The following is a 48326-nucleotide window of genomic DNA, read 5'->3' as shown; positions in this document are numbered from 1 at the left end:
CCCGGCCGGTCAGTTGGGCAGCGCCCAGACCTGGTTGGCCTGGAAGTGGCCGCATGTCCAGGTGTCCAGCTTGGTCGCGTCGGCGGTACCGCCTCCGTACACGTCGAGGCACAGGGCGCTCGCCGCGTTGCGCAGGGTGCCGTCGCGGTCGGCCGTCCACTGCTGGGCCGTGGCGCCCCGGCAGGTGGACAGGGTGACGGGGCTTGCGGCGGTGGTGCCGCTCGCGGTGAGGCACTTGCCGAGCGAGCGTACGGTGCGGTCGGCGTTCTGGGTCCAGCGCTGGTTGGGGTTGCCGGTGCAGGTGTAGAGGATCACCTGGGTGCCGTCGGCGGTGCCGCTGCCGGTGACGTCCGCGCACTTGGCGCCGTTGCCGGTGAGCTGGCCGGCGGGGACGGCGGGCCCGCAGCCGCTGCCCGGCGTGAGGCGCCAGATCGCGGTGCCGTGCGCGGGGACGGTCGCGGTCAGACCACCGCTGACGGACGAGGTGGCACCGGTCCACAGGTCCTTCGCGGCCACCGTGCAGCCCGGCAGGCCGACGTCGGCGAGCGCGGTGGTGAGCGTACGGGCGGTCGCACCCCGGTTGAGCACGGCGACGGCGCGGTCCCCGCCGGCGAGCGGCCGGGCGAGCACGTCGGTGCCGCCGTCGGTGGACACCACGCCCGCCTGGCGGCCGAGGCTGTCCTGGTCCACCTTGATGAGCTCGGTGTTGCCGAGCGCGGACCTGGCCGCCGGGGTGAGCGCCGAGACGTCCGAGGAGAGGATCAGCGGCGCGGCCATCATCGACCACAGGGCGACCTGGCTGCGCGACTCGTCTTCGGTGAGCCCGCCCGCGCCCGCGATGAGGAAGTCGGGGTCGTTCCAGTTGCCCGGTGCGGCGTAGCGGCCGATCCAGCGGTTGTAGCCGTAGTTGGCGAGCACGCTGGACCAGCGGCTCGCGGTCGGCCGGGCGGGGTCGTAGGTGGCGATGTCCCAGCCCTCGCGCCAGAGCTGGCCGTCCGAACCGACCCAGGACAGCACGTCGAACCAGGTGGGGTTGCCCCACTCGCCGCTCTGGAAGTACGCGGGCGCCGACTCGGAGAACACGATGTCGCGGCCCGAGCCCCGCAGCGCCGCCGCCTGCGCGTCGTACGCCTGCCGGTAGGCCTGCTCCTGCGTCTGGCCCGGGGCCACGTACACATTGCAGCCGTCGAGCTTGAGGTAGTCCACACCCCAGGAGGCGAACGCGGCGGCGTCCTGGGCGAAGTGGTCGGCGCCGCCGCCCTGGGGGCGGCCGCTGCCGGGATAGCCGCCGCAGGTGTACGAGCCCGCGTCCTCGTAGATCCCGAAGCGGAGCCCGCGGGCGTGCAGATAGGAGCCGAGCCAGGCCATGCCGTGCGGGAACTTCACGGGGTCGGCGACGAGGTTGCCGTCGGCGTCCCGGGTCTTGGTCGTCCAGCAGTCGTCCACGGTCACCGTGGTGTAGCCCTTGGCGGCCAGACCGGAGGAGACCAGGGCGTCGGCGTTGGCGGTGACGGTCCGCTCGGTGACGCCGCACTGGTAGTGGGCCCAGTCGTTCCAGCCCATCGGCGGCGTGGGAGCCAGGCCCGGGGCCGTCGCCGGGGCGGGGGCCGGGGGTGGCGCGGAGGAGGCGTGGGCGCCGGTCGCCGTGGCGAGCGGCAGGCAGAGCAGGGCGGCCGCCAGTGCGGTCAGGGGGTTGCGTCTGCGGGGGGAACGCGTGGGGCGTGGCACGGGGTGCTCCTCGGTGGTGAGAAGGGAACGTGCTGCCATGGCGTGAGCGATGATGCATCGTAGCGCGCAGTTTGAAGCACCTTCAATCACCGTGCAGACAAAGGGAGGTGATCGCGGGGCACGGTGTCGCGAAGTGCGGAGACGTGCCCGTCTGAGTCAACTTGTTTGATTACGTTCACTCTTGACGCTTCTTGATCGGCTCATTAGGGTGCGGCGCAGTGCGCCACGGAGTCGGATGTCACCGCGCTCGCCTCACGTGCCACCGCTCGCCTCACGACCGCGCACCGCACCGGCAACTCCCGCACCTTTGCCCAGCACGCCCGTCGCCCCTGGGGAGTTCGTATGCACCGACGCACCCTGCTGGTCGCCGCCGCCCTGAGCCCGGCCGCCGCGATGGCCGCCTCCGGTGTGCGCGCCCTCGCCGCCGGTCACACCTTCGGCTTCTCCGCCGACGGCTCCCAGTTCCTCCTCGACGGCAAGGTCCTCCAGATCCGCAGCGGCGAGATGCACCCCGCCCGCATCCCCGTGCAGTACTGGCGCCACCGCATCCGGATGGCCAAGGCCATGGGGCTCAACACCATCGCCCTCTATGTGATGTGGAACTACCTCGAAGAGCGGCCCGGCGTCTTCGACCTCACCACCGACCGGCGCGACTTCGCCGCGTTCGTCCGGCTGTGCGCGCAGGAGGGCATGTACGTGCTGCTGCGCCCGGGCCCGTACGTGTGCGGGGAGTGGGACCTGGGCGGACTGCCCTCGTACCTCCTCAGGAAGCCGTCGGTGCGGCTGCGGGTGAACGCGCGGCAGGACCCCGACTACATGGCCGCCGTGACCCGCTACGTGAACACGATCGCCCCGGTGGTGCGGCCGCTGATGGCCGCCAACGGCGGACCGATCCTCATGGTGCAGATCGAGAACGAGTACGGCTCGTACGGCAGTGACGCCACCTATCTGGAGCAGTTGCGCCAACTCTGGCTCACAGCAGGGGTGGAGGGGCCCTTCTACACCCAGGACGGGCTCGGCCAGGTCGTGGCGAACCACACCAACGTCACCGGCGGGGCGATCGGCCTCAGCGGCGGCACCTCCTCGGACATCCGCGCCTGCCGCAGCGCCTACCCACGGGTCCCGGCGATGTCGGGGGAGCTCTATCCCGGCTGGCTCACCCACTGGGGCGAGAGCGCCTTCGCCGGGCAGGACACCGACCTCTCCGGGGCGCTGCGGGAGCTGATGGACGCCGGGCAGTCGTTCAACGTGTACGTGGTCCACGGCGGCACCAACTTCGGCTACTGGGCCGGTGCCAACGCGAACGACGACGGCAGCGGATACACGGCCGACATCACCACCTACGACTACGGGGCGCCGATCACCGAGCAGGGGCGGCCCGCACCCCGGTACACCGCGTACCGCTCCCTCATCGGCGGCTATCCGGGTGTCTCCCTGCCGCCGGTCCCCGACCCCGTGCCCACGCTCACCCGCACCGGAGGCGACGCCCCGGTCCCGAGTGCCTACGCCTCGCTGTGGGACAACCTGCCCGCCCCGCTGCCGGCCGAGCAGACCGTCACACCCCAGCCCATGGAGAACTACGGGCAGAACGCGGGGTTCATGCTCTATCGCAAGCCCCTCTCCGGGTACGCGGGCGCCACCCTGGAGGTCACCTCGGTCCACGACTACGCCACGGTGTTCCTCGACGGTGTCTACCAAGGAGGCATCTCCCGCCCGGCGGTCCCCTCCGCGTACGCGACACCGCTGAAGGTGACGACGGGATCGCGGCTGACGCTGGGTCCGGCGGGCTCGGCACCCACCCTGGACATCCTGGTCGAGGGCATGGGCCGGACGAACTTCGGGCACGGCCTGGTCGACCGCAAGGGCATCACCCAGCAGGTCTCCCTCTCGGGCGCGGGCCCGCTGAACGGCACGGTCAGCGACTGGCGGACCCACGCACTGCCGGTCGACGAGGCGTATGTCGCGGCGCTGCGCCCCGGCATCAGCGACCCCGGTCGCGCGGGCATCTTCTTCCGCGCGACGGTCGATCTGGACGCGACCGGCGACACCTACCTCGACATGTCCGGCTGGACCAAGGGCGTGGTGTGGGTCAACGGCCGCAACCTCGGCCGCTACTGGGCGATCGGCCCCCAGCAGCGCCTGTACTGCCCCGCCCCGTGGCTCACCGTCGGCCAGAACGAGATCCTCGTCCTGGACCTGCACCAACTGCGCCCGCAGCCCATCCCGTTCCGGGCGGCCCTCACGGACCCCCCTGCCTCCTCACCAACCGGCGCAGCGGCAAAGTCCTCGACGTGCCGGGCTGGTCCACCACGTCCGGTGCGCAGCTGAACCAGTGGACCCGCAACGGCGGCGCCAACCAGCAGTGGCGCCACACCACGGCCCCCGACGGCACCTGCACGCTGACCAACGTGAACTCCGGCCAGCTCGTCGACGTCCAGGGCAACGCGTCCGCCGACGGCACCCCGATCATCCAGTGGCCCGCCCACGGAGGCCCCAACCAGCGCTGGCGCCAGGTGCCCACCGACGGCGGTTACGCCAAGTTCGTCAGCGTCAGCACCGGCAAGGTACTCGGCGTGGCCGGCAACGCGACCACCGACGGGGCGAAGATCGTCGAACAGACCGACACCGGCGACCTCAGCCAGCAGTGGCTGATCGCGCCGGTGTAGCCCGGTCGGCGAGCTTGCGCAGCGCAGCGTCCAGACGGATCAGTGTCCGCTCGCGGCCGAGGACCTCCAGGGACTCGAAGAGCGGGAGGCCCACCGTCCTGCCGGTCACCGCGACGCGGACCGGAGCCTGCGCCTTGCCCAGTTTGAGACCGTGGGCCGCGGCCACCTCCTCCAGGGCGGCCTTCAGCGCCCCGGCGTCCCACGGCGCCGTGGCACACCGGTCCCGGGTGTCCTTCAGGATGGCTTCGGCGCCCGGCTTCATCGCCTTCGCCCACGACGCCTCGTCGTCGGCCGGCTCGTCGAGGAAGAGCCAGTCGACGTACTTGGTGATCTCGCCGAGCACGGTGAGGCGCGTCTGGGCCAGGGGCGCCACGGCCGCGAAGGCGTCGGCGTCGAACGCCCCGGGCGCCCAGGTCGCGTACGGCGCGGTCAGCCAGGGAGCGCACGCCTCGATGAAGGCGTCGACCGAGAGATCGCGGACGTACACGCCGTTGAACGCGGACAGCTTCTTGACGTCGAAGAACGCGGAGGAGCCGTTGACGTCCTTGAGCCGGAAGAGCCGCTCCAGCTCCTCCTGCGGACGGATCTCCATATCGCCACCGGGGCCCCAGCCCAGCAGCATCAGATAGTTGACCATGGCCTTCGGCAGATAGCCCTCGGCGAGGTAGTCCTCCAGGGCGACCTTGTCGCGCCGCTTGGAGAGCTTCTGGCGCTTGTCGTTGACGATGACGGGCAGATGCGCCCAGACCGGCGGCGTCGCCCCCAGCGCCTCCCACAGCAACTGCTGTTTCGGGGTGTTGGAGAGGTGCTCCTCGCCCCGGATGACCTGGGTGATCCCCTCGGCCAGATCGTCCACCACGTTGGCGAGCAGGAAGACCGGCGAGCCGTCGCCGCGGGCGATGACGAAGTCCTCGATGGCGGAGTTGGGGAAGGCGGGCTCGCCCCGGACCAGGTCCACGACGACGGTCGCGCCCTCGTCGGGCGTACGGAACCGCAGCGCCCGTCCCTCGGCGCACTCCAGGGCGCGCTCCCTACAGAACCCGTCGTAGCCGAGCTGCTGCGACCCGGTGCGCTCCTGGACCTGTTCCCGGGTGCAGTCGCAGTAGTAGGCCCGCCCGGCCGCGTACAGCCGCTGTGCCGCCTCGCGGTGGCGGTCGGCGTTGTGCGACTGGAAGTACGGGCCCTCGAAGGCGGGGTCGGACTCGCGGATGCCGATCGCGGCGAGGGCGTCGATGATCCCCTCGGTCCACTCGGGCCTGTTCCGCGCGGTGTCGGTGTCCTCGATGCGCAGGACGAACGTGCCGCCGGACTGTCGCGCGACCGCCCAGTTGTAGAGAGCGGACCGGGCCCCGCCGACGTGGAACATGCCTGTCGGGGACGGAGCGAAGCGAACGCGAACCGGGGTGGTGGTGGGCATGGGGGGAGACTACCGATTTCCCGGGCGCCGCCGCTCGCCGATTGCGGCCGGGGGCGCGGTGTCCGCCGGCCCCCGGGTCACAGCGGGATCTGGTAGCGGTTGAGCAGATAGCGGCAGGTGTCGGCGATCTGCTGGTCGGTCAGGGCCGTGTCGCAGAGGATCGCGGTGGCCACCAGGCCCTGGAACATGTGGCCGTGGTCGGGGCGGTACCCGAGGACGGGCGCCGACCAGCCCACCGTGCGGACCCGGTCGTCCCTGCGCAGCTCGTACGGGTATCCGTTGGTGTACGTCTGGAGCCTGCGGGCCGCGCCCGCCGTGGAGCGGACGGCGTACACCGCCCACTCGGTGTCGGACTCGGCGGTGCGTGACATCAGCAGATAGTCCAGCTGCCAGCCCTGCCCGTTGCTGCGCAGCGAGCCCGGGCGGCCGGGGGCGGAGTCGAAGGTGGGGAGGCGCTTGGCGACGAAGAACCAGGTGGCGGCGCCGCTGGTGCCCTGGAGGTTGGGGAAGTCGTAGTGGCCGCCGGTGAAGCGCAGGGCCGGCAGGCCGCCCACGGCGTCGGTCTGGAACAGGGCCGGGCTGCCGGTGGGGACGCCGTGGTGGTGGGCCGGGCTCAGGTCGGTGAGTTCGGTGACGGCGCCGCCGTCCCGCAGCGGGTTGCCGTCGGCGCTGCGCAGGGCGTCGGCGCGGTAGTAGCCGATGAGGCCGGGCAGGCTCGGCACCGGGTCGTACGGCGAGGGCGCGAGCGGCGGCGCCGAGACCGGCGGCGGCACCGTACCGACACCGATTCGGGCGGAGGCGCCGGGCGTGGCCGTGTTGACGGCCAGGGCCATGCCCGTCGGCGGCAGGCCTTCGTACAGGCCCTGCCAGAGCGGGCCGTCCACCGCGATGAGGGCCGGCATACGAGGGTCGGCGTGATGGTTGAACGACCGCTCGACCTTGCACCAGCCGACGCCCTTGTGCACGTCCGCGAGGGCTCCCCGCTCGCTGCCCACCAGCCGGATCGCCACCGTGCGCTCGCCTCCGGCGCTGCCGACGCAGTCGCGGACGACCAGCTGGGTCGGGCCTCCGATGTCGTCCGCGAGGCTCGCCCAGATGTAGCTGTCGCGCGGCAGATCGGAGTGGAAGCCCTCGAAGTCGATCATCCAGTTGTCGAGCACCGCTTCGGTCTGGAACAGCTTCACCACGGATTCGCACACGGCGGAGTCCGTGCAGGGCACATCGCGGTAGGCCACCCGCGAGCGCAGGCCCTTGAAGGCGGAGCGGCCGTAGTAGGCGAGGGCCAGGTCGGTGGCGGTGGTGTACTGCCCGAAGCTGTAGATGGCGCAGTCCGTCTGGTGCTCGAAGCGGCAGGAGCGCAGCGACACCGGATAGCTCACCCCGAAGTGGTGCGAGCTCAGCCCCTGTGCGCCGAACTCCACCACCACGTCGTCCATCGAGAAGTTGTAGAGGAGCCCCAGACCGATGGCCTGGCCGTAGTGCACCGCCTTGGGCGCGAAGGAGAATCCCCGCACGTTCAGCTTCTCGCAGCCGTTGCCCTCGACGTACTCGTGCAGGTCGTCCGGGACGAAGAAGCCGCGCCCGAACACGCCCACGTCCCCTTCCCACAGCACCTGGAGGTCGGGCACGCCCGAGGCGCTCTTGTGCACCGGCTCCCGCATCGTGAGGGCGCCGAAGACACGGCTCTCCACGGTGAGGCAGCGCCGGTCGTCCACCTTGCCGTTGGCGTCCTCCTGCTCCTGCCCCTGAGCCAGGACCTTGTAGCGCAGGACGTCGGAGAACCGCAGCGCGCCGAAGGTGAGGTCGACCGGGTCGTTCTCGCTCCCGGGCAGCCCCGCCCGGCCGGACGAGTTCGGTCCGATCGCGGCGAGCCGGAACGGGGCGTACCAGTTGGGGGTGAACGCCAGCTCCCGGCCGGGCTCCCGAGGGGTCCAGCCGTCGTTGATCAAGGAGAGGTCCGGCTGGACCTGGACCCGCTGGGTCGCCTGCCGCAGGTTCGTCCAGGCGGTCACGGTCCGGGCGTCCAGGTCGAGTTGGAAGGAGCAGCGCAGCACGGGCTGCGCCGGGTCGAAGGGGATGCGGATCTCGCGGTGCAGCCCGTCCGCCGTGCGGAAGGCGAAGACGACAGCGGGCGGGTTCTCGTGCGCGTTGACGTACGCGTAGAAGGGGGACGGCCGGTGGAACGCGTCGACCATGCCGAACAGTGGCTGCACCGACCAGGGCATGACGTCGTTGCGGACCACGAGGTCCACCGTGAACTGACGGACGGCCGCCCAGTAGTCGCCGTCCGTCGGGCCGAACTGGAAGGGCGAGCAGGGCAGCGTCACCGTGGCCTCGCTGGTCGGCCCGCCCGCCACCGGCGAGGGGACGCGGGTGCGGCAGCCCCACCGCTGGTCGGTGACCGAGGCGTCGAGCATGCCGCGCAGATCCGCCCAGTGGCCGTCGCTGAGCGGCCGTCCGTGGGTGACGCGCCGCAGTCCGAAGGTCAGCGGGGGTGTGGCCCCGATGGCCCGCAGGGCGCTGGTGCGCCCGCCCTCGCCGACGACCCGGACCCGGTTGCTGTCCACCAGCACGGAGCGCAGGAACTCGTACGGCTGGGGGTCGGCGGGGACGAAGACAATCCCGCCGGCGTCCTTGTCCAGGGCGTCCACGGCGTTCTGGAACGCGTCCGAACAGGTCGCGCGGCCGTCGGGTCCGGGGACGGCCTGGAAGTCACGGACATTGACGAATACGGGGGCCACAGGCGCCATGATCCGAGCGTAGCCACCCCGAGCGGATCGACAGAAGACCTCAACTCCTCTTCGTATGAGGTGACTTACGTGTCGGTGCGCCCGGCCCGTCTCAGCGGCACAGGGTCGTCTCCCGCCGCATGTGCGACAGCTTCGCGGGGTTGCGTACGGAGTAGAGCCCGCTGATGCGGCCGTCGTCGACGCGCACGGCCACCACCGTGTCGACCTCGCCGTCGATCCGCAGGATCAGCGCGGGATAGGCGTTGACCTGGGCCGGGCGCAGCGAGGACGCGGTGATCCGGCCGAGCCCCACGGCCAGCAGCTGGGCCACCTTCCCGGCCCCCACGACGGGCTGCGGGATCGCCTGCTTGACTCCGCCGCCGTCGCCCATGAAGACGACGTCCGGCGCGAGGATGTCGAGCAGGCCCTGGAGGTCGCCGGTCGCGGCGGCCCGCTGGAACGCGTCGAGCGCGTGCCGGGTCTCGGCCGGGGAGACGGTGCCGCGCGGCCGGCGCGCCGCGACATGGGCGCGTGCCCGGTGGGTGATCTGGCGGACCGCCGCCGGGCTCTTGTCGACGGCCTCGGCGATCTCCCCGTACCCCAGGTCGAACACCTCGCGCAGGACGAACACCGCCCGCTCGGTCGGCGTGAGCGTCTCCAGGACCAGCATCATCGCCATCGAGACGCTGTCGGCCAGTTCGACGTCCTCGGCCACGTCGGGCGTGGTGAGCAGCGGTTCCGGCAGCCAGGTGCCGACGTAGGACTCCTTGCGGCGGCCCAGTGTGCGCAGCCGGATCAGCGCTTGGCGGGTGGTGATCCGGACCAGATACGCACGCGGCTCGCGCACCTCGGCGAGGTCGACGCCCGCCCACCGCAGCCAGGTCTCCTGGAGGACGTCCTCCGCGTCGGCGGCCGAGCCGAGCATCTCGTAGGCGACGGTGAACAGCAGGTTGCGGTGTGCGACGAACGCCTCGGTGGCCCGCTCGGCCTGCCCGTCCCCGGTGCGCCCGTCCGCCGTGTCCCCGGTCCGCTCGCGCTCGCTCTTCACCGGCTGCTCCCGCCTGTCCGCTCTCGATGCTGCCACGCGCACAAGACACCGGTGCCCGCCGCTCTGTGACATCCAGGCGCGGTGGCCCTCGTCACACCAGCGGCCCGTCACAGCGAGCGCGTCGGCGGCATCTCCTGGTCGTCGACTGCCCCACACCACGAGTGAGGACGAAGTGATGGATTCCCGTTTCCCCCTGTTCGAGAGCGAGTTCGGCGCCAAGTTCGCCAAGCGTTTCGCCGGCCTCGGCCAGCTGCTTCAGCGGTCGTCGCTGCCCGCGTCGACGCAGGAGCTGGTGTCGCTGCGCGCCAGCCAGATCAACGGCTGCGGCTGGTGCCTGGACGTGCACACCAAGGAGGCGGCCGCCGCCGGCGAGGACCCGGCGCGGCTCCATCTGGTCGCGGCCTGGCGCAAGGCCACGGTGTTCACCGAGGCCGAGCGGGCCGCGCTGGCCTTCGCCGAGGAGGGCACCCGGCTCGCCGACGCCCACGACGGCGTGTCGGACGAGACCTGGGCGCGGGTGCGCGAGCACTACGACGACGAGCAGATCGCCGCGCTGGTCTCCCTGACCGCGCTGATCAACGCCGCCAACCGGCTGGCGGTGACCATCCAGCAGAAGGGCGGCTCGTACGAGGTCGGGATGCTCGCGGCCGCGTTGAACTGATCGGCAGCAGTGTCCGGCCCGGCCCGGGGGCGTTCGCCCCGGGCCGGGCCCACAGGTGTCCGGACGGCGCCCCACCGCCCCACGTGATCCGGGTCTCACTCGGGCGGTGCGACTTGGCTATGCAACGAGTTGCATAGAAGGATCGCGGTATGGCGCTCGAACACGCGATCCTCGTCTCCCTGCTGGAGAAGCCGGGCTCAGGCTATGAGCTGGCCCGGCGGTTCGAGCGGTCCATCGGCTACTTCTGGACGGCCACGCACCAGCAGATCTACCGCGTCCTCAAGCGCATGGAGGGCGACGGCATGCTCGCCGTCCGCGAGGTGGCCCAGGAGGGCCGGCCGGACAAGAAGGAGTACTCCGTCGCCGCCCCCGGCCGCGCCGCCCTCGCCCAGTGGCTGCACGAGCCGATCGAACCGGAGAGCCTGCGGCACGACCTCGCCGTCAAGATCCGCGGCGCGGCCTTCGACGACCCGGCCGCGGTGGTCGGCGAGGTCGAGCGGCACCGCCGGGTGCACAGCGCCCGGCTCGCCCACTACCTCGCCGGGGAGCTGCGCGACTTCACCGGACCCGAGGCCCCCGCCCCGCTCGACACCGGCCAGGAGCTCCAGCACGTCGTGCTGCGGGGCGGCATCGCGTACGAGCGGATGACGATCGCCTGGCTCGACGACGTCCTCGCCACCCTCCACCGGCTGACCGCCGGCGCACCGACCTCCCACGACCACTGACCCCGACCCCTCCTCGAAAGGCGGACCTCCATGGCCGACGCCCTGCTGTTCAACCCGCGCACCTACGACCCGGCGCACTTCGACCCCGAGACCCGCAGGCTGCTGCGCGCCACCGTCGACTGGTTCGAGGAGCGCGGCAAGCGCAAGCTGATCGAGGACTACCGCTCCCGCGCCTGGCTCGCGGACTTCCTGGCCTTCTCCGCCAAGGAAGGCCTGTTCGCCACCTTCCTCACCCCGGCCGCCGACGCCGCGAACGAGGACCAGCGCTGGGACACCGCCCGGATCGCCGCCCTCAACGAGATCTTCGGGTTCTACGGCCTCGACTACTGGTACGCCTGGCAGGTCACCATCCTCGGCCTGGGCCCGGTGTGGCAGAGCGACAACGCCGCCGCCCGTGCCCGCGCCGCCGAACTGCTCGCCCAGGGCGAGGTGTTCGCGTTCGGCCTGTCCGAGAAGACGCACGGCGCCGACATCTACTCCACCGACATGCTCCTGGAGCCCGACGGCGACGGCGGCTTCCGGGCCACCGGCTCCAAGTACTACATCGGCAACGGCAACGCGGCGGGCCTCGTCTCCGTCTTCGGCCGGCGCACCGACATGGAGGGCCCCGACGCGTACGTCTTCTTCGCCGCCGACAGCCGCCACCCTGCGTACCACCTGGTCAAGAACGTGGTGGACTCCTCCAAGTACGTGAGCGAGTTCCGCCTCGAGGACTACCCGGTCGGCCCGCAGGACGTCCTGCACACCGGCCGCGCCGCCTTCGACGCCGCCCTGAACACGGTCAACGTCGGCAAGTTCAACCTGTGCACCGCCTCGATCGGCATCTGTGAGCACGCGATGTACGAGGCCGTCACCCACGCGCAGAACCGCATCCTCTACGGCCGCCCCGTCACCGCCTTCCCGCACGTGCGCCGCGAGCTGACGGACGCGTACGTACGCCTGGTCGGGATGAAGCTCTTCAGCGACCGCGCCGTCGACTACTTCCGCACCGCCGGGCCGGACGACCGCCGCTACCTGCTCTTCAACCCGATGACGAAGATGAAGGTGACCACCGAGGGCGAGAAGGTCATCGACCTGATGTGGGACGTCATCGCGGCCAAGGGCTTCGAGAAGGACACCTACTTCGCCAACGCCGCCGTCGAGATCCGGGGGCTTCCCAAGCTCGAGGGCACGGTCCACGTCAACCTCGCGCTGATCCTCAAGTTCATGCGCAACCACCTGCTGGAGCCGGTGGACTACCCCGCCGTGCCCACCCGGCTGGACGCGGCCGACGACGACTTCCTCTTCCGCCAGGGCCCGGCCCGGGGCCTGGGCTCCGTACGCTTCCACGACTGGCGCGCGGCCTACGACGCCTACGCGGCCCTGCCCAACGTCGCCCGCTTCCGTGAGCAGGCCGACGCGCTGTGCGCCTTCGTCACGACGGCCGCCCCCGACGAGAAGCAGAGCCGCGACCTCGACCTGCTGCTCGCCGTCGGCCAGCTGTTCGCGCTCGTCGTCCACGGCCAGCTGATCCTCGAGCAGGCGCGGCTGACGGACCTGGACGAGGACGTGCTCGACGAGCTGTTCGCCGTTCTCGTACGGGACTTCTCCGCGCACGCCGTGGAGCTGCACGGCAAGGACTCCGCCACGGAGGCGCAGCAGGGCTGGGCGCTCGGCGCGGTCCGCCGCCCGGTCGTCGACGAGGCCCGCTCGGCGCGGGTGTGGGAGCGGGTGGAGGCGCTCTCCGGGGCGTACGAGATGGCACCGTAACCCGGCGACACCCGGGGCTCCTTGCGCCCCTGCTCTGCCACGGCCCACCCGCGGGCGTTAACCGCTGGTGGGCCGTCGGCGTTGTCAGGCGAAGGGTCCCTCGGCCGTGAAGCGGCGCAGTCGACGGGCGAACGCCTCGGCCTCGCCCGGGGGCCAGTCAGCGAGGCTCGCCGTGATGTGGGCGGCCAGGCGCCCGCGCAGCTCCGCCACCGTGTGCCGGCCCTGCTCGGTGAGGACGAGCAGCTGCGCCCGCCGGTCCTCGGGGTCCGCCTCGCGGCGTACGAGCCCCGCGGCCTCCAGCCGCGAGGCGCGGCGGGTGACGCCGGAGCGGTCGATGCCGACGTCGGGAGCCAGTTCGGCGGCGCTGCGCGGCCCTGTCCGGGCCAGGGCGCTGAGCACCGGATAGGTCACCTCGTCCACCCCCTCGCCCATGCCCTCGGTGAGCTGCCGGTGCAGCTGCGCACGGGTGGTGCGCCGCAGCAGCACGCCCAGCGCCTCCGCGATCTCGTGTCCCACTTCGTTGTCCACGCACCAAGAATAGCGTGCGTGGCGCACGCGTTCCTGTTAGGGTTCGGTCAGAAGCGTGCGCGGCGCACGCATCACTCTTCTCCTGTTCATCTCTTCCGTGTGGAAAGGACCCACCCCATGAACCGCATCGGCATCGCCACCGCTCTCGACGACCTGCTGTTCAACCGCGACCTCACGGTCGAGCAGGCGACCGAGCGCCACTTCGCCCCGGACTACCGCCAGCGCACGGACGGGGAGTGGGCCGACCGTGCCGAGTTCGTGCAGCACATCACCCACCTTCGCACCGTCGTCGCCGACGGCCGGGTCACCGTGCACGACGAGCTGTACGACGGCGCCAAGTACGCCGACCGGCACACCGTCGACATCACCAAGACGGACGGCTCGACGGTGAGCATGGAGGTGTACGTGTTCGCCGACCTCGCGCCCGACGGACGCTTCTGCCGCATCGAGGAGACCACCCTGATGCTCAAGGGAGGCGACGGCGACCGCGACCTCGGCAGCGCCCGCTGACAGCCCGTCTCGGAGAACCCACGGGTACCGGCCATTCGTGGCCGCAGAAGGGGCGCACTTGCGATCTCGACGGCACTGGGGCGGCAGGCCATCATGGCGAAACAATCGAGAGGATTTTTCATGCCTGAGCTGCCCCAGACCAATGGATCTCCTGTCGGAACCGTCAACAGCGGTGATCGCGGGCGTCGTTCCGAGACGCTGACCGGCAGCATCGAGGTGGCCTTCCCGGAGTTCTTGGCGCCGCCGCCCGAGCCGATGGGCTTGCTGGCCGCCTGGTTGGAGAACAGCGTCGCCCAAGGGGTGCGGGAGCCGCGCGCACTGGCCCTGGCCACCGCCGACGCGCGGGGCCGGACCTCCTCGCGCATCGTGGTGCTCACCTCGGTGGCGGACGGCGGCCTCGTCTTCCTCAGCCACAGCAGCAGCCAGAAGGGGCGTGAGCTGGCGGCGAACCCGTGGGCCTCCGGCGTCCTGTACTGGCGCGAGACCAGTCAGCAGATCACCGTGGCGGGGCCGGTGGAGCCGTTGCCCGACACCGAGGCCGAGCGGATGTGGTGCGCACGGCCCGTCTTCACCCACGCCATGTCCACCGCCTCCCGGCAGAGCCGGACGATGGACTCCCTCGCCGAGGTGGCCGAACTGCGGGCCTCCGCACAGAAGTTGGCGGAGCTGAACCGTCCGCTGCCGCGCCCCGCCACCTTCACCGCGTACCGCCTCGCCCCCGCGTGCGTGGAGTTCTGGGCCGACGGCACCGACCGCCTCCACGAGCGGCTGCGTTACGACCGTACCGACACCGGCTGGGACATCAGCAGGCTCCAGCCCTGAGCGGCCCGGCCACGACGGGAGCGACCGGGGGCCGCCGAAGCGACCCCCGGCCTCAGAGCCTGACGTGCACCCGGGGCGCGGGGAGCCTCAGCCCGCGACGACCGCTTCCATCACCGACGCGTGCGGCGAGGGGTCCAGCACCCGTGTGACCGTGAAGCCCGCGGTGGCGAGCAGCGCCTCGTACTCGGCGCGGGTGCGGCCCTTCCCGTTGAGGACCGTCATCATCAGCACGTCGATGGTCTTGCCCGGGTGCGGCTCGTTGCCCGCCGGGATCATCGCGTTGATGACCAGCAGCCGGGCGTGCGCGGGCATGGCCGCGCGGCAGGTCCGCAGGATGCGTACGCACTCCTCGTCCGGCCAGCTGGCCAGTACGTGCTTGAGGAGGTAGACGTCGGCGCCGGACGGCACGGAGGTGAAGAAGTCCCCGGCCTCGGCGCTCCAGCGGCCGGCCAGCTCGGGGGTGTCCAGCACGTGCCCGGCCACCACGCTCTCCAGGTCGACCAGGGTGCCCGTCAGATGCGGGTTGCGGCGCAGGATGGCGCGCAGCAGCCCGCCGCGCCCGCCGCCCACGTCGACGGCGGTCGTCGAGGTGGAGAAGTCCACGGCCTCGACCACGTCGTTGGTGAGCGTCTCGGAGAACGCCGCCATGCTGGAGTTGAAGGCCCTGCCGAGGTCCTTGTCGGCGGCGACGTGGTCGTAGAAGGGGACGCCGTAGACGTTCTCGAAGGCGGTGCTGCCGGTGCGCACCGCCTCGTGGAGCTGCGCCGCCGACTGCCAGAAGACCGGCTCGCCGCGCACCATGATGTAGTCGCGCAGCGAGCGCTCGGTGTCCGTGCGCAGCGGCTGGGCGAGCGGGGTGAGGTGGAAGCGGCCCTCTTCGTCCTCGCGGAAGACACCCTTCGTGGCGAGGAAGCGCAGCAGGCGGTAGAGGTGGGGGCCGTCGGCACCGGTCGCCTTGGCGAGTTCGTCGGCGCCGAGCGGGCCGTCCGTCAGCTGGTCGGCGATGTTGAAGCGGGCGGCGGTGTGCAGGGCCGCGGAGTAGAGGTAGCCCAGGGAGAGTTCGAGTAACTCGCCCGTCACCTCTTGCGGGGCGGGCCCGGCCTCCGTGCCCTGCGCGGTGCCGGACGTCTGGGAAGCTCCTGTGCCCTCGGGGTGAGCGCCTGCCATCGGTGGGTCCCCTCTCTCAACCCTCGTGCGACACAAGGGATCGACTGGAATATATGGACGATCAAGCGGCGGCGCTCCAGCCTACGTCCGGGGCTCCGTGTCCCGCTCGAACGCCCCGGGAGTCCTCAAAGTCCTGGTCACGAGCCGAGGGCGGGTCGCGGCGGGGGCGCTACGGGAGCCGCGAGCCCAGGCGGGTACGGAGCCAGGCGAGGGCCGTGACGCCGAGCGCCGCCTGGAAGGGGCGCAGGGTCGGCAGCCCGGGCGGCGCGGCGCGCAGCGACTGGCGTACGAAGTAGCCGGTCAGCGCGGCGAGGGTGGCGGTCACACCGTCGGGGTCGGCGTCCCGCCCCACCGGGTGCGCGGTGAAGACCTCCTCGGGGTCGGGGCCACCCTGGGCACGCACACTGGGCAGGATCAGGACCAGGTCGTACCAGGGAGCGGCCCGTACGGCGGCGGGCCAGTCGACGAAGAGGACGCGGCCGTCAGGGGTCAGCAGCATGTTGTCGGCGCGCGGGTCGCCGTGGGCGAGGGCGTCGCCCGAGGCGGACTCGCCCCAGGGCGCGGCGAGATCGGCGAGCGAGGCCAGGTTCCGCCGCACCCAGGGGTCCAGCCGGTCCCGGCAGTGCCCGCAGTCGTGGTCGAGGAGCTCCTCCCACCCCCGGAAGGACTCGCCCTCGCTCTCCACGACGGACGGCAGATCCGCCGGCCCGGGGGTGCGCGCGAGCTCGCCCATCGCGTCCAGGACGCGCGCCAGCTCGTGCGCCCGCCACGGCACCTGGGGCTGGCGCCCGTCGACGTCCTCGAAGGCGAGCGCCACCCAGGTCGCGTCCTCGTGGACGGCCAGCAGCCGTGGCGCGGGAACGGTCGGCGGCAGGGTTGCGGCGGCACGGGCCTCGGCGCGATGGAGCAGCGGGCTGCCGGGGTTGGCCTCGGCGCTCACCGCCTTCACGAAAGCCCGCCGCCCGTCCGCCAGCCGCACCCGCGCGGCCGCTCCGGGCGAGAACCCGCCGCGCTGGGTCACCGCGTCGACGACCGGCGCGCCCAGCCGCGCCTCCATGGCACGCCGGACGTGCTCGGGGAGCTGTCCCCAGTCGACGCGGACGCCGGTGGCGGAGGGCGCGGTGACGTTCATGCCGCCATGGTCGACGACGGGGAACGGGGACGCGAAGGGTTTTCACGGGGTCTGGACGCGCGCCTGGACGTGGACTTGGACGCGAGCGCCCCCGCCGCACCGGGAACGTACGGCGGGAGCGGTCGCGTCTCAGGCGCTGGTGAGGATGACGAGTTGCCGGGTCGCGCGGGTCATCGCCACATAGCGGTCGACGGCTCCTTCGATGCCGTCGCCGAAGGTGTCGGGGTCGACGAGGACGACCAGGTCGAACTCGAGCCCCTTCGACAGGGTCGGCGTCAGCGACCGTACGCGCGGTGTCTCCCGGAAACGGGGAGCGCCGATGACACAGGCCACCCCCTCGTCGTGGGCCGCGAGCCAGCCGTCGAGGACCGCGTCCAGCTCCGTCACCGGTCCGTGGAGGACGGGGATGCCGCTGCTGCGGATCGAGGCCGGTACGTTGGCGTCCGGCAGCGCGGCCCGGATGACCGGCTCCGCCTCCGACATGACCTCTTCCGGCGTACGGTAGTTGACGCCCAGGGACGCCACCTCGATCCGGTCGAGCCCGATCCTCTCCAGCCGCTCCCGCCACGACTCGGTGAACCCGTGCCGGGCCTGGGCGCGGTCGCCCACGATGGTGAAGCTCCGAGACGGACAGCGCACCAGCAGCATCTGCCACTCGGCGTCGGTCAGCTCCTGGGCCTCGTCCACGACGATGTGGGCGAACGGCCCGGCGTGCAGATCCGGTTCGGCGGCCGGCAGCGCGCTCTCGTCGATCAGGGCGTCCTGGAGGTCCCGCCCGTGGAGCATCCCCAGCGCGCCCTCGCTCTCGTCGATCTCGACGTTCTGCAGCATGCCGGCCATGGCGTCCGCGCGGCGCGCGCGCTCGGCGGCGGCGGCCTCCTCGCGCCGCCGGTCGCGTACGGAGGCCTCGGCGTCGCCGAGCCGCTGCCGTGCGGCGTCCAGCAGCGGCAGGTCGGACACCGTCCAGGCCTGGGCGTCGGCGCGCTGGAGCGTGCGGACCTCGTCGGCGCTGAGCCAGGGAGCGCACGTGCGCAGATAGGCGGGCACCGACCAGAGGTCGCCGACGAGGTCGGTGGCCTCCAGCATCGGCCAGGCGCGGTTCAGGGTGCCGATCAGCTCCCGGTTCTGGAGCAGCGACCGGCGCAGCAGCTGGGGCGGGACCTCCTCGTCGTCCTCGTACTCGTCCGCGTGCTTGTCCATCAGGATCGTGAACAGCTCCTCGCGGATCTGGTCGCGGGCCTCGTTGTGCGGAGTGCCGGGTTCCACGGCCGCGAACGCGGCGGCCCAGTCCCCGGCGCTCAGCCAGACGTCGGACCAGTGGGTCGAGACCGTCATCCCCTCGGTGGGCGGCTCCTCGTACAGGGCGACGGCCGGCTCGATCGCGCGCACCATGTCGGCGGACGACTTGAGCCGGGCGACCTCCGGGTCGGGCTCGGCGGTCGCCAAGGCTCCCTCGGTGACCAGGTCCCGCACGATGCAGGTCTGTACGCCCTCCTCGCCGAGGCTGGGCAGCACGTCGGCGACGTAGTCCAGATAGGGCCGGTGCGGTCCGACGAACAGCACGCCGCCCCGGCGGTGGCCCAGGCGCGGGTCGGAGTAGAGCAGATGGGCGGTGCGGTGCAGGGCGACGACGGTCTTGCCCGTACCGGGACCGCCGTCGACGACGAGGGCGCCGCGGGATCCCGCCCGGATGATGGCGTCCTGGTCGGATTGGATGGTGGAGAGCACATCGCGCATCCGGGCCGACCGGTTGCCGCCCAGGCTGGCGATGAACGCGGACTGGTCGTCGAGCGCGGCGCGCCCCTCCAGCCCCTCGGCGGTGAACACCTCGTCCCAGTAGTCGTTGACGCGCCCGCGCGCCCAGCGGTACCTGCGGCGGCTCGTCAGCCCCATCGGGTTGGCGTGGGTCGCCGCGAAGAACGGCTCCGCGGCGGGGGAGCGCCAGTCGACGAGCAGCCGTCGGCCCGTACTGTCGGTCAGACCGAGGCGTCCGATGTACACGGGCGCCGCCTCGCCCTCGCGCACGAAGTGCCCCAGGCACAGATCCAGGCCGAAGCGGCGCAGGGTGCGCAGCCGGCCGGTCAGCCGGTGGATCTCCGAGTCCCGGTCCATGGCCTCCCGGCCGATGCCGCCGGGCGCCCTGCGGGCGGCCTCGAGGCGGTCGGACAGCTCGGCGATCGACTGCGCGAGGCTCTCCGCGATGGCGGCGAAGTGCCGCTCGTCGCCGTCGATGAGTGCCGGGTCGGCCTTGAGCGAGCGGCGCTCGGGAAGGTCGAACGCGCTGGTGGTCGCGCCGGCCATGGCGCTGGCGGTCAGGCCGGCCGTGGCACCGGTGGTCAGGTTGGTCATGTCATCGGCTCCGATCCGAGGCCGCGGTCGCGACGAACGAGGGCGCACGCGTGGGGCCCGGTGCCGAGCGCCCGCGACCACCGCGCGGACCCCCCGAACGACGGCGCGAGCAGTGAACCGACAGCAACACACGCACTTCGTGAATCCCCCTTTTCGGGCTCAGCTCCTGAGCCAGGTGGGCGATTCTGCCCCACCCCCGGGGCCTTGCGGCAAGCCCCCCAGTGCGCTATAAGTTAAGAGTGGCAAGGAGTGGAAACACCTCCTTGCCTTTCTTGTTTTTCCAGGCCTGCCTTCTCGTTTCCCCTCTTCCAAGGTGCGCCGGGCCCCGGTTCGACGGAGGCTGGGGCCATGCAGCGCAAGGGCGGGCGCGGCGGCGCGGGCCAGGACGTGGACACGGTTCTCGACCAGCTCTACGTCACGCCGCCCCCCGAGTTCGTGGCCCGCCGTGAGGAGCTGGCGGCGACGGCGAAGACGGCGGGCGACACCGAGGCCGCGCGCCGGATCCGCGCCGCCCGCCGCCCCACACTCGCGGCTTGGGCGGCCAACCTGCTGCGGCACACCCACCCGGAGGAGAGCGAGCGGTTCCTGGAGCTCGGTCAGGCGCTGCGCGAGGCCTACCAGGCCCTGGACGCCGACGGGATTAAGGAGCTCAACGAGCAGCGCCGCAGTGTCGTCTCGGCGCTCAGCGGACAGGCCGCCGAACTGGCCGAGGACGCCGGCCACCGTTTGTCGGACGCGGCGCGGCAGGACGTGGAGACCACATTGCGCGCGGTGCTCGCCGACCAGGAGGCGGCGGACGCGTGGGCGACGGGCCACTTGGCGTCGGCGCTCACTCCGCCCTCGACGTTTCCCGGGCCGACGGACGCGTCACGCGCGCCGACCAGACGTACGTCCGCGACGCCCCCACCGAAGAACCCGTCCAAAACCCCGTCCAAGATCCCGTTCGAGACCCCACCGAAGCCCTCACCGAAGACCCCACCGAAGTCCCCGCCCAGGGACGAACTCGCCGACCGGCGCCGCAAGCGGGAGCGAGAGGCCGAACGGCTCGCCCAGGCCAAGCGCGACGAGGCCGAGCGGGCGGCGGACGCGGCCCAGCGGCAGCTGCGCGAGAAGCGCGCCGAGCACGCGGAGTCGGACGAGCGGCGGCGCCGGGCGCGCGACCGCCATGACCAGGTACACCGAGAGGTGTCGACCCTGGAACAACAACTCCGACGGGCACGCGACGAACTCGAGCGGGCCGAACACGAGCACCGGCAAGCCGAGGAGCAACATCAGGCGGCCGCCCGGGCCCTGACGGAAGCCGAGCGTGCGGCGCGTGAGGCCGACGCGGCGGCGCGGCGCCCGACATAGCCGCCCGGGTAGCCCGAGACGGCGGGCTCTCGGGTGTGGAAGGCCGCTGACCAGCGCGACATCCATGCCCGGTAGCGTGGCGATCATGGCGGACTGGAGCATACGGACAGCGTCGCTCGCGGATCTGGAGGCGGCGGCAGAGCTGCGCGCGATCGTGATGCGCGCGGACCTGGAAAGGCTCGGGCGGTACGACGAGCACCGGGTGCGGCAGCGGCTGCGCGACCGGTTCGACCCGGCGCACACCTGGGTGATCGAGATGGCCGGCACGTTCGCGGGCTGTGTGGCGCTGCGACCGGAGGGGGACTCCCGCTGGCTGGAGCACTTCTACCTCGCCCCGCACCTCCAGGGCACCGGCATCGGTTCCGGCGTACTGCGCGACCTGCTGGAGCGGTGCGACCGTGACGGTTCACCGGTCCGCTTGCAGGTGCTTCAGGGCAGCGCGGCCCGGCGGCTGTACGAGCGGCACGGGTTCGCCGTGGAGAACGAGGACCTGCTGGACGTGTACATGGTGCGTGACGCGGCCGCGTAACCCTGGCGCCGAGAGCGCACGGGCAGGGCGCGGAGGCGCCGCTCACGCGGGCGGCGCCGCTGCCCCCGTGGTGGCGCCGACCTCGCGGGCAGCGGACAGGTAGGCGAGCACCAGGGGCCGGCGGTCGTCCTGGCGGGCGGCCACGGCCAGTTGGGACGGGGAGATGCCCCGCACCGGGACGGCGAGCACCTCGTCCCGGGCGACCAGGGGGGCGTTCCCGGCCGCCAGCAGCGCGACCCCCTGGCCGCTCGCCACCGCCTCGTGGGTCTCCTCGGCGCTGGCCACCACCCCGCCGATGCGGGGCCGGCGCCCGTCGCGGGCGTCGAGGGCGAGCCAGTAGTCCCGCAACGGGCCGGCCTGCGCGGGAAGGGCGAGGAAGGGCTCGTCCAGAAGGTCGGTGAAGTCCACCTTTCCCTCGGGGTCGCTGGCGGCGCGCGCCGCTAGGGGGTGACCGTCCGGAAGTGCGACCAGCCGGGGCTCGCGGGCCACCACGGCATGCCGGTAGCGGCCGCCGTCCGGCAGCGGCAGCCAGACGAAGGCCACATCGCTGGTGCCGTCCGCCAGCCCGGCCGTGGGATCGGCCCAGTTGACCTGGCGCAGCACGGGCCGTACCCCCGGATGTCCGGCGACCAGGCGAGCCCGCAGCGCGGGCAGCAGGCCCCGGCCCGGGCTGGTGGACATACCGATCACCAAGGTGCTGCGGTCGGCGGCCTTCGCCTCCTCCACCGCCGCCTCGGCGTTCCGCCACAGGGCCGCCACCTCATGGGCGTACGGGAGCAGCGCCTGTCCCACCGGGGTCAACCGCACACCGCGCCGGTCCCGGTGGAACAGCTCCGCGCCGAGCTGCCTCTCCAGCATCCGTATCTGCTTGCTCAGCGCGGGCTGGGAGACGAACAGCTTCTCGGCGGCCCGGGTGAAGCTCAACTCCTCGGCGACCGCGGCGAAGTAGCGCAGATCGCGACCGTGGACATCCATAACCCATGGCTATCACAACAGGTCTTGGACCTGCCCCCGGTCGCCGACGAAGGATGGGAGCCGTCGACGGGGAGGCCCCGGACGGCGGTGAACGAGGGAGCGGAAGAATGAGCGAGAACGCCAAGGTCTGGCTGGTCACCGGCGCGAGCAGCGGTTTCGGGCGGGCCATCACCGAGGCCGCGCTGGCCGCCGGGGACACCGTGGTCGGCACGGCCCGGCGGACCCGGGCGCTGGACGACCTGGTCGCCGCCCACCCCGACCGCGTCGAGGCGATCGGCATGGACGTCACCGACGGCGAGCGCGTCGACGAGGTGGCCGCGGACGTCCTGGCCCGCTACGGCAGGGTCGACGTGCTGGTGAACAACGCCGGCCGCACCCAGGTGGGAGCCTTCGAGGAGACCACCGACCAGGAGCTGCGCGACCTCTTCGAGCTGCACGTGTTCGGCCCGGCCCGGCTGACCCGGGCGCTGCTGCCGCAGATGAGGGAGCGGCGGAGCGGCGCGGTCGTGAACATCAGCAGCTTCGGCGGACAGCTGTCGTTCGCCGGGTTCTCCGCCTACAGCGCGACGAAGGCGGCGCTCGAGCAGCTGTCGGAGGCCCTCGCCGACGAGGTGACGCCGTTCGGCGTCAAGGTGCTGATCGTGGAGCCGGGCGCGTTCCGGACCAACCTGTTCGGCAAGGGCGCCGCCTACTTCTCCGCGGAGCACCCAGCGTACGCGGAGAAGGTCGGACCCACCCGGCAGCTGGTGCGCGGCAGTGGCGGCGAGCAGCCCGGCGACCCGGCGAAGGCGGCGGCCGCGATCCGGCTGGCGCTGGACGCCGAGAAGACCCCGCTGCGCCTCGCCCTCGGCGGCGACGCGGTCGACTTCCTCACCGCCCACCTGGACTCCGTACGGGCCGAACTCACCGCGTGGGAGAAGGTGTCCCGGGGGACGGACTTCGACACGGAGTGAACCCCCGGGCGGGGCCGTCACGGTGTCGAGGTGAGGACGAGCCGAAGAGAGCGGGGGCCGTTACCGCGTCGACGCGAGGACGAGCCGAGGGCGGGCGGGGGCCGTTACCGTGTCGAGGTGACCACGAGCCAAGAGCGCTGGAACCCCGCCGGTCCAGGGGTCCTTCGGCTGCCCTCCGGCCGTCTGGTACGAGGCCGTGCGCTGCGCCGCCCCCTCCCGGACGGCCCTACCCCCTCGTACGCGGTGTATCTCCTCGGCAAGCACCCTCCGGAAGTCCCCTGGCCGTCGACCTGGCTGCGCTGGCCCGACTTCCGCCTGCCCAGCGACCGCGCGCGAGCCGCCGAGGTGCTCCGCGAGGCGTGGGAGCGCGCGGAGGACGAACGCGTGGAGATCGCCTGCGGCGGCGGCCGGGGCCGCACGGGCACCGCGCTGGCCTGCCTGGCGGTTCTGGACGGGGTGCCCACCGAGGAGGCGGTGGCCTACGTACGGCGCGCCTACGACCGCCACGCCGTGGAGACGCCCTGGCAGCGCCGGTACGTACACCGGTTCAGCCGCTGAGGCCCACCGGCGGGCGGCCGGTCTCCTTCAGGAGCAGAGGGCCGAGTCCACGACGCTCTCCACGTGCTTCATGGGCGCCTTGTCGGACTGCTGCACGGTCACCGCGACGTCGGCGGCGCGGCGGCCGTCCTCGGTGACGCCGCCCCGCGTCTCGTACCCCGGGAAGCTGCCGCCGTGACCCCAGTACACGCCACCGCACGACAGCGGGGTGCTGACGAGACCCAGACCGTAGCGTGCCCCGGAGGCGAAGGGGGCTCCGGCGGGGACCGTCGCCCGCATCTGGGCGAGTTGGGCCGCGGGGAGGAGACGGCCGTCGAGGAGTGCGGTGAAGAACCGGTTGAGGTCGCTGTTGGTGGAGACCAGCTGGCCCGCCGCCCACGCCCACGAGGGGTCCATCTCCGTGACGTCACCCAGGGGTTGGCTCGCCGTGTCCCGGTAGTAGCCATGGGGGTGGGGCTCGCGGATGCCGGTCTCACCCGGGGCGGGGAAGTAGGTGTGGCGCAGATCGAGGTGTTTGATGATCCGCCGGTCCATCTCCGCGGCGAGCGGGCGGCCGGTGACCCGCTGGGCGATCAGACCCGCCAGCACGTAGTTCGTGTTGCTGTACTCCCACTGCTTCCCCGGCTCGAAGTGGGCCTGCTGCCGGAGAGCGAGGCCGAGGAGCTCGTACGGGTCGTAGTACCGCACGTCCTCGTCGAGGTGTCCGAGGTAGTCCGGCAGGCCGCTCGTCTGTTGCAGCAGGTGGCGGACGGTGATGTGGCGTCCGTCGATTCCCTTGCCGCGTACCAGCCCGGGCAGATAGGTGTCGACGGGAGCCTCCAGTCGGACCTTCCCCTCCGCGACCAGTTGCAGCACGACCACCGAGGTGAACGTCTTGGTGTTGCTGCCGATCCGCACCTGGCCGTCCCTGGGCACCTTCGACCCGGTGGCCAGGTCGCCCACCCCGGCGGTGTACGTGCGGGTGCGGCCGTCCGCGCCCCCGACGCTCGCCAGCGCGGCGGGCAGCCCGTCGGAGTCCACCAGCGCGTTCAGGCCCTGCTGGACGGTGTCGGGCCGGGCCGCGGCGGAGGACGCGGGCATCAGAGCGCCCATGGTCAGGGCGCCCGCGGCGACCGCGACCACGGCCGACACCGCTGGGCGCCGGCCGCCCCGCCGCTCGGAAGGACGGAACCTCTGCCATGACTGCTCACGCACGGGACAACTCCGGGGGATCGCTGGGAAGGGGCGGTGTGCTGGTCCCCACCCTCCCGGGACGCGGCCGCGCGGGGCGATCCTGCTACCCGTACAGCCCTGGGTGGGGCTGACCCCCTGGTGGCGGGCAGGTTGCCGAGCCTGGAGGGCCGGTCCGCCCCACCGGTCACCGTGGTGCCGGGAAAACCAGTGGAATGCGGCCGCCGCCGGCCGTTACCGTGGCGTCGAACCCAGTTGTCCAGGCTAGGACGTGCCGTTGTACACCCTGTGAGACCTCCCGAGTGCTGATTGGTCGCGCGTCGCGCCTGCGTGCCGCGCTGCTTTTTGCTGCGGACTTCTCGCTGAAATCGGTGTATTTCTGTGCTCGAAAACTGGGTGGTCGTTCCGACCTGCCTGCCCCTCGTGGTGCGCCGTTGCCACACCTGCGCGTCCGAGCGTTTCCGGACCACCGGAAAGTTTCGCGTCAACGCCAACCACAAGCTCATCGACGCCTGGCTCCTCGCGCTGTGCACCGGCTGCGGGGACACCACGAAGCTCACGGTCTGGGAGCGGATGAACGTACGTTCCGTACGGCCCGAGCTGCTGGACCGGATGCACGACAACGACCCCGGCCTGGCGGCCGAACTGCTCCAGGACCCGGTCGTACGGCGCCGCAACCGCATCGCCCTCGACTGGAAGGGCGCCTGGCGCCTCGACACCGGCGGTGCGGACCACCTCGACCGCGAGGTGATCGACGTCTGTGTCCGCTTCGCGGCGCCGATCCCCGTCCGGCCGGTGCGGCTCATCGCCGAGGGCTGCGGTCTGTCACGGGCCGAGGTCGAGAGGCTGATCGGGGAAGGGAAGATCGTCGCGGCGGTCCGGCTGAGCGGGAAGCTCTCCGGCGACTTCACCTTCACGCTCAAGCGCTGAGCCCCTTCGAAGGGTCGGGGCCTGCCCGGCGAGATCCGCCGGGCAGGCCCCGACCCTCCTGACATCCGTCCTGTCGGTCCCGCCCGTCAACCCCGCTGCTGCGCAGTTCCGTTGTGACCCACGGCGACACCCCTCGTACCGCGTGCGCGAGGTGTGTGAAAAGTGTGCTTCGTGATCCAGATTTTTCGCACGAGGATTTGAACCGATCACAACTTGGTCACTAAGGTCATGTTCTGAACCTTCGCTCGATCGTTCACCCACTCGGGGTGCCGGCGAAGGGGCCGCCATGTCTGCGTAGTTCGGCGGCTCTGAGGAAGAAGGAGCTGCCCTCCGTGGGGTCCCACCGTCGTCCCAGGAATCCGAGCCGCGCGCGCGTCACCATGCTCACCGCCACGGCCGCCGCCGCGGTCGCGCTCAGCGCCCAGGCCGCCAACGCCGCGCCTGCCAAGCCGAGCAAGGACGAGGTGAAGTCGAAGGTCGACGACCTCTACGACCAGGCGGAGAAGGCCACCGAGGAGTACAACGGGGCCAACGAGAGGCAGACCGCCCTCCAGAAGGAGGTGACGGCGCTCCAGGACCAGGTGGCCCGCGGCCAGGCCGAGCTCAATGTGCTGCGCAACGGCATCGGTGCGCTCGCCAGCGCCCAGTACCGCTCGGGCGGCATAGACCCGTCCGTCGCGCTCTTCCTCTCCGCCGACCCGGACAGCTTCCTCGACAAGGCCTCCGCGATCGACCAGTTGGGCGCCAAGCAGGCGGAAGCCCTGGACAACATCCAGAACAAGCAGCGGGCGCTGGCGCAGAAGCGTGCCGAGGCCACCCGCAAACTCGCCGCCCTCGCGGACGTCCGCAAGACGGCCGGTGAGAAGAAGCGCGCGTTCCAGGGCAAGCTCGCCGAGGCGCAGAAGCTCCTGAACACGCTCACCGCCGCCGAGCGCGCCAAGATCCAGCAGGAGGACGACAGCCGGGCCAGCCGTGGCGCCGGCGAGCGCGTCAACCTGGGCAACGAGAAGCCGGCCTCCGGGCGCGGCTACGCCGCCCTCCAGGCCGCCGCCACCCAGATCGGCAAGCCGTACCAGTCCGGCCACGAAGGCCCCGACTCCTACGACTGCTCGGGTCTGACCCAGTGGGCCTTCGCCCAGGTGAACGTCCACATATCCCGGGTCACGTACACGCAGATCAACGACGGCAGCGCCGTCAGCTTCAGCCAGCTGGCCCCCGGCGACCTGGTCTTCTTCAACAACCTCCAGCACGTCGGGTTCTACGCGGGCAACGGCATGGTGCTGCACGCCCCGAAGCCCGGTGCCTCGGTCCGCTACGAGAAGATGAGCTACCTCGGCAGCTTCTACGGCGCCCGCAGGATCTGACCACCGGGGGACGGGCGGGCCGGCCTGCCGGGCGGGTCAGGCGGGGTGCCCGGCGTCGATGTCGAGCGTCTGGTGCAGGGACAGCGGTGTGCCGTCGTGCGCCCGGACGCTGAGCGGGGCCAGCAGGAAGCCGATGTGGTCGCCGCCGTCGAACCGGTCGAGGATCTCCCCGGTGAACGAGGCCACGGCGTCGGTCAGCAGGGGAGTCCCGCCCGGGCCCTCGGTCCAGTCGACACCGTCGAACTTGTCCGTCTCGGCCCCGCACCGCGCACCGAACCGTTCCGCCAGATCGTGGTCCTGCGGCAGCAGATGCACGCCCAGGACCGCGGCCTGCCGGGCCACCAGATAGGTGTGGTTGGCGGTGGAGAGCCACACGACGAACCGCTCGGGTTCCAGCGAGCACTGACTGGCGAAACCCACCAGACACCCGGCTCGCCGTCCGCCCGCCGAGGCGGTCACCACGTAGACGGGAGAGTCGATCAGCGCGGTGAAGTAGTCGAAACCCACCTGAAGGCCTCCTCGGATCCGGGTCGTCGGTCGAGGATACGGGCCGGGCGCCGCGATCTTCTCCCCCCGACATGCACCACGGCGGCGAGCCCTGCCCCGGCAGGCCCGCCCGAGCACGCACAATGGCCGTACACCAAACGTGGAGGTTGCCATGCCGGGATTCCTCGACCGGGCCAAGGAGCAGGCCCAGTCCGCCCTCAACCAGGGCAAGCAGAAGGTGGACGAGGTCCAAGCGCAACGCGCGGGAAACGACCTGTTGAAGCAGCTCGGCGCGGCGTACTACGCCGAACGGCACTCCTCGGGCAGCGCGGCCGCCACGCAGCAGGCACTCAGCGCGCTGGAAGCGCACATTGCCGCGCACGGGGACGGGTTCCTGCGCGGCTAGTGCCGCGCGCGGCGCGGGTGCTCCGCGCACCGCCCGAGCCCGGCAGGAAAACGCGTGGACCGCACCCCCGCCCGCGCGGGACACTCGTGTGCTCACCTGCCGGTCCGAGAGCACAGGGTTGGGGATGGGATCACCTGAATCGCGCGAGGGCTTACCGAGCAAGGGTTCGGTGCTCCTCGCACTGCGTCATTACGGGCGCGAACTGGCCCGGCTCCGAAGGCTGACCGTACCCGCGATGCTGCTGCCGGCGCTCGGCAACATCGGCATCCAGTACATCGCGCCGCTGGTCGTCGCCAAGCTCGTCGCCCGTATCGCCGGGGAGGGCGGCACCGTCGGCATCGGCCCGATGGTGCCGTACGTCCTCGGCTTCGCGGCGGTCCTGCTGCTCGCCGAGGGGCTGTGGCGCATCGGACTGCACTGTCTGAACCGCCTGGACGCCCGCGGTGTCGAGCACCTGTATGTGATCGGCATGGACGAGCTGTTCGCCAAGGACGCCGCGTTCTTCCACGACAACTTCGCCGGGTCGCTGACCAAACGCGTCCTCAGCTTCGCCACCCGCTTCGAGGACTGCGTGGACACGCTGACGTTCAACGTGGTGGGCAGCTTCGTCCCGCTGGCGTTCGCGTCGGTGGTGCTGTGGCAGTACGACCCGCTGCTCGTGGTCGGGCTGCTCACGCTGATCCTGCTCACCGCGGTGTGCGTGGCACCCCTGATCCGGCGCCGCCAGGCCCTGGTCGCCCAGCGGGAACAGGCCATCGCCCGGGTGTCGGGCCATGTCGCCGACAGTCTGATGAACATGGACACGGTCAGGTCGTTCGCCGCCGAGGAGCGCGAGGCCGCCGAACACCGCGCCCGTGTCGCCGAGTCCAGGCGGCTGACCCTGCGGTCGTGGGACTACGGCAATCTGCGCATCGACACCCTGGTCGCCCCCATGTCCGTACTCACCAATGTGCTGGGCCTGTTCCTCGCCGTCGGTCTCGGCGGGGGAGAGCACGGCGTCGAGGCGGTCATCGTCGCCTTCACCTACTACGCCAACGCCACACGGATCATGTTCGAGTTCAACCAGATCTACCGCCGTCTGGAGAGCTCGATGACGGAGGCCGCGCAGTTCACCGAACTGCTCCTGGAGCCGCCGACCGTCCTCGACCCGCCATCGCCCGAACCCCTGCCTGCCAAGGCGGGCGAGGTGCGGTTCGAAGCGGTGACCTTCGCCCACGCGGGCGCGCGGCCGCTCTTCGAGGGCCTCGACCTGGCGGTCCCCCACGGCACGAAGATCGGCCTCGTCGGCCGGTCCGGCGGCGGCAAGACCACACTGACCCGGCTCCTGCTGCGGATGACCGACGTCGACGGCGGGCGGATCCTGGTCGGCGGCCGGGACATCAGCAGGCTGCGCCAGGGCGAACTGCGCGGGCTGATGGCGTACGTACCGCAGGACCCGGCGATGTTCCACCGCTCGCTGCGGGACAACATAGCCTTCGCCCGGCCGTCCGCCACCGACGCCGAGATCCGCCGGGCCGCCGAGGCGGCGCATGTCACCGAGTTCGCCGACGCGCTGCCCGACGGCTTCGACACCATGGTGGGCGAGCGCGGGGTGAAGCTCTCCGGCGGCCAGCGCCAGCGCGTCGCACTCGCGCGGGCGATCCTGCGTGACGCCCCGATCCTGCTGCTCGACGAGGCGACCAGCGCGCTGGACTCCGAGAGCGAGATCCTCGTCCAGGACGCGCTGTGGCGGCTGATGGAGGGGCGTACGGCGCTTGTGGTGGCACACCGGCTGAGCACCGTCGCGACCATGGACCGGCTGGTCGTCCTCGACCGCGGCCGGATCGTCGAACAGGGCACCCACCACAAGCTCCTCGCCTCGGGCGGTGCCTACGCCAAGCTGTGGCAGCACCAGTCGGGCGGCTTCCTCGACGACAGCCCCGCCGCGGCCGACCGGCGCTGACCGCGTCAGGCCGCCGACACCTGCGGTCCGGGGTGGGCGATCGCGTGCTCCGCGGCGCGGCTGACGTCCTCCCACGCGGCCCACGTCTCCATACGCTTGCGCGCGATGTCGAAGGCGAGGTCGTAGACCATGCTCCCCAGCAGCAGGCGCAGCGGCGGCTCGTCGCTGTCCACCAGCGTGAGGAGTGCCTGGGCGGCGAGTTCGGGGTCGCTGTCCACCGACCCCTCGGCGAACTGCCGCTCCAGCGCCTCGCGCAGCGGGGTGTACGCGTCGAGGGCGCTCGTCGTGCGCATGTCCTGGTAGAGGTCGGTCCAGTAGCCGCCGGGCTGGACGATGCTCACCTTCACCCCGAATGCGGCCGCCTCCATGGCGAGCGCTTCGCTCACCCCCTCCAGCGCGAACTTGCTGGCGCTGTAGAGCCCCGTACTCGGGAAGCCGCCCAGAGCGCTGATGCTGGAGACCTGAACGATGTGCCCGGAGCGCTGTGCGCGCAGGACGGGCAGTACCGCCTGCGCCACCCACAGGGTGCCGAAGAAGTTGACGTCCATCTGGGCCCGGGCCTCGGCCTCGCTGAACTCCTCGACCATGCCCATCGACAGGATGCCCGCGTTGTTGACGACCACGTCCAGCCGTCCGAAGTGCCCCACGGCCTCGGCGACGGCCGCGAACACGGCGGCGCGGTCGGTCACGTCCATACGGAGCGGCAGCACCCGCCCCGGGTGCGCGGCCGCCAGCGCCTCCAGCGGCCCGGCGGTACGCGCGGCGACCGCCACCCGGTCACCGGCGGCCAGCGCGGCCTCGGCGAACGCGTGGCCCAGCCCACGGCTGGCGCCCGTGACGAACCAGACCCGGCCGTTGCTTCCTGTGGTGGTGGGCATGGGGGTTGCTCCTGTCGTGAGAGGTGAAGTGGTGCGGGGTGGAGATGGTCAAGTGGTGAGCTATACAGGGGAGTTACTGGTGAGTGGACTGCCGAAGGGCGCCGGTCATGGCGGACCGGGTGTTCCAGCGGTCGAGGACCGCGTACGTGGGCTGCCACTGGTAGGTGTAGGCCCGGCGGACCGGCTTCGGCAGTTGGGCCAGGACCACCGCCGTCGTGTGTTCGTCGGCGCCGGTCAGCAGCCAGGGCAGGAGCTGCGACGCGTGCGGAGCGAGCCGCTGGGCGTGGGCCCGTCCGAAGTGCTCCCACTGCGGTTGGCTCACCACGGCCTGGACCAGCGGGAACACGGCGTCCTCCTCGTGGGCCAGGTGCCCGGCGAGGCCGGTGACCAGCGAGTGGGCGAGTTCGGCGAGGAAGTCCGGGCCCGTTCCGGGGTCCTCCAGGGCGTCGTCGACGGTCCCGACGAGCCGGGCGATCACGGCGTGCTCGGCCTCGATCGCCTCCAGCCGCGTCAGGTCGTACGGGCGGCCCTCCAGCGCCTGGCGCAGCGCCGGCCACAGGGCGTCGTCCTCGGCGCCGTGGTGGGCGCGCAGGGCCGTTCCGAACAGCTCCCAGCCCGGAGCGCCCGCCAGGGTCCGCCGGAGGTCGGGGTCCCAGCGGGCGGTGATCCGGGCGATGTGCCGCAGCTCCCGGCGCAGGGCGTTGTGCATCGCGTACATCACGGTCATGTCGAGGCGGTCGTTCACGGGGGTCTGTCTCCTCGCGGCAGGCAGGCCGAGTCCACGGCAGGCGTGAACGCGCAGTTCAGGACTGCGCGAGCAGCCTCCACCTTCCTGTGGCGCCGCCCGAGGATCAACGCACTCTTCGTGGGGTGATCGATAACCCAGCGGTTATCACGGCAGACGGACGTGCCGGGCCCCGCCTCGGACCCGGCACGTCCTGCCCGTACGGAACGGGCTCACACCTCCAGCGTGTCCTCCACCCGGCGCAGTTGGTGCCGGGCCATCGCGAGGTTGGCCCGGCTCTTGTCCAGGGCCAGATAGAGGAACAGTCCGGTGTGGCCGCGGCTCTTGAGCAGCCGGATCAGGTGGTACTGCCCGCCGAGGGTGATGAGGATGTCCTCGATCTCGTCCTTGAGGCCCAGGAGTTCCATGGTCCGCACCTTGGCGCGGACCACGTCGGTGTTTCCGGCGGCGGCCACCGACAGGTCCAGGTCCTTGCCGCCGCCCAGGGTGCCGAGGGCCATACCGCTGCTGTAGTCGACGAGTGCCACGCCGATCGTGCCCTCGATGGACGTCATGGCTTCCTTGAGCGCGGTTTCGGTGTTGCCCATGGGGTTCGCACTTCCTTTCCGGTGGGTGTGGGGTGTCGAGTTCCGGGGCCGGGCGGCCCGGGGTCCGGTGCTGGTCATGAGGTCTCCAGCCGTTCGAGTGCGCCGTCGACCAGTTCGCCGATGCGGGCTCCGGCCCGGCGGGCTTCCAGGTGCAGACGGCCGACGTTGGTACGGGGCTGAGCGAGCAGGGTGAGCACGGCGGCGGACCCCGCCGCGTACGTGGCGGCGTAGCCGTCCTCGCCCTGGAGCAGGAGCTCGCGGAAGGCGCCGCGGCCCGTGGTGTGGGTGAGCCGCTGGGCGACGCCGAGGGCGGCGGCGGTCAGCGCCGCGACCGACTCGGCGTCCTCCACGGCGTCCTGGGCGAGGACGAGGCCGTCGACGCTGGCGGTCAGGGCGCCGGTGATCTGCGGCAGGCGGGTGCGCAGTCGGCGCAGTTCGGCGAGGATCTCCGCCTCGGCCGTCATCAGCTGTCTCCTTTCGGCGCGCTGGCGCAGGGCGCGGATCACGGCATGGCCTCCAGGGCGTCCCGCACTCTGCGGAGCAGGGCTTCGTCCGACGGGTGTGCCGCCTGCTCGGACGCCCGCGCGAGCCAGTCGGGCACGGTCTCCCGAGGAGCGGGGGCAAGGGGTGTCTCGACCGCGCCGAGCGCCGCGAGCCTGCGGACGTCCACCAGGGTGTGAAAGGCGGGGCGGCCCAGCAGCCGGGCGATGACACCCGGGGTGCGAAAGCCGTCGGCGGCCCCGAGCAGGGCCCGTTGGCGGACGGTGACCGGCAGACCCGGGCGGTCCGGTACCGGAACGACGGGTGCGGTGTCGACCTCCGGGTGCGGCCAGATCCGGTCGAGCAGCTCCCTGCGGCGGGTGGCCTCCCGGGCCAGAGCCCGGGCGGCGACGGGCCGTACCGGGCCGATCCAGTGCAGGGCGCCGTAGCGGAAGCGGGTGGGTCCCTTGCCGGGGGCGAGTGCGAAGAAGGCGGCGTCGTGGACCGCGCCGAGGTGGCACAACTCCAGCTCTCCGCCGGTGACTTCGCCGCTGTCGACGAGATAGCGCCCGACCGCGCCGCGCGCCCCGGCCCGGTCCACGGCCCGCCGCCAGGCCTCCGGGCGCATGCGACCGCTCGCGGTGAGCAGCACCTCCAGGCCGGGTGCTGCGGGGCTCTCGGCGTGGACCACCTGGCCGTCCACGAGGTAGAGCGTGCCCGTGTCGCGCAGCAGCGCGCCGGTGGCCCGCTCGGCCACGAGCCGTACCAGCATGGGCGAGACGAGTACGGGGTCGCAGGTGTCATCGGCCGCCGTCATCCGAGGACCAGCCGCTGGGCCAGGTCACGCAGGCGCAGCCGGGCCATGGCCAGGTTGCCCTGGTCGCGGTCGAGCCACAGATACAGGAAGAGGCTGCTGTCGAACGTCGTCTCGACGAACCGCAGGAGGTGGTAGCCGGTGTGCGCGGTGACGAGCACGTCCTCGACCGGCAGCGGCCCGGCCGGATCCACCTCACCCGCCACGAAGGCGGGATGCTCGGCCGCCGTACGGGCGAACTCGGCGGCCTCCGCGGCCGTCGTCTCATGGTCACCGCAGGGTGAGTCGCCGATGGTTCCCAGCGCCAGCCCGCTGGTCCAGTCGACCACCGCCGCGCCCCGCACGCCGGGTAACCCCATGGTCTCCAGCAGACACTCGTCGATTCCAAGCACGCGCGACTTCCTCCCTGACGCCGCCGTGGACGGGCTCCGCGCGTGGTGCCCGGCGCGGCCTGAGGTGACGAGAGGTTACGCAGCGTGTCGCCCACCAGGGGAAGTTCTGGCATTTTCCAGCGGAACATGCGGGCGATTGGCTAGGGTGCCCGCCGTTTGCGGGGCCTCACCCAGGTGGAGTCGCCGACCGCCGCTCCCGACAGAGCTGGAGTGCGCTCTTCGAGGCATGGGCGGCCGCGCGAATTTGCTCTCGGATACCGCTCGAGTGCATCTCCCATTGGTTACTCGGCTGGTTACTCGACGGTGAGGTGAATATCGCAAGTAATTCCATAGCAACGATGACCAGGTTCACACCAACTTCGCACTCCCGGCCATTTTCCGGAAGCCGTATCCGCCAAGGTCGAATGGCCGATACAGCACCCCATAGGGCTGATCCAACTGGCGGCTTTCGCGCACCGGCTGACAGAGTGCGCGGCAGAGCGACATCCCTACTCGACGAGAGAGAAGGAGGAGGGTAAGCCATGAAGGCAACCCGCCTATTGGCTTCCATCGGCATCGCCACCCTGTCCGTGGCCGGTCTCACCCTTACCGCCGCGGCCCCCGCGAGCGCCACGTCGCACACCACCTGCCAGATCGGCAAAGGTGGTTCCTTCACCACGGTCGGCATTCAATGCAATCGGCAACTTCCCTCTGACGAGGCCACGGTCGTCACCTTGATGGACGAGTCCAGCCGGCAGACCTGGTGGTGCCTGAACGACCCGCCGGTCTATTTCTTCGTCAGCCCCGCCAGCACCTTCGCCCAGCAGCTGAGGGTGGCGGAGGGAAACACGTACGTCGGCACCCACTGCACACGACTGCGCTAGACGCGACTGCGCCGGACACGCCCGCGCCGGCCGACGTGGAATCCGCCCCCCGCCCCCTCACCAGCTGACGGCCAGAGCCGTGAAGGGCTGGGCCGACCCGTGAGAGTCGGGTCAGGCGTCCACGGGCCGCCAGGCCGGGCCGGTCCCGCCCTGCTCGACCCGGCCGAACACCACGTCCGCGAAGTGCACGCCGAAGCCGAAGGTGGCGGGTTCCGCCAACTCGGCGACCAGGCGGCGGCGGTGTTCGGCCGTCCTGTCGCCGTCGTGGTCGAAGCCCGAGGACCAGTCGGGGTGGTCGATCTGGATCGGCGAGTGGACGGCGTCGCCGAAGGCGATCAGGCGCCGTCCACCTCCGGTGATGACGTACTCGGCGTGCCCGACGGTGTGCCCCGGGGTGATCCGCACCCGTACGCCCGGGAAGATCTCCTGCCCGTCCGCGATCGTCCGTACGCGCGGGGCGAGGGCCGCGACCTGGTCGCCCATGCCCTGCGCCTCCAGGAGGTCGCGCCCGGCCCACTCCGGCTCGGAGATCAGGTAGTCGGCGTGGGCGAGCAGGGGCTGCTTCTCGCCGGGGGCCGGGTGGCAGGCCCAGCCGAGGTGGTCGGCGTGGAGGTGGGTGAAGGCCACCGCTTCGATGTCCTGGGGCGCGCGGCCGAGAGCGGCGAGGCTGTCCGGCAGCGCGCCGCCCTGGATCACGCCGAGCGGGCCCTCGGGGGCTTCGAGTGTCTGCGGGCCGAAGCCCGTGTCGATGAGCAGCGCGCGCTCGCCGTGCTCGACCAGCAGCGCGCCCACGCTTCCCACCAGATGGCCGGTGGCGTCCAGATACTCGGGGTGCGCCGCCCACACCTCGTCGGTGGTGTCCTTGAGGAGCTCCAGCGGCCGCAGCCGTACATCGCCGTCCGGAACGTACGACACCTTGGTGTCGCCCAGCCATATCGAGCGGATACCCGAAGGCCGGCGCAGTCGTACGCCCTGGTCCGCCGTCAAGTCAGCCATGAATGCTCTCCCGTGAGTCCTCGTCAGGCCACCGCGGGTCCCGCGGCGGCGACGCCCACCATAAGCATCAAGTTGGAATCATTCAAGCTGTAAATATATTGGCTTGATGGAGTTGCTAGGGTGGGGCCATGACGACGCCCCCCGACCAGCAGGCCATCGCGGAGCGACAGCTGTGCGGTCTGGTGAGCGGGCTGGCCCAGCGGGTCGCCGAGCACGTCCGGGAGTGTGCCGCCACGCTGGGGCTCACCGCCTCGCAGGCGACGGCGCTGCGGGAGATGACCGGGCCCATGACCATGCGGGATCTCGCGGAACGTATGAGCTGCGAGCCCTCCAACACCACGTTCGTCGTCGACAAACTGGAGAAGCAGGGGCTGATCGAGCGCCACCCGCACCCCACCGACCGCCGCGCCAAGCACCTCGTCCTCACCGCCGAGGGCACCGCGCTGCGCGAACGCCTCCTCGGCCTGCTCGCCGTGGGCTCCCCGCTGTCCGGCCTCACCCCGCAGGAGCAGGGTGTGCTCCACGGGCTGCTGGAACGGGCCCTGACCTCGGCGTGAGCCGAGGACGGCCCGCTCTCCTACAGGTGGCCGTCGGCCCCGCTCTCCTGGGGTGACAGCGGCCGCTCGAAGAACGTCTCCAGCACCACCGTGGCCTGGGTCCCGCTGACGCCGTCGATGGCGTAGATCCGGCGGAGCACGTCCTGGAGCTGCTCGGTCGTCGCGGTCCTCACCTTCACCAGCACCGAGGCGCTGCCGGCGATGACATGTGCCTCCAGCACTTCGGGGAGCGCGGCGAAGGCCGGTGCCGAATCGCCCATCCACGAGGACGACTCCACCATCACGTAGGCCAGGACGGCGCTGCCCACCGCGGCCGGATCCACCTCGATGGTGGTGCGCCGGATGGCGCCGCGCTCGCGCAGCTTGCGCACCCGCTCGTGCGCGGCACCGGCGGACAGGCCCACGGCCTGGCCGAGAGTGGCGTAGGACTGGGTGGCGTCCTGCTGGAGCCGGGCCAGCAGGGCGCGGTCTATGTGATCCACAACTCTCCGTTCGGAGTTTCCTTGTGCTGACCATAGCTCATCCTGCAATGTGCACAGCAGGCCGAACGACCTTCGGTATGGGTGGCATTCAGGAGAGGGAGAGCCCCATGAGCGGCGAGCGACCTGGGCTGTACGAGATGTTCGACGAGCGGTTCCGCACCGGACGCTGTATGAACGGGGACGAGGCCCTGGAGGTCCTGTACACCGGGTGCCGCTGGGCCGAGGGGCCGGTCTACGTGCCCGCCTGGCGACAGGTCGTCTGGAGCGACATCCCCAACGACCGGATGCTGCGCTGGGACGAGGAGACCGGTGCCGTGAGCGTCTTCCGCCGCTCGGCGGGGCACACCAACGGCAACACCCTCGACCGCGAGGGCCGGCTGATCACCTGTGAGCAGGGCAACCGCCGGGTGACCCGTACCGAACACGACGGCACCCTCACCGTGCTGGCGGACCGCTGGCAGGGCAAGCGCCTGAACAGCCCGAACGACGCGGCGGTCAAGTCCGACGGCTCGATCTGGTTCTCCGACCCGGACTTCGGTATCACCAGCGACTACGAGGGCTATCGCGCCCAGAGCGAGATCGGGTCCAACAACGTCTACCGCATCGATCCGGTCACCGGCGAAGTGCGGCTGGTCGCCGACGGCTTCGGCGCGCCGAACGGGCTGGTCTTCTCGCCCGACGAGCGGCGGCTGTTCGTCTCCGACACCCGCGCGGGCCGTATCCGCGTCTTCGACGTACGCGACGACGGCACGCTGTCGGACGGCGACGTCTTCGCCGAGGCGGGGGCCAGGGAGAACGCCCGCTTCGACAACCTCCGCTTCGACGACGACGGCCGGCTCTGGGCCGCCGCCATGGCTGACGGGGTGCACTGCTACGACCCCGACGGCACCCTGATCGGACGGCTCGTCGTCCCCGAGGTGGTCGCCAACATCTCCTGGGGCGGCGCCAAGCGCAACCGCCTCTTCATCGCCGCGGAGACCAGCCTCTACTCGGTGGTCATGGCCGTCACCGGCACCCACCCCACGGGGCCGGGCCGCCGCCCCTGGCTGGACGGGTAGTACGTGCGCGCCGGCCCTCGGCTGTCGCAGGTGCCGGGTGCACCGGCGACAGCCAGAGGCGCGTGCGCCGACCCGCGTACCCGACCCGCGGCCCGGGTGCGGGGGCGGGCTACTTGCTGATGGCGAAGCGCATCAGGGCGTGCTCGTCGCCCTGCTTTATCTTCCCTGTCACGTTGATGACCTCCAGCTTCCAGCTGTTGCCGACCCGCATGGCCTTGGCCACGGCGCAGCCGTTGTCCTGGGTGAGCAGGCTCGGCCAGATGTCGGCGACCTGCTGGGAGCTGCCGCCGGTCGCGTCGTAGACCTTGAAGCTGATGTTGCGGGCCTTCTGGAAGGAGCTGCCCTTCTTGAACGCGGCGGCGACGAACACCACCGAGGTGATCTGGTCCGGGATGCGCGCGAACTCGACCGTGACGGTCTCGTCGTCGCCGTCCCCGCGCCCGGTCTGGTTGTCACCGCTGTGCACCAGCGAGCCGTTGCCCATGGGGTCCAGCGAGTCGAGGCCCGCGAGGCGCACCGGGTCCGAGCCCTGCATGGCGACGGCGATCAGGTCCAGGTCGGTGCCCGACTTGCGGCGGAGCATACCGACAACGCCGCCGCTGCTTCCGGCCGTCGGGTCCCAGGACACCCCGATGGACAGATGGGTCACTCCGTCCAGGTCCGCCGGGCCGGATTCCTTCGTAAGCGTGATCATGCGTGGCTCATCCTCTTCGGTAACGGACTACAACAGGCAAAGTGTGCCTAACGCCTCGACGGTTGGGGCAGGCGGGTGGTCAGGTGGGCTCCTTTACCGGTGGGGGTGACGGTGAGGGTGCCCTGGTGGAGGGCGGTGATACGGCGGGCGATGGCGAGGCCGAGGCCGGTGCCGCCGGTGTGGCGGGTGCGCGCGGTGTCGAGGCGGGTGAAGCGTTCGAAGACCCGGTCGCGGTCGGCGGGCGGGATGCCGGGGCCGTCGTCCAGGACCTCCAGGACGGCCTGGCGTTCCTCCGCGTCGTGCCGCAGGCGGACGGTGACGCGGCTGGTGGCGTGCCGTTCGGCGTTGTCGAGGAGGTTGCCGAGGACGCGGGCGAGCAGGGCCGGGTGGCCGCGGACGACCAGTGGCCGGGGGACGACGTCGAGGTCGAGGGTCACCCGGGCGGGCGGGTGCCGACGGGCGGCCTCCTCCCGTACGAGGTCCGTCAGATCCACGTTCTCCATCCGCTGTTGCCCGGAGGGTTTGTCGAGGTCGAGACGGGCCAGCAGCAGGAGGTCCTCGGTGAGGTGCTGGAGGCGGCGGGTGTCGCCGAGGGCGGCCCGCACCACTTCCGGCCAGTCGGCTTCCTCCGGGCGGGACAGGGCGATCTCGAGTTCGGCCTGGAGGGCCGCCAGGGGGTTGCGCAGTTCGTGGGAGGCGTCGGCGACGAAGCGCCGCTGCTGCTCCACGGTGGTCTGGAGCCGGTGCAGGCCGGAGTTCATCGTCTCGACGAGGCCGGTGAGCTCGTCGCCGTCGCGGGGGACCGGGAGACGGTGTGTGGACGCGTCCGAGACGAGCAGGGAGAAGTAGCTGCGGGCTTCCTCCACCGGCCGCAGCACGCTACCGAGCGCGAACCAGCAGGTGCCCGCCGCCACCACGGTGACCACGGCGATCGCCCACAGCCAGATCCGGCCGGAGATCGCCGGGTGCGCTCGGGTGCCGTCGGAGCCGATGAGCCCGAGGCCCCGGCACACCTCCAGGAGCCGGGAGTCCACCCCGTCCTGGCTCGCCGCCCCCTTGCTGTCGCTCGCATCCTTGGAGGTGCCGAATTCATGGGCGCTGAACACGGTCACGAGACCCAGGACGATGACCGTGCCGAGTGCCGAGATACCGGCGGCTCGCCGCGTCAGCCGGGCGCGTACGGTGGTGGGGCGCACCAGTTGGGACAGGTCCGGGCGGGTCATTCGGGTGTCCTGCCGTGGTCGAGGCGGTATCCGGCCCCGCGGACGGTGTGGATGGTGCGGCGGCCGAAGGGGGTGTCGATCTTTCGCCGCAGGGCGGAGACATACACCTCGACGATGTTGACGTCACCGTCGAAGGCCTGGTCCCACACGTGTTCCAGCACCTCGGTCTTGGTCACGACCTCGCCGTGGCGCAGGGCCAGGTACTCCAGCACCGCGAACTCCCGCGCGGTCAGGTCGAGTACGGTCCCGGCGCGTCGGCAGCGCCGGGCGGCCGGGTCGATCTCCAGGTCGCCGACGTGGATGACCGCGGGCCGCTCCCGCCGCCCACGCCGGACCAGGGCCCGCAGCCGGGCCACCAGGGCGACATAGGAGAAGGGCTTGGTGACGTAGTCGTCGGCGCCGGTGTCCAGCCCCTCGGCCTCGTCGTACTCGCCGTCCTTGGCGGTCAGCATCAGCACCGGCGTCCATACGCCGGCCTCCCGCAGCCGGGCGCAGAGACGGAACCCGTTGAGTCCGGGCAGCAGGACGTCCAGCACGATCACGTCGTAGTCGTTGCCGAGCGCGAAGTCGAGCCCGCACGGCCCGTCGTGGGCCACATCCACCGCGAACCCGTCACCGGACAACCCCCGGCGCAGCAACTCCGCCAACCGCTCGTCGTCTTCGACCACCAGTATGCGCATGCCCACACGATGCCGTATGGAGCAGGGGAGTCGAGGGCTACTGAAGGATCCTCGGCACCCCTCAAGGTCTCTCTGCCCGGCGGGAGTTCGCCGGTCGCGGAGCCCCCGCGGCCGGCTTCGTGCTCCGGTGGGCGCGGCCGTCGTGCGCTAGTCGTGCGCTATTCGGCCGCGGCGATCCAGTCGCGCAACTGCTCTGTCGTGGTGGAGGGGTCCGCGACGAGTACGGCGAGCTCGTCGTCGGGGGAGTTGAGTGTGGTGATAGCGGGGCAGCGGTGGCAGGCGTCCACCCCTGCCTGGTTCCACCACTTGCAGTGGGGACGCAGATGGCACCGGGGCACCGCTGCCGTGGTGCCGGGTGACGGCAGGGTCTGGATGCGCTCGATCAGGCCGCAGGCGTCGTCGACCCGGTTGGCGCAGCCGGACACGCAGTGCGAGGCGAACCGGAGTACCCGGTGGGGCGCGATGCCCTCGGGGATGGCCGGCAGCACCTGAGCTGCCGGTACCGGCTCGGCCAGATAGACGACGTGGCCGTTCTCTCCTGATCGGACGCCCAGAACGACGGATTCCGGACGGTGTGCCTCCCCACTGGGGCACCAGGTGACGCGGTCTTCCTGCGGGTTGTCCACGGTGCGCGCCCGCGGCCGGTCAGGAGTCGACGGTGTCGGGGCTGCTGAGGTAGACCCCCAGGATCGGGCCGCCGGTGGTCTCGCCGTTGGCCTGCTCGGCGGCGATCGCCTTGTCGAGGTGTGCGGACAGGTGCTGGGCATCGATGCGTTCGGCCGCGTGGGCGGTGCCCGCGGCGGCGAGGAGTCCGGTGACGAGCGCCGCGGTGGCGGCGGCCGTCCGTATGGTGTGGTTCATACTGTCCCTCCCTGAACGTGGTCGGCACGACTGGTTGTCGTCACGACTGACAGAGGCGACGGTATGCACCAACTCCCTTTCGGGGAAGCCGTTTTGGGGCGTCACTTTTTGGCCACGGCTGCCTTGCGGTGAAGGATGCCGGGTTGCCGTGACCGGTGCCGGGACGCGCCGCCCCGGCGTCACGCTTCGCGGCGTGCCTCGCGCCACTCCCGTACGGCCTCGTCGACGTCGATCGGCTTCCTGCCCAGCGGCGGTCCGGGAGGCGGCTGCCGGAGCATGGCTTTGATCTTGTCGTTGACCGGCTCCAGAAGCGCGCGCACCACGCGCTCGGACGGCGCCTCGGCCACCGCGGCCAGCACGTCCTCGATCTCCTTGCGGAGCGCCAGGGCGGGCGGCAGCAGCGCGGTGACACCCTCGCGGGCCATCTTCTGGCGGATCCACCACATCTCGTCGTACGGCGCGGAGGCGTCGGGCAGTGGTTTGCCGAGGCCCGGCAGCTCGGCGAACTCGCCGCGCTCCTGCGCCTCACGGATCTGCCGGTCCACCCAGGTCTCGACGCTCATTCCCGCGGGTTTGCGCTGTGTCACCGGACCCACTCTCCCCGTGAAAGGAAACGACACCGACACTCCCCACCCTAACCGGACGGCGGCCGGGGGAGCGGGCCCCGGGGGCCGGTGTACGGGAGAATCCCCGCATGGTGATCTCCGCGCGCGCCCTCAACCGTGCCACGCTCGCCCGGCAGTTGCTGCTCCGCCGCGAGCCGGTCGGCGCCGTGGAGGCGGTGCGCCGCGTGGTCGCCCTCCAGGCCCAGCAGCCCGCCTCGCCCTACGTCGCGCTCTGGAACCGGGTGCGCGGCTTCGACCCGGCGGAGCTCGACGCGGCGCTGGCCGACCGCCGTATCGTGAAGGCGACCCTGATGCGGCTCACCCTGCACATGGTCGAGGTCGAGGACTACCGCGGCTTTCGCGAGGCCATGGAACCGACGCTGCGCTCCTCCCGTCTCGGCGACGCCCGCTTCCGTGCGTCCGGGCTCACCGGCGACGACGCCGACGCGCTGGTCGCGGGCCTGCTGAGCTACGCCGACCGGCCGCGCGGCAGCGCCGAGTTGGGGGAGTGGTTCGAGCAGCGCCTCGGCCGGCCCCTGGAGATCGGGGCGCAGCGGATGCTCCGGCAGTACGCGCCGCTGTGGCACGCGCCGACGGGCGGGCCCTGGTCGTTCACCAACCGCCTCTCCTACGTCGCGTCCGCGCGACGGCCCGCCCTGGGGGAGCCACAGGCGGCCGACGAGGGGCTGCGAGACCTCATCCTGCGCTATCTGGCGGGCTTCGGACCGGCCTCGGCCGCCGACATGGCGCAGTTCGCACTGGTCCACCGGCCCCGGATCAAGGCGGCCGTCACGTTGCTCGCGGACGAGCTGGAACAGCTGGAGGGCCCCGGGGGCACCCTCCTGTACGACCTTCCCGGCGCGCCCCGGCCGGACGAGGACACGCCCGCGCCGCCCCGGCTGATGGCGATGTGGGACAGCGTCCTGCTGGCCTACGCCGACCGCAGCCGCGTGATCCCGCCCGCGTACCGCAAGCAGGTGACGCGGGTGAACGGCGACGTGCTGCCCACGCTGCTGGTCGACGGGCAGGTCGCCGGAGTGTGGCGGGTCACCGACGGCGGTGTCGAGGCCGGGGCCTTCCACCCGCTGCCGGGGCACGTCTGGCAGGAGCTGGCAGCCGAGGCGCGGTCCCTCCTCGCCTTCCTCACCGCCCGCGACCCGCGCGCCTACGCCCGCTACGACCACTGGTGGACCAAGGGCGTGCCCGCCGCCGAGACCCGGCTGCTCACCGGCGACTGACCGGACCCGGCAGCGAGCGGGACCTACGTGGACGCGCACACCTCGCGCGCTGAGGGCCGCTCCCCGTCCTGTTCCAGCGCCTCGGCCAGCTCCGCCCTGCGTCGTATCCGCAGCTTCCGGTAGGTGCTGGTCAAGTGGGTCTCCACAGTGCGGCGCGCCAGATGCAGCAGATCCGCGATCTCGGTGTTGGTCAGGCCGTCGGCGGCCAGTTCGGCGATGCGGCGCTCGCTGCCGGTCAGCGCTCCGGGGCCGGTGTGGCCGGCCGCCGGGTGCCGTGCGCCGCTCAGGCGCAGGGCGTGTCCGGCCTGGGTGACCATGCTCACCGCGCCCCTGCCCTCGGCGAGTTCGGCCGCCTCGCGCAGACAGTCGCGGGCGTGGCTGCTCTCACCGGCGGCATGGAGCTGGCGGCCCTGCGCCAGCAGGGCGCGGACCAGCTCCATGCCGGTGTCGGCCGACCCCTGCCGCAGGGTCGCCACCGCCTCCTCCGCCAGCTCCAGACCGCGCCGCCCCCCGGTGGCCGCGCCCAGCACCCGCAGGGCGCGGCCCACCGTGCGCGGGGTGTTCCACACCCTGGCCAGCCGCAGCTCCTCCGTCGCCAGCGCCAGCGCGTCCCGGCCGCCGCCCAGCGCCAGGCGGCACTGCGCCGCCGCCGTCCGCCACGGGGTGACGACCGGGCTGAGCACATCGCGGGCGGACTGGCGGCGCCCGCACTCCAGGAAGTCGTGCAGCGCGCCCGCCGGGTCGCCGGCGGTGGCCCGCAGCGCGCCCCGCGCGTACAGGAACCGGTTGAGCTCGAAGTTCTCGTGCGGCGCGTGCAGGTCGAACGCGGCGGCGAACCGCTGCCCCTCCTCGATACGGCCGGTGTGGACGAGCGCCAGCAGGGCGCCGGCGTCCTGGTTGGACGGCGGTGTACGGGGGCGGTCCGACGCGACGGGGTCGAAGTGGGTGGCGAGCAGATACGTGGCGTCGCCCCGGGCCGCCGCGATGTCCGCGCGGGTGTTGAGCAGGGCGTGCCGCATCGGGTGCAGCAGCAGGGGGTGCTGTGCGGCCAGGCCGTGGTCGACGAGCCGGTCCGCCTCGTCGAGTTCGTCGGCCCACTGGGCCACGGCGGCGGCCGTCCCCAGCAGGAACGGCTCGGCGAGCGGGTCGGTGGGCCGGGCGAGCAGGTCCCGTATCCGGGCCATCGCCTCCCGGGCCGAGATCGCCGACGCCGTCGCCGCGTACCGCACGAGCAGGGCCTGCCCGGCGGTGCCCACCAGCTCCGGGGAGTACTGCGCCGCCTCGCACAGGTGCCGGTAGACGCGCTGGCGCGCCTCGGTGTCCCCGTCGCACAGCAGCGCGGTCGCGGTCTGTACGGTACGGGCCAGATCCGGGTGGGCGGAGAGCTGTCCCTCGGTGCGGCGCAGGACCTCCATGGCCGTACGGATCTCGCCCCGGCTGACCAGGGCGGTGCCCAGGGCGACGGCGGTGCGCACCCGGTTGCGCGGCTCGGCCGCCAGGTGGTGGGCCTCCGCGAGGCGCGCGATGGCCGCCGCGGCGTCGGCCGACGCGTGGTGCAGGGAACCCAGTTCGGTCAGCAGCCGCTGGCGCAAACCGTCGGGAAGCGGCTCCTCCAGCGCCCGGCGCAGATAGCGCACGGCGTCCGCGAGGCGGGCGTCGTGCACGGCGACCGTCACCGCGTCCCGCAGGATGCGCACCGCCCAGGGCAGCTCGCCGCCGGGCACCCGCAGCAGGTGCCGGGCGACCGCCTCGGCCCGCTCGCCCCGGCGCCGCATCGCCTGCGCCGCCGCCCGGTGCGCCGCCTGCCGGCTGGTCTCGGGCCAGCCGGTGAGCACCGCGTCGCGCAGCAGCGGATGCGTATAGCGGGGACGGCCGTCGCTGTCGGGGCGCAGCAGGCCGAGCCCGGTCATCGCGGTGAGCCAGCCCTCGATCCGGACGGGGTCGGCGCCCGTGGCCTCGGCCAGGAGGTGGACCGGGCCGACCTGTCCGCTCGCGCCGTCCGCGCCGGGCGCGACCGGCTCGGGAGGCCATGCCTGCTCCAGTGCCGCCAGGCAGCGGGCGACTTCGGCCGTGGCGGGGCCGGCACTGTGCAGCCACCAGGACACGGCCGCCGGATAGGACCCGGGGTACAGGGCGGCGCAGGTCTCGGGCAGAGGCGGGCGTTCGCCGGCCGCGCGGGGTTCGTGCCCCGGGGTGGCGCCCAGGTCTTCGAGGAGCGCGTGCAGCAGCAGCGGGCTGCCCGCGCCGGCGCGGACACAGGCGGCCGTCCACCGCGCGTCGGCCGCCGGAAAGGCCTCTCGGACCAGGTCGGTCGCCGCCTCCTCGCCGAGCGGGGCGAGGGTGTGGGCGTGGACGAGGGAGGGCGGCAGCGCCTGGGTGAGACCGCCGGGCCCGGGCTCGACGTCGTACTGGCTGCGCTCGGTGACCACCACCAGGACGGGTAACCCGTCGAGGCGCCGGGCCGCCTCGCGCAGCCAGCCGCAGGAGGCGTCGTCGGCCAGCTGGACGTCGTCCACCGCCAGCAGGAGCGGCCCCTCGGCCGCGTAGCCGCGCAGCAGCTGCCACAGCCGGGCCGCGTCGACACGGTCGTCCCCGTCGGGCACCGGACGGGTGAACTCCGCGACGGGCGCGAGCAGATGCCGCACCGTCGCTAGCGGGACGGCTCTGTCCTGCGCCGAGCAGCGCACCCGCAGCACCCGCAGACCGCGTTCCCCGGCGTGTTCGGCGGCCGCGTCCAGTACGGCGGTCCGGCCGGTGCCCGTGGCGCCGCGCAGCACGACCAGCCCACCGGACCCGGCCCGGGCACGCTCGGTCTGCGCCGCGATCAGCGCCTGGGCGCGGTCGCGTTCGCGGAGCGGTCCGCCCATCGGTGCCTCCAGCGTCCGGTGCTTCCCTTGTAGGAAGAGGCGAAAAGGCCGGTCACGGTGCGGGTGAGATCGATCACGTGCGGGCAACCGGGTGCTACGCGGCGCCGCTCACCGGGCCGAACGGCGGTCTCGTAGTGGTCTCGTGGTGTGCCTCGTGGTGCTCCACGATTGCGGACGCGGCCGTGGCCGACGAAGGGTTGAAGGACAGCCATCCACTGCCGGACGAACTCCTACGGCAGGCTCGTGAACAGGGGGAAACGGTGCTCAACTCACCCCGGACCGCCATCGCGTCCGACACCCGGGAAGGCGGCGCCCGTAGGCGCGTCCCGGTGTCGGTCACCGCCCCGGACCCGATCAGCCGCGAGGGAGCCGTCAGCCAGTTACGCCGGCACCCGGAGATCGAGCTGCGCGAGGAGACCGGCCCCGGCACCGTCGCCCTGCTGATCGAGAACACCCTCGACGAGGCCGCGCTCAGCCGGCTGCGCCGGATCGTGCGCAGCGAGGGAGCACGGGCCGTGGTCGTGGTCGGCACGATCCGCGAGACCGAGCTGCTCGACGTCGTCGGCTGCGGCATCGGCGCCATCGTCTGGCGCCACGAGGCCACCGCCCACCGCCTCGTGCAGGCGGTGCTCGCCGCGGCGCGCGGCGACGGAGACCTCCCCGCCGACCTGCTCGGCAGGCTCATCAGCCAGGTGGGCAGCATGCACCGGGGCACCGAGGGCCGCCTCGGCGTGCCCTCCCTCGGCCTCGTCTCCCGCGAGGTGGACGTACTGCGGCTGATAGCCGACGGGCTCGACACGGGGGAGATCGCCGGCAAGCTGTCGTACTCCGAACGCACCGTCAAGAACGTGATCCACGCCCTCACCACCCGGCTGCACCTGCGCAACCGCGCCCACGCCGTGGCCTACGCCCTGCGCGAGGGCTACATCTGACCGAACGGGCAGGCGGCGGGGCCACAAGGGCAGCCGCTCCTGCCCTGCCGCCGGTCCCGCCGTGCCTGCGGGCGGGACGACGCGCGAGGCACGATCGGTTGCGGCAGGCGGGACAGCGGGTGAGCCGGCGGACCGGCGGGGCGGGAGCGCGAGCGTGATCCACGAGGTGGACGAGGTACTCAAAGGCCTCCTCGGCGGCGGAGCGCTGGCCGGCTCCGGCATCGACGTGTCCCTCGACGCGCCCACCCGCGACTGGGCGGCCCGGCGCAACGCCCCCGTGGTCAACGCCTATCTGTACGACATCCGGGAGGACACCGAGCGGCGCCAGCGCGGACAGCTGCCGGTGCGAGACGAGCGGGACATCGTGGTGCGCCGCCGCAGGCCGCCGCGCTGGTTCCGGCTGTCGTACCTGGTGACGGCCTGGACCAAGACCCCGCAGGACGAACACCGGCTGCTGTCCGCGGCGCTGGCGACCCTGCTTCCCCACGAGCTGGTGCCACCGGGCGAACTCCCCGGCGCCCTCGCGGAGCTGGGCCTCTCGGTGCCCGTGACGGTGTCGGGCAGCCGCACGGAGTCCCGCTCCCTGGCCGAGATCTGGTCCGCCCTGGGCGGCGAGCTGAAACCCTCCCTGGACCTGGTGGTGACCGTGCCCTTCCCGGCCTTTCCCGAGTACGAGGCCGGGCCGCCGGTCACGGAGGGGGCGATGGTCCGGCTGCGCGGCACGGACGGCGGTCCGCGGTCCTCCGAGCGCTCCCACCGCCCGCACCAGGTGGCAGCCGCCCGCGCTGCCCGCGAGACCACGGCCGCCGACCGCCCGGACGCGCCGTGAATGCCCGCTACGCCGAGACACCGGCCGCCGTCGACGACGCGCCGGTGCCCGAGCCGTACGGCGATCCCGCGCACGCGCTGCTCGCCCGCCTCGCCCTCCTGCGGGAGCGGGTGACCGCGCTGGTCGAGCACCGCGTCGCCGGGGACCCGACGGCCGACGACCCCCTGCGCGGACTCTTCCTGTCCGAGGAGGCCGTGCACCACCTGCTGCACACCTGGCCGCCCACCACGGCCGCGCCCCTCGACCCGGTGGACACGGGCGGCGCCGTCTTCGCCGCCTCCTCCCACGGCCCCGACGACCGGCTGGCGCGGCTGGCCCGGCGGATGGAGCTGACCGAGTGGGACACCGCCGTCCTGCTCATCGCCCTCGCCCCGGACGTCGACCGCACCTTCGAGCAGCTCTACGGCTATCTCAACGACGACGTGAGCCGCCGCCGCGCCACCGTGGGCCTCGCCCTCGACCTGTGCGGGCTGCCCGCCTCCACCACGTCGGCCCGGGCCCGCCTCCACGCGTCGGCGCCGCTGCGCGCCCTGAACCTGCTGGAGGACGAGGAGCCCGAACGCCCCTTCCTCAGCCGCTCCTTGCGCGTCCCGGACCGGCTCGTCGCCCATCTGCTGGGCGACGACACCCCGGACGCCGCGCTGATCGGGC

General features: G+C 72.1%; 48 protein-coding genes (1 of these 48 cut by a window edge). 22 read left to right on the top strand and 26 right to left on the bottom strand.

Annotated elements, in window-relative coordinates; all coding sequences use genetic code 11:
* Positions 1-9: 9 nt before the first annotated feature.
* On the bottom strand, positions 10-1767 hold the full coding sequence (locus ABD236_RS08170) for a ricin-type beta-trefoil lectin domain protein (protein ID WP_344071803.1): 1758 nt from the start codon (positions 1765-1767) through the stop codon (positions 10-12).
* 303 nt (positions 1768-2070) lie between these two features.
* On the opposite strand from ABD236_RS08170, the gene ABD236_RS08165 reads away from it, so the two are divergent.
* The gene (locus ABD236_RS08165; protein WP_344071801.1) at positions 2071-4056 is read left to right on the top strand and encodes a beta-galactosidase; all 1986 of its coding nucleotides are present in this window, start codon (positions 2071-2073) and stop codon (positions 4054-4056) included.
* Entirely contained in the window at positions 4020-4394 is a 375-nt protein-coding gene (locus ABD236_RS08160) for an RICIN domain-containing protein (protein WP_344071799.1), read from the top strand. Before ABD236_RS08165 ends, ABD236_RS08160 begins: the two co-directional genes overlap by 37 nt.
* On the opposite strand, the gene gltX is transcribed toward ABD236_RS08160, so the two are convergent.
* From gltX to ABD236_RS08145, 3 genes are all read right to left on the bottom strand, one after another.
* Complete coding sequence (gltX, locus tag ABD236_RS08155; RefSeq protein ID WP_344072255.1) at positions 4363-5760, bottom strand: glutamate--tRNA ligase; 1398 nt, start codon at positions 5758-5760, stop codon at positions 4363-4365. The genes ABD236_RS08160 and gltX overlap by 32 nt on opposite strands.
* Positions 5761-5888: 128 nt before the next feature.
* A complete protein-coding gene (locus tag ABD236_RS08150) occupies positions 5889-8561 on the bottom strand; it encodes a hypothetical protein (protein WP_344071797.1) in 2673 nt (890 codons plus the stop codon).
* A 91-nt stretch (positions 8562-8652) separates the two neighbouring features.
* A complete protein-coding gene (locus tag ABD236_RS08145; protein WP_344071795.1) occupies positions 8653-9630 on the bottom strand; it encodes an RNA polymerase sigma-70 factor in 978 nt (325 codons plus the stop codon).
* 133 nt (positions 9631-9763) lie between these two features.
* On the opposite strand from ABD236_RS08145, the gene ABD236_RS08140 reads away from it, so the two are divergent.
* The 3 genes from ABD236_RS08140 to ABD236_RS08130 all read left to right on the top strand — a co-directional run bounded on the left by ABD236_RS08140 (position 9764) and on the right by ABD236_RS08130 (position 12723).
* Positions 9764-10249: a carboxymuconolactone decarboxylase family protein gene (locus ABD236_RS08140; RefSeq protein ID WP_344071793.1), complete on the top strand. Its 486-nt coding sequence runs from the start codon at positions 9764-9766 to the stop codon at positions 10247-10249.
* 149 nt (positions 10250-10398) lie between these two features.
* On the top strand, positions 10399-10974 hold the full coding sequence (locus tag ABD236_RS08135; RefSeq protein ID WP_344071791.1) for a PadR family transcriptional regulator: 576 nt from the start codon (positions 10399-10401) through the stop codon (positions 10972-10974).
* 30 nt (positions 10975-11004) lie between these two features.
* Entirely contained in the window at positions 11005-12723 is a 1719-nt protein-coding gene (locus tag ABD236_RS08130) for an acyl-CoA dehydrogenase family protein (protein ID WP_344071789.1), read from the top strand.
* Between the two features lie 84 nt (positions 12724-12807).
* Here the strand turns inward: ABD236_RS08130 and ABD236_RS08125 are convergent, their stop codons facing one another.
* The gene (locus ABD236_RS08125) at positions 12808-13251 is read right to left on the bottom strand and encodes a MarR family winged helix-turn-helix transcriptional regulator (RefSeq protein WP_344071787.1); all 444 of its coding nucleotides are present in this window, start codon (positions 13249-13251) and stop codon (positions 12808-12810) included.
* A gap of 117 nt (positions 13252-13368) precedes the next feature.
* Between ABD236_RS08125 and ABD236_RS08120 the strand changes: the two genes are divergently transcribed.
* Positions 13369-13761 (top strand): nuclear transport factor 2 family protein, encoded by a 393-nt coding sequence (locus ABD236_RS08120; protein ID WP_344071785.1) that lies wholly within the window; start codon positions 13369-13371, stop codon positions 13759-13761.
* A gap of 120 nt (positions 13762-13881) precedes the next feature.
* Positions 13882-14583: a phenazine biosynthesis FMN-dependent oxidase PhzG gene (gene phzG / locus ABD236_RS08115; RefSeq protein ID WP_344071783.1), complete on the top strand. Its 702-nt coding sequence runs from the start codon at positions 13882-13884 to the stop codon at positions 14581-14583.
* Between the two features lie 87 nt (positions 14584-14670).
* Here phzG and ABD236_RS08110 read toward each other — a convergent pair whose 3' ends face one another.
* The 3 genes from ABD236_RS08110 to helR all read right to left on the bottom strand — a co-directional run bounded on the left by ABD236_RS08110 (position 14671) and on the right by helR (position 19183).
* The gene (locus ABD236_RS08110; RefSeq protein ID WP_344071780.1) at positions 14671-15750 is read right to left on the bottom strand and encodes a methyltransferase; all 1080 of its coding nucleotides are present in this window, start codon (positions 15748-15750) and stop codon (positions 14671-14673) included.
* A 169-nt stretch (positions 15751-15919) separates the two neighbouring features.
* Entirely contained in the window at positions 15920-16882 is a 963-nt protein-coding gene (locus ABD236_RS08105; RefSeq protein ID WP_344071778.1) for a phosphotransferase family protein, read from the bottom strand.
* A 129-nt stretch (positions 16883-17011) separates the two neighbouring features.
* The gene (gene helR / locus ABD236_RS08100; RefSeq protein ID WP_344072253.1) at positions 17012-19183 is read right to left on the bottom strand and encodes an RNA polymerase recycling motor ATPase HelR; all 2172 of its coding nucleotides are present in this window, start codon (positions 19181-19183) and stop codon (positions 17012-17014) included.
* Positions 19184-19579: 396 nt separating this feature from the next.
* Between helR and ABD236_RS08095 the strand changes: the two genes are divergently transcribed.
* Positions 19580-20581, top strand: coding sequence for a hypothetical protein (locus ABD236_RS08095; RefSeq protein WP_344071776.1), 1002 nt, complete (start codon positions 19580-19582; stop codon positions 20579-20581).
* Between the two features lie 85 nt (positions 20582-20666).
* Positions 20667-21110, top strand: coding sequence for a GNAT family N-acetyltransferase (locus ABD236_RS08090; RefSeq protein ID WP_344071774.1), 444 nt, complete (start codon positions 20667-20669; stop codon positions 21108-21110).
* Between the two features lie 42 nt (positions 21111-21152).
* Here ABD236_RS08090 and ABD236_RS08085 read toward each other — a convergent pair whose 3' ends face one another.
* Positions 21153-22085 carry a LysR family transcriptional regulator gene (locus tag ABD236_RS08085; RefSeq protein WP_344071772.1) on the bottom strand — a complete coding sequence of 311 codons (933 nt, stop codon included), beginning with the start codon at positions 22083-22085 and terminating at the stop codon, positions 21153-21155.
* 107 nt (positions 22086-22192) lie between these two features.
* Between ABD236_RS08085 and ABD236_RS08080 the strand changes: the two genes are divergently transcribed.
* Together ABD236_RS08080 and ABD236_RS08075 are read left to right on the top strand one after the other, a co-directional pair.
* Complete coding sequence (locus ABD236_RS08080) at positions 22193-23038, top strand: oxidoreductase (protein WP_344071769.1); 846 nt, start codon at positions 22193-22195, stop codon at positions 23036-23038.
* Positions 23039-23155: 117 nt separating this feature from the next.
* The gene (locus ABD236_RS08075; RefSeq protein WP_344071767.1) at positions 23156-23596 is read left to right on the top strand and encodes a protein-tyrosine phosphatase family protein; all 441 of its coding nucleotides are present in this window, start codon (positions 23156-23158) and stop codon (positions 23594-23596) included.
* 27 nt (positions 23597-23623) lie between these two features.
* On the opposite strand, the gene ABD236_RS08070 is transcribed toward ABD236_RS08075, so the two are convergent.
* On the bottom strand, positions 23624-24727 hold the full coding sequence (locus ABD236_RS08070) for a serine hydrolase domain-containing protein (RefSeq protein ID WP_344072251.1): 1104 nt from the start codon (positions 24725-24727) through the stop codon (positions 23624-23626).
* 420 nt (positions 24728-25147) lie between these two features.
* On the opposite strand from ABD236_RS08070, the gene ABD236_RS08065 reads away from it, so the two are divergent.
* Together ABD236_RS08065 and ABD236_RS08060 are read left to right on the top strand one after the other, a co-directional pair.
* Positions 25148-25696 carry a DUF1062 domain-containing protein gene (locus tag ABD236_RS08065; protein ID WP_344071765.1) on the top strand — a complete coding sequence of 183 codons (549 nt, stop codon included), beginning with the start codon at positions 25148-25150 and terminating at the stop codon, positions 25694-25696.
* A 332-nt stretch (positions 25697-26028) separates the two neighbouring features.
* Complete coding sequence (locus ABD236_RS08060) at positions 26029-27060, top strand: C40 family peptidase (protein WP_344071763.1); 1032 nt, start codon at positions 26029-26031, stop codon at positions 27058-27060.
* A 36-nt stretch (positions 27061-27096) separates the two neighbouring features.
* Here ABD236_RS08060 and ABD236_RS08055 read toward each other — a convergent pair whose 3' ends face one another.
* Positions 27097-27567 carry a flavin reductase family protein gene (locus ABD236_RS08055; RefSeq protein WP_344071761.1) on the bottom strand — a complete coding sequence of 157 codons (471 nt, stop codon included), beginning with the start codon at positions 27565-27567 and terminating at the stop codon, positions 27097-27099.
* Positions 27568-27718: 151 nt separating this feature from the next.
* Here ABD236_RS08055 and ABD236_RS08050 point away from each other — a divergent pair, with 151 nt between their 5' ends.
* Together ABD236_RS08050 and ABD236_RS08045 are read left to right on the top strand one after the other, a co-directional pair.
* Positions 27719-27952 (top strand): hypothetical protein, encoded by a 234-nt coding sequence (locus tag ABD236_RS08050; RefSeq protein ID WP_344071759.1) that lies wholly within the window; start codon positions 27719-27721, stop codon positions 27950-27952.
* Between the two features lie 124 nt (positions 27953-28076).
* Positions 28077-29894 (top strand): ABC transporter ATP-binding protein, encoded by a 1818-nt coding sequence (locus ABD236_RS08045; protein WP_344071757.1) that lies wholly within the window; start codon positions 28077-28079, stop codon positions 29892-29894.
* Between the two features lie 5 nt (positions 29895-29899).
* Here ABD236_RS08045 and ABD236_RS08040 read toward each other — a convergent pair whose 3' ends face one another.
* The 6 genes from ABD236_RS08040 to ABD236_RS08015 form a co-directional block, all read right to left on the bottom strand.
* The gene (locus ABD236_RS08040) at positions 29900-30772 is read right to left on the bottom strand and encodes an SDR family NAD(P)-dependent oxidoreductase (RefSeq protein ID WP_344071755.1); all 873 of its coding nucleotides are present in this window, start codon (positions 30770-30772) and stop codon (positions 29900-29902) included.
* A 73-nt stretch (positions 30773-30845) separates the two neighbouring features.
* A complete protein-coding gene (locus ABD236_RS08035) occupies positions 30846-31517 on the bottom strand; it encodes a hemerythrin domain-containing protein (protein WP_344071753.1) in 672 nt (223 codons plus the stop codon).
* Positions 31518-31729: 212 nt separating this feature from the next.
* Entirely contained in the window at positions 31730-32104 is a 375-nt protein-coding gene (locus ABD236_RS08030) for a hypothetical protein (RefSeq protein ID WP_344071751.1), read from the bottom strand.
* 74 nt (positions 32105-32178) lie between these two features.
* Positions 32179-32568 carry a roadblock/LC7 domain-containing protein gene (locus ABD236_RS08025; protein WP_344071749.1) on the bottom strand — a complete coding sequence of 130 codons (390 nt, stop codon included), beginning with the start codon at positions 32566-32568 and terminating at the stop codon, positions 32179-32181.
* 38 nt (positions 32569-32606) lie between these two features.
* On the bottom strand, positions 32607-33401 hold the full coding sequence (locus ABD236_RS08020; protein ID WP_344071747.1) for a transcriptional regulator: 795 nt from the start codon (positions 33399-33401) through the stop codon (positions 32607-32609).
* Positions 33398-33790 carry a hypothetical protein gene (locus ABD236_RS08015; protein ID WP_344071745.1) on the bottom strand — a complete coding sequence of 131 codons (393 nt, stop codon included), beginning with the start codon at positions 33788-33790 and terminating at the stop codon, positions 33398-33400. The genes ABD236_RS08020 and ABD236_RS08015 overlap by 4 nt, the downstream gene beginning before the upstream one ends.
* A gap of 521 nt (positions 33791-34311) precedes the next feature.
* On the opposite strand from ABD236_RS08015, the gene ABD236_RS08010 reads away from it, so the two are divergent.
* Entirely contained in the window at positions 34312-34653 is a 342-nt protein-coding gene (locus ABD236_RS08010; RefSeq protein WP_344071743.1) for a hypothetical protein, read from the top strand.
* 111 nt (positions 34654-34764) lie between these two features.
* Here the strand turns inward: ABD236_RS08010 and ABD236_RS08005 are convergent, their stop codons facing one another.
* Positions 34765-35649 (bottom strand): MBL fold metallo-hydrolase, encoded by an 885-nt coding sequence (locus tag ABD236_RS08005; protein ID WP_344071741.1) that lies wholly within the window; start codon positions 35647-35649, stop codon positions 34765-34767.
* A 128-nt stretch (positions 35650-35777) separates the two neighbouring features.
* Here ABD236_RS08005 and ABD236_RS08000 point away from each other — a divergent pair, with 128 nt between their 5' ends.
* Complete coding sequence (locus tag ABD236_RS08000) at positions 35778-36206, top strand: MarR family winged helix-turn-helix transcriptional regulator (protein WP_344071739.1); 429 nt, start codon at positions 35778-35780, stop codon at positions 36204-36206.
* Positions 36207-36226: 20 nt separating this feature from the next.
* Here the strand turns inward: ABD236_RS08000 and ABD236_RS07995 are convergent, their stop codons facing one another.
* Positions 36227-36688 (bottom strand): Lrp/AsnC family transcriptional regulator, encoded by a 462-nt coding sequence (locus ABD236_RS07995; RefSeq protein ID WP_344071737.1) that lies wholly within the window; start codon positions 36686-36688, stop codon positions 36227-36229.
* Between the two features lie 107 nt (positions 36689-36795).
* Here ABD236_RS07995 and ABD236_RS07990 point away from each other — a divergent pair, with 107 nt between their 5' ends.
* Positions 36796-37746 carry an SMP-30/gluconolactonase/LRE family protein gene (locus tag ABD236_RS07990; protein ID WP_344071735.1) on the top strand — a complete coding sequence of 317 codons (951 nt, stop codon included), beginning with the start codon at positions 36796-36798 and terminating at the stop codon, positions 37744-37746.
* A 109-nt stretch (positions 37747-37855) separates the two neighbouring features.
* Here ABD236_RS07990 and ABD236_RS07985 read toward each other — a convergent pair whose 3' ends face one another.
* The 6 genes from ABD236_RS07985 to ABD236_RS07960 form a co-directional block, all read right to left on the bottom strand.
* A complete protein-coding gene (locus ABD236_RS07985; protein ID WP_344071733.1) occupies positions 37856-38440 on the bottom strand; it encodes a TerD family protein in 585 nt (194 codons plus the stop codon).
* A gap of 47 nt (positions 38441-38487) precedes the next feature.
* The gene (locus ABD236_RS07980; protein WP_344071731.1) at positions 38488-39663 is read right to left on the bottom strand and encodes a sensor histidine kinase; all 1176 of its coding nucleotides are present in this window, start codon (positions 39661-39663) and stop codon (positions 38488-38490) included.
* Positions 39660-40343, bottom strand: a complete 684-nt coding sequence (locus ABD236_RS07975) for a response regulator transcription factor (protein ID WP_344071729.1) — start codon at positions 40341-40343, stop codon at positions 39660-39662. Before ABD236_RS07975 ends, ABD236_RS07980 begins: the two co-directional genes overlap by 4 nt.
* A gap of 158 nt (positions 40344-40501) precedes the next feature.
* Positions 40502-40969 carry a hypothetical protein gene (locus tag ABD236_RS07970; RefSeq protein WP_344071727.1) on the bottom strand — a complete coding sequence of 156 codons (468 nt, stop codon included), beginning with the start codon at positions 40967-40969 and terminating at the stop codon, positions 40502-40504.
* A gap of 19 nt (positions 40970-40988) precedes the next feature.
* Positions 40989-41204, bottom strand: coding sequence for a hypothetical protein (locus ABD236_RS07965; RefSeq protein WP_344071725.1), 216 nt, complete (start codon positions 41202-41204; stop codon positions 40989-40991).
* A gap of 179 nt (positions 41205-41383) precedes the next feature.
* On the bottom strand, positions 41384-41791 hold the full coding sequence (locus tag ABD236_RS07960) for a DnaJ family domain-containing protein (protein ID WP_344071723.1): 408 nt from the start codon (positions 41789-41791) through the stop codon (positions 41384-41386).
* A gap of 107 nt (positions 41792-41898) precedes the next feature.
* On the opposite strand from ABD236_RS07960, the gene ABD236_RS07955 reads away from it, so the two are divergent.
* Complete coding sequence (locus ABD236_RS07955; protein ID WP_344071721.1) at positions 41899-43047, top strand: winged helix DNA-binding domain-containing protein; 1149 nt, start codon at positions 41899-41901, stop codon at positions 43045-43047.
* Positions 43048-43070: 23 nt separating this feature from the next.
* Here the strand turns inward: ABD236_RS07955 and ABD236_RS07950 are convergent, their stop codons facing one another.
* Complete coding sequence (locus ABD236_RS07950; RefSeq protein WP_344071719.1) at positions 43071-45914, bottom strand: AAA family ATPase; 2844 nt, start codon at positions 45912-45914, stop codon at positions 43071-43073.
* A gap of 260 nt (positions 45915-46174) precedes the next feature.
* Between ABD236_RS07950 and ABD236_RS07945 the strand changes: the two genes are divergently transcribed.
* The 3 genes from ABD236_RS07945 to ABD236_RS07935 form a co-directional block, all read left to right on the top strand.
* The gene (locus ABD236_RS07945) at positions 46175-46846 is read left to right on the top strand and encodes a helix-turn-helix transcriptional regulator (protein WP_344071717.1); all 672 of its coding nucleotides are present in this window, start codon (positions 46175-46177) and stop codon (positions 46844-46846) included.
* 154 nt (positions 46847-47000) lie between these two features.
* Positions 47001-47675, top strand: coding sequence for a Pvc16 family protein (locus ABD236_RS07940; protein WP_344071715.1), 675 nt, complete (start codon positions 47001-47003; stop codon positions 47673-47675).
* Between the two features lie 44 nt (positions 47676-47719).
* Positions 47720-48326 carry the start of an ATP-binding protein gene (locus ABD236_RS07935; protein ID WP_344072249.1) on the top strand. Its footprint extends 1403 nt past the window's final position, so the window shows 607 of its 2010 coding nt (coding positions 1-607); it begins with the start codon at positions 47720-47722; its stop codon lies beyond the right edge, outside the window.

Origin of the sequence: Streptomyces crystallinus (assembly GCF_039521265.1) — a bacterium.
GTDB classification, from domain to species: Bacteria; Actinomycetota; Actinomycetes; order Streptomycetales; family Streptomycetaceae; genus Streptomyces; species Streptomyces crystallinus.
This window is presented reverse-complemented; position numbering and strand designations above follow the sequence as displayed.

Bases quoted from the DNA above. Each gene is read 5' to 3' on its own strand.
- ABD236_RS08170 (WP_344071803.1), bottom strand. From the start codon at position 1,767: ATGGCAGCACGTTCCCTTCTCACCACCGAGGAGCACCCCGTGCCACGC.
- ABD236_RS08165 (WP_344071801.1), top strand. From the start codon at position 2,071: ATGCACCGACGCACCCTGCTGGTCGCCGCCGCCCTGAGCCCGGCCGCC.
- gltX (WP_344072255.1), bottom strand. From the start codon at position 5,760: ATGTTCCACGTCGGCGGGGCCCGGTCCGCTCTCTACAACTGGGCGGTC.
- ABD236_RS08150 (WP_344071797.1), bottom strand. From the start codon at position 8,561: ATGGCGCCTGTGGCCCCCGTATTCGTCAATGTCCGTGACTTCCAGGCC.
- ABD236_RS08140 (WP_344071793.1), top strand. From the start codon at position 9,764: ATGGATTCCCGTTTCCCCCTGTTCGAGAGCGAGTTCGGCGCCAAGTTC.
- ABD236_RS08135 (WP_344071791.1), top strand. From the start codon at position 10,399: ATGGCGCTCGAACACGCGATCCTCGTCTCCCTGCTGGAGAAGCCGGGC.
- ABD236_RS08130 (WP_344071789.1), top strand. From the start codon at position 11,005: ATGGCCGACGCCCTGCTGTTCAACCCGCGCACCTACGACCCGGCGCAC.
- ABD236_RS08120 (WP_344071785.1), top strand. From the start codon at position 13,369: ATGAACCGCATCGGCATCGCCACCGCTCTCGACGACCTGCTGTTCAAC.
- phzG (WP_344071783.1), top strand. From the start codon at position 13,882: ATGCCTGAGCTGCCCCAGACCAATGGATCTCCTGTCGGAACCGTCAAC.
- ABD236_RS08110 (WP_344071780.1), bottom strand. From the start codon at position 15,750: ATGGCAGGCGCTCACCCCGAGGGCACAGGAGCTTCCCAGACGTCCGGC.
- ABD236_RS08105 (WP_344071778.1), bottom strand. From the start codon at position 16,882: ATGAACGTCACCGCGCCCTCCGCCACCGGCGTCCGCGTCGACTGGGGA.
- helR (WP_344072253.1), bottom strand. From the start codon at position 19,183: ATGGCCGGCGCGACCACCAGCGCGTTCGACCTTCCCGAGCGCCGCTCG.
- ABD236_RS08095 (WP_344071776.1), top strand. From the start codon at position 19,580: ATGCAGCGCAAGGGCGGGCGCGGCGGCGCGGGCCAGGACGTGGACACG.
- ABD236_RS08090 (WP_344071774.1), top strand. From the start codon at position 20,667: ATGGCGGACTGGAGCATACGGACAGCGTCGCTCGCGGATCTGGAGGCG.
- ABD236_RS08085 (WP_344071772.1), bottom strand. From the start codon at position 22,085: ATGGATGTCCACGGTCGCGATCTGCGCTACTTCGCCGCGGTCGCCGAG.
- ABD236_RS08080 (WP_344071769.1), top strand. From the start codon at position 22,193: ATGAGCGAGAACGCCAAGGTCTGGCTGGTCACCGGCGCGAGCAGCGGT.
- ABD236_RS08050 (WP_344071759.1), top strand. From the start codon at position 27,719: ATGCCGGGATTCCTCGACCGGGCCAAGGAGCAGGCCCAGTCCGCCCTC.
- ABD236_RS08045 (WP_344071757.1), top strand. From the start codon at position 28,077: ATGGGATCACCTGAATCGCGCGAGGGCTTACCGAGCAAGGGTTCGGTG.
- ABD236_RS08040 (WP_344071755.1), bottom strand. From the start codon at position 30,772: ATGCCCACCACCACAGGAAGCAACGGCCGGGTCTGGTTCGTCACGGGC.
- ABD236_RS08030 (WP_344071751.1), bottom strand. From the start codon at position 32,104: ATGGGCAACACCGAAACCGCGCTCAAGGAAGCCATGACGTCCATCGAG.
- ABD236_RS08025 (WP_344071749.1), bottom strand. From the start codon at position 32,568: ATGACGGCCGAGGCGGAGATCCTCGCCGAACTGCGCCGACTGCGCACC.
- ABD236_RS08020 (WP_344071747.1), bottom strand. From the start codon at position 33,401: ATGACGGCGGCCGATGACACCTGCGACCCCGTACTCGTCTCGCCCATG.
- ABD236_RS08010 (WP_344071743.1), top strand. From the start codon at position 34,312: ATGAAGGCAACCCGCCTATTGGCTTCCATCGGCATCGCCACCCTGTCC.
- ABD236_RS08005 (WP_344071741.1), bottom strand. From the start codon at position 35,649: ATGGCTGACTTGACGGCGGACCAGGGCGTACGACTGCGCCGGCCTTCG.
- ABD236_RS08000 (WP_344071739.1), top strand. From the start codon at position 35,778: ATGACGACGCCCCCCGACCAGCAGGCCATCGCGGAGCGACAGCTGTGC.
- ABD236_RS07990 (WP_344071735.1), top strand. From the start codon at position 36,796: ATGAGCGGCGAGCGACCTGGGCTGTACGAGATGTTCGACGAGCGGTTC.
- ABD236_RS07985 (WP_344071733.1), bottom strand. From the start codon at position 38,440: ATGATCACGCTTACGAAGGAATCCGGCCCGGCGGACCTGGACGGAGTG.
- ABD236_RS07980 (WP_344071731.1), bottom strand. From the start codon at position 39,663: ATGACCCGCCCGGACCTGTCCCAACTGGTGCGCCCCACCACCGTACGC.
- ABD236_RS07975 (WP_344071729.1), bottom strand. From the start codon at position 40,343: ATGCGCATACTGGTGGTCGAAGACGACGAGCGGTTGGCGGAGTTGCTG.
- ABD236_RS07965 (WP_344071725.1), bottom strand. From the start codon at position 41,204: ATGAACCACACCATACGGACGGCCGCCGCCACCGCGGCGCTCGTCACC.
- ABD236_RS07955 (WP_344071721.1), top strand. From the start codon at position 41,899: ATGGTGATCTCCGCGCGCGCCCTCAACCGTGCCACGCTCGCCCGGCAG.
- ABD236_RS07950 (WP_344071719.1), bottom strand. From the start codon at position 45,914: ATGGGCGGACCGCTCCGCGAACGCGACCGCGCCCAGGCGCTGATCGCG.